The 57671-nt window shown below is 60.4% G+C and carries 52 protein-coding genes and 4 pseudogenes (1 of these 56 running past the window's edge); 34 read left to right on the top strand and 22 right to left on the bottom strand.

Annotated elements, in window-relative coordinates:
* The 9 genes in view from AB7F49_RS15755 to AB7F49_RS15715 are tightly spaced (at most 30 nt apart) and all read left to right on the top strand, a layout consistent with a single transcriptional unit that may run on beyond the window.
* Positions 1–407: the 3' portion of a DUF2460 domain-containing protein gene (locus AB7F49_RS15755; protein ID WP_276199999.1), read on the top strand. It extends 220 nt beyond the left edge of the window; only the last 407 of its 627 coding nucleotides appear in the window; its start codon lies beyond the left edge, outside the window; the stop codon is at positions 405–407.
* Complete coding sequence (locus AB7F49_RS15750) at positions 404–751, top strand: hypothetical protein (RefSeq protein ID WP_276200000.1); 348 nt, start codon at positions 404–406, stop codon at positions 749–751. The genes AB7F49_RS15755 and AB7F49_RS15750 overlap by 4 nt, the downstream gene beginning before the upstream one ends.
* The gene (locus AB7F49_RS15745) at positions 744–875 is read left to right on the top strand and encodes a hypothetical protein (protein ID WP_276200001.1); all 132 of its coding nucleotides are present in this window, start codon (positions 744–746) and stop codon (positions 873–875) included. Before AB7F49_RS15750 ends, AB7F49_RS15745 begins: the two co-directional genes overlap by 8 nt.
* A 3-nt stretch (positions 876–878) precedes the next feature.
* A complete protein-coding gene (locus AB7F49_RS15740; RefSeq protein WP_276200002.1) occupies positions 879–1628 on the top strand; it encodes a glycoside hydrolase family 108 protein in 750 nt (249 codons plus the stop codon).
* A complete protein-coding gene (locus tag AB7F49_RS15735; RefSeq protein WP_276200003.1) occupies positions 1625–2149 on the top strand; it encodes a hypothetical protein in 525 nt (174 codons plus the stop codon). The genes AB7F49_RS15740 and AB7F49_RS15735 overlap by 4 nt, the downstream gene beginning before the upstream one ends.
* A gap of 16 nt (positions 2150–2165) precedes the next feature.
* Complete coding sequence (locus tag AB7F49_RS15730) at positions 2166–3050, top strand: DUF2163 domain-containing protein (RefSeq protein ID WP_428523919.1); 885 nt, start codon at positions 2166–2168, stop codon at positions 3048–3050.
* On the top strand, positions 3047–3523 hold the full coding sequence (locus tag AB7F49_RS15725; RefSeq protein ID WP_276200005.1) for an NlpC/P60 family protein: 477 nt from the start codon (positions 3047–3049) through the stop codon (positions 3521–3523). Before AB7F49_RS15730 ends, AB7F49_RS15725 begins: the two co-directional genes overlap by 4 nt.
* 3 nt (positions 3524–3526) lie before the next feature.
* A complete protein-coding gene (locus tag AB7F49_RS15720) occupies positions 3527–7504 on the top strand; it encodes a baseplate multidomain protein megatron (RefSeq protein ID WP_428523917.1) in 3978 nt (1325 codons plus the stop codon).
* A gap of 30 nt (positions 7505–7534) precedes the next feature.
* Positions 7535–8596 (top strand): DUF2793 domain-containing protein, encoded by a 1062-nt coding sequence (locus AB7F49_RS15715; protein ID WP_428523915.1) that lies wholly within the window; start codon positions 7535–7537, stop codon positions 8594–8596.
* Positions 8597–8635: 39 nt separating this feature from the next.
* Here the strand turns inward: AB7F49_RS15715 and mcrC are convergent, their stop codons facing one another.
* From mcrC to AB7F49_RS15690, 5 genes are all read right to left on the bottom strand, one after another.
* Positions 8636–9784 carry a 5-methylcytosine-specific restriction endonuclease system specificity protein McrC gene (mcrC, locus tag AB7F49_RS15710; RefSeq protein WP_428523913.1) on the bottom strand — a complete coding sequence of 383 codons (1149 nt, stop codon included), beginning with the start codon at positions 9782–9784 and terminating at the stop codon, positions 8636–8638.
* Positions 9778–11982: an McrB family protein gene (locus AB7F49_RS15705; RefSeq protein WP_428523911.1), complete on the bottom strand. Its 2205-nt coding sequence runs from the start codon at positions 11980–11982 to the stop codon at positions 9778–9780. Before AB7F49_RS15705 ends, mcrC begins: the two co-directional genes overlap by 7 nt.
* Positions 11983–12541: 559 nt before the next feature.
* Positions 12542–13459 (bottom strand): plasmid partitioning protein RepB C-terminal domain-containing protein, encoded by a 918-nt coding sequence (locus AB7F49_RS15700; protein WP_428523909.1) that lies wholly within the window; start codon positions 13457–13459, stop codon positions 12542–12544.
* Positions 13456–14331, bottom strand: a complete 876-nt coding sequence (locus AB7F49_RS15695) for a plasmid partitioning protein RepB C-terminal domain-containing protein (protein ID WP_428523907.1) — start codon at positions 14329–14331, stop codon at positions 13456–13458. The genes AB7F49_RS15700 and AB7F49_RS15695 overlap by 4 nt, the downstream gene beginning before the upstream one ends.
* 35 nt (positions 14332–14366) lie before the next feature.
* Positions 14367–15875 carry a recombinase family protein gene (locus AB7F49_RS15690; protein WP_428523942.1) on the bottom strand — a complete coding sequence of 503 codons (1509 nt, stop codon included), beginning with the start codon at positions 15873–15875 and terminating at the stop codon, positions 14367–14369.
* Positions 15876–16036: 161 nt separating this feature from the next.
* On the opposite strand from AB7F49_RS15690, the gene AB7F49_RS15685 reads away from it, so the two are divergent.
* Positions 16037–16468 carry a hypothetical protein gene (locus AB7F49_RS15685; protein WP_428523906.1) on the top strand — a complete coding sequence of 144 codons (432 nt, stop codon included), beginning with the start codon at positions 16037–16039 and terminating at the stop codon, positions 16466–16468.
* A 12-nt stretch (positions 16469–16480) separates the two neighbouring features.
* Here the strand turns inward: AB7F49_RS15685 and AB7F49_RS15680 are convergent, their stop codons facing one another.
* Positions 16481–16951: a TspO/MBR family protein gene (locus tag AB7F49_RS15680; protein ID WP_428523904.1), complete on the bottom strand. Its 471-nt coding sequence runs from the start codon at positions 16949–16951 to the stop codon at positions 16481–16483.
* A gap of 198 nt (positions 16952–17149) precedes the next feature.
* Positions 17150–17419, bottom strand: coding sequence for a hypothetical protein (locus AB7F49_RS15675; protein ID WP_428523902.1), 270 nt, complete (start codon positions 17417–17419; stop codon positions 17150–17152).
* Positions 17420–17596: 177 nt separating this feature from the next.
* On the opposite strand from AB7F49_RS15675, the gene AB7F49_RS15670 reads away from it, so the two are divergent.
* From AB7F49_RS15670 to AB7F49_RS15660, 3 genes are all read left to right on the top strand, one after another.
* On the top strand, positions 17597–19504 hold the full coding sequence (locus AB7F49_RS15670) for a heavy metal translocating P-type ATPase (protein ID WP_428523900.1): 1908 nt from the start codon (positions 17597–17599) through the stop codon (positions 19502–19504).
* Complete coding sequence (locus AB7F49_RS15665; protein ID WP_428523898.1) at positions 19501–20202, top strand: VIT1/CCC1 transporter family protein; 702 nt, start codon at positions 19501–19503, stop codon at positions 20200–20202. The genes AB7F49_RS15670 and AB7F49_RS15665 overlap by 4 nt, the downstream gene beginning before the upstream one ends.
* 791 nt (positions 20203–20993) lie before the next feature.
* Positions 20994–21377, top strand: a complete 384-nt coding sequence (locus tag AB7F49_RS15660; RefSeq protein ID WP_428523897.1) for a DUF6362 family protein — start codon at positions 20994–20996, stop codon at positions 21375–21377.
* A 111-nt stretch (positions 21378–21488) separates the two neighbouring features.
* Here the strand turns inward: AB7F49_RS15660 and AB7F49_RS15655 are convergent, their stop codons facing one another.
* Complete coding sequence (locus AB7F49_RS15655; protein WP_428523895.1) at positions 21489–22349, bottom strand: class I SAM-dependent methyltransferase; 861 nt, start codon at positions 22347–22349, stop codon at positions 21489–21491.
* 3 nt (positions 22350–22352) lie between these two features.
* Here AB7F49_RS15655 and AB7F49_RS15650 point away from each other — a divergent pair, with 3 nt between their 5' ends.
* Together AB7F49_RS15650 and AB7F49_RS15645 are read left to right on the top strand one after the other, a co-directional pair.
* Entirely contained in the window at positions 22353–23345 is a 993-nt protein-coding gene (locus AB7F49_RS15650) for a LysR family transcriptional regulator (RefSeq protein WP_428523893.1), read from the top strand.
* A 445-nt stretch (positions 23346–23790) separates the two neighbouring features.
* Positions 23791–24957, top strand: a pseudogene (locus AB7F49_RS15645) (ParB N-terminal domain-containing protein); the annotation flags it as partial.
* A 150-nt stretch (positions 24958–25107) separates the two neighbouring features.
* Here AB7F49_RS15645 and AB7F49_RS15640 read toward each other — a convergent pair.
* The 5 genes and pseudogenes from AB7F49_RS15640 to AB7F49_RS15620 all read right to left on the bottom strand — a co-directional run.
* Positions 25108–25299: pseudogene (locus AB7F49_RS15640) on the bottom strand (DUF3489 domain-containing protein); the annotation flags it as partial.
* 434 nt (positions 25300–25733) lie between these two features.
* On the bottom strand, positions 25734–25979 hold the full coding sequence (locus AB7F49_RS15635) for a hypothetical protein (RefSeq protein ID WP_428523891.1): 246 nt from the start codon (positions 25977–25979) through the stop codon (positions 25734–25736).
* A 154-nt stretch (positions 25980–26133) separates the two neighbouring features.
* Positions 26134–26802 (bottom strand): MFS transporter, encoded by a 669-nt coding sequence (locus tag AB7F49_RS15630; RefSeq protein ID WP_428523889.1) that lies wholly within the window; start codon positions 26800–26802, stop codon positions 26134–26136.
* Positions 26799–27158, bottom strand: coding sequence for a hypothetical protein (locus tag AB7F49_RS15625; protein WP_428523887.1), 360 nt, complete (start codon positions 27156–27158; stop codon positions 26799–26801). The genes AB7F49_RS15630 and AB7F49_RS15625 overlap by 4 nt, the downstream gene beginning before the upstream one ends.
* Before the next feature lie 143 nt (positions 27159–27301).
* Positions 27302–28009 carry a GntR family transcriptional regulator gene (locus AB7F49_RS15620; protein ID WP_428523885.1) on the bottom strand — a complete coding sequence of 236 codons (708 nt, stop codon included), beginning with the start codon at positions 28007–28009 and terminating at the stop codon, positions 27302–27304.
* 137 nt (positions 28010–28146) lie between these two features.
* Between AB7F49_RS15620 and AB7F49_RS15615 the strand changes: the two genes are divergently transcribed.
* Entirely contained in the window at positions 28147–29097 is a 951-nt protein-coding gene (locus AB7F49_RS15615) for a membrane dipeptidase (protein WP_428523883.1), read from the top strand.
* Between the two features lie 20 nt (positions 29098–29117).
* On the opposite strand, the gene AB7F49_RS15610 is transcribed toward AB7F49_RS15615, so the two are convergent.
* On the bottom strand, positions 29118–30362 hold the full coding sequence (locus tag AB7F49_RS15610; RefSeq protein ID WP_428523881.1) for an FAD-dependent oxidoreductase: 1245 nt from the start codon (positions 30360–30362) through the stop codon (positions 29118–29120).
* Between the two features lie 152 nt (positions 30363–30514).
* Here AB7F49_RS15610 and AB7F49_RS15605 point away from each other — a divergent pair, with 152 nt between their 5' ends.
* The 7 genes from AB7F49_RS15605 to AB7F49_RS15575 all read left to right on the top strand — a co-directional run bounded on the left by AB7F49_RS15605 (position 30515) and on the right by AB7F49_RS15575 (position 37335).
* Complete coding sequence (locus tag AB7F49_RS15605) at positions 30515–31423, top strand: dihydrodipicolinate synthase family protein (RefSeq protein WP_428523879.1); 909 nt, start codon at positions 30515–30517, stop codon at positions 31421–31423.
* Positions 31424–31563: 140 nt separating this feature from the next.
* A complete protein-coding gene (locus AB7F49_RS15600; protein WP_428523877.1) occupies positions 31564–32610 on the top strand; it encodes an extracellular solute-binding protein in 1047 nt (348 codons plus the stop codon).
* 112 nt (positions 32611–32722) lie between these two features.
* Positions 32723–33856: an ABC transporter ATP-binding protein gene (locus AB7F49_RS15595; protein ID WP_428523940.1), complete on the top strand. Its 1134-nt coding sequence runs from the start codon at positions 32723–32725 to the stop codon at positions 33854–33856.
* 97 nt (positions 33857–33953) lie between these two features.
* Positions 33954–34721, top strand: a complete 768-nt coding sequence (locus tag AB7F49_RS15590) for an ABC transporter permease (protein WP_428523875.1) — start codon at positions 33954–33956, stop codon at positions 34719–34721.
* 8 nt (positions 34722–34729) lie between these two features.
* Positions 34730–35524, top strand: a complete 795-nt coding sequence (locus AB7F49_RS15585) for an ABC transporter permease (protein WP_428523873.1) — start codon at positions 34730–34732, stop codon at positions 35522–35524.
* Between the two features lie 32 nt (positions 35525–35556).
* Positions 35557–36453 (top strand): LysR family transcriptional regulator, encoded by an 897-nt coding sequence (locus tag AB7F49_RS15580; protein WP_428523871.1) that lies wholly within the window; start codon positions 35557–35559, stop codon positions 36451–36453.
* Positions 36454–36606: 153 nt separating this feature from the next.
* Positions 36607–37335 carry an isochorismatase family protein gene (locus AB7F49_RS15575; RefSeq protein WP_428523869.1) on the top strand — a complete coding sequence of 243 codons (729 nt, stop codon included), beginning with the start codon at positions 36607–36609 and terminating at the stop codon, positions 37333–37335.
* A gap of 285 nt (positions 37336–37620) precedes the next feature.
* Here the strand turns inward: AB7F49_RS15575 and AB7F49_RS15570 are convergent.
* Positions 37621–37716: pseudogene (locus AB7F49_RS15570) on the bottom strand (recombinase family protein); the annotation flags it as partial.
* A 433-nt stretch (positions 37717–38149) separates the two neighbouring features.
* Here AB7F49_RS15570 and AB7F49_RS15565 point away from each other — a divergent pair.
* Entirely contained in the window at positions 38150–38647 is a 498-nt protein-coding gene (locus AB7F49_RS15565; RefSeq protein WP_428523867.1) for a DUF4268 domain-containing protein, read from the top strand.
* 165 nt (positions 38648–38812) lie between these two features.
* Here AB7F49_RS15565 and AB7F49_RS15560 read toward each other — a convergent pair whose 3' ends face one another.
* Genes AB7F49_RS15560 through AB7F49_RS15550 form a run of 3 tightly spaced genes read right to left on the bottom strand, consistent with a single transcriptional unit; the run spans position 38813 to position 42096 of the window.
* Entirely contained in the window at positions 38813–39817 is a 1005-nt protein-coding gene (locus AB7F49_RS15560; protein ID WP_428523865.1) for a dipeptidase, read from the bottom strand.
* A 36-nt stretch (positions 39818–39853) separates the two neighbouring features.
* The gene (locus AB7F49_RS15555) at positions 39854–41338 is read right to left on the bottom strand and encodes an amidohydrolase (protein ID WP_428523863.1); all 1485 of its coding nucleotides are present in this window, start codon (positions 41336–41338) and stop codon (positions 39854–39856) included.
* A gap of 47 nt (positions 41339–41385) precedes the next feature.
* Positions 41386–42096 (bottom strand): helix-turn-helix domain-containing protein, encoded by a 711-nt coding sequence (locus tag AB7F49_RS15550; RefSeq protein WP_428523861.1) that lies wholly within the window; start codon positions 42094–42096, stop codon positions 41386–41388.
* A 251-nt stretch (positions 42097–42347) separates the two neighbouring features.
* Between AB7F49_RS15550 and AB7F49_RS15545 the strand changes: the two genes are divergently transcribed.
* The 8 genes from AB7F49_RS15545 to AB7F49_RS15510 all read left to right on the top strand — a co-directional run bounded on the left by AB7F49_RS15545 (position 42348) and on the right by AB7F49_RS15510 (position 50707).
* Entirely contained in the window at positions 42348–43886 is a 1539-nt protein-coding gene (locus AB7F49_RS15545) for an ABC transporter substrate-binding protein (RefSeq protein WP_428523859.1), read from the top strand.
* A 56-nt stretch (positions 43887–43942) separates the two neighbouring features.
* Complete coding sequence (locus tag AB7F49_RS15540; protein WP_428523857.1) at positions 43943–44860, top strand: ABC transporter permease; 918 nt, start codon at positions 43943–43945, stop codon at positions 44858–44860.
* 92 nt (positions 44861–44952) lie between these two features.
* A complete protein-coding gene (locus AB7F49_RS15535; protein WP_428523855.1) occupies positions 44953–45759 on the top strand; it encodes an ABC transporter permease in 807 nt (268 codons plus the stop codon).
* A 9-nt stretch (positions 45760–45768) separates the two neighbouring features.
* Entirely contained in the window at positions 45769–46761 is a 993-nt protein-coding gene (locus tag AB7F49_RS15530) for an ABC transporter ATP-binding protein (protein ID WP_428523853.1), read from the top strand.
* The gene (locus tag AB7F49_RS15525; protein ID WP_428523851.1) at positions 46758–47723 is read left to right on the top strand and encodes an oligopeptide/dipeptide ABC transporter ATP-binding protein; all 966 of its coding nucleotides are present in this window, start codon (positions 46758–46760) and stop codon (positions 47721–47723) included. The genes AB7F49_RS15530 and AB7F49_RS15525 overlap by 4 nt, the downstream gene beginning before the upstream one ends.
* A gap of 38 nt (positions 47724–47761) precedes the next feature.
* Positions 47762–48769 (top strand): membrane dipeptidase, encoded by a 1008-nt coding sequence (locus AB7F49_RS15520; RefSeq protein WP_428523849.1) that lies wholly within the window; start codon positions 47762–47764, stop codon positions 48767–48769.
* 176 nt (positions 48770–48945) lie between these two features.
* Positions 48946–49908: a dihydrodipicolinate synthase family protein gene (locus AB7F49_RS15515; protein WP_428523847.1), complete on the top strand. Its 963-nt coding sequence runs from the start codon at positions 48946–48948 to the stop codon at positions 49906–49908.
* A 517-nt stretch (positions 49909–50425) separates the two neighbouring features.
* Positions 50426–50707, top strand: coding sequence for a DUF6508 domain-containing protein (locus AB7F49_RS15510; protein WP_428523938.1), 282 nt, complete (start codon positions 50426–50428; stop codon positions 50705–50707).
* A 130-nt stretch (positions 50708–50837) separates the two neighbouring features.
* On the opposite strand, the gene AB7F49_RS15505 is transcribed toward AB7F49_RS15510, so the two are convergent.
* From AB7F49_RS15505 to AB7F49_RS15490, 4 genes and pseudogenes are all read right to left on the bottom strand, one after another.
* Positions 50838–51464: a hypothetical protein gene (locus AB7F49_RS15505; protein WP_428523845.1), complete on the bottom strand. Its 627-nt coding sequence runs from the start codon at positions 51462–51464 to the stop codon at positions 50838–50840.
* Between the two features lie 292 nt (positions 51465–51756).
* Positions 51757–52044, bottom strand: coding sequence for a hypothetical protein (locus AB7F49_RS15500; RefSeq protein WP_428523843.1), 288 nt, complete (start codon positions 52042–52044; stop codon positions 51757–51759).
* A gap of 191 nt (positions 52045–52235) precedes the next feature.
* A pseudogene (gene mgtE / locus AB7F49_RS15495) lies at positions 52236–53602 on the bottom strand (magnesium transporter).
* A gap of 198 nt (positions 53603–53800) precedes the next feature.
* On the bottom strand, positions 53801–53965 hold the full coding sequence (locus AB7F49_RS15490; protein ID WP_428523841.1) for a hypothetical protein: 165 nt from the start codon (positions 53963–53965) through the stop codon (positions 53801–53803).
* Between the two features lie 461 nt (positions 53966–54426).
* On the opposite strand from AB7F49_RS15490, the gene AB7F49_RS15485 reads away from it, so the two are divergent.
* The gene (locus AB7F49_RS15485) at positions 54427–55818 is read left to right on the top strand and encodes a cytochrome ubiquinol oxidase subunit I (protein ID WP_428523839.1); all 1392 of its coding nucleotides are present in this window, start codon (positions 54427–54429) and stop codon (positions 55816–55818) included.
* Between the two features lie 13 nt (positions 55819–55831).
* On the top strand, positions 55832–56836 hold the full coding sequence (gene cydB / locus AB7F49_RS15480; RefSeq protein ID WP_428523837.1) for a cytochrome d ubiquinol oxidase subunit II: 1005 nt from the start codon (positions 55832–55834) through the stop codon (positions 56834–56836).
* Positions 56837–57671: the final 835 nt, after the last annotated feature.

Raw genomic sequence — 57671 nt, 5'->3', positions numbered from 1 at the left:
ATGGCTTTCGCTTCAAGGATTGGGCCGATTACAAGTCCTGCCTGCCGTCGCAGATCCCCGCCGCCACTGATCAGGCGATCGGCACTGGTGACGCCAGCACCAAAACATTCCAGCTGGTGAAGCGCTACGCCTCCGGCGCGCAGGCATGGGTACGCATCATTACCAAGCCTGTTGCCGGCAGCGTAGCGATCGCGCTGAACGGCACGCCAACGTCCTCCGGCTGGTCGGTCGATGCGGCCACCGGTCTCGTCACCTTCGTATCCGCACCTGCTTCCGGCGTCGCTATCACCGCCGGCTTCGCGTTCGACGTGCCGGTTCGCTTCGACACCGACACGCTCGACGTCACGCTCGATCTCGAGCGGCTCGGCTCGATCACCTCCATTCCCCTCGTGGAGATCCGACGATGAATGATGAACCCGGCTTCATCACCGCGGTGCTGCGCGACCTTGCGGCATCGACGGCGGTGATCCTCGCCGTCTGGGGCGCACTCGGTGGCGCCACCAACGCGCTGACCACCAAGATGCATCTGCGCGACGCGCTGCGCCACATCCTGCTTGGCGGCATCATCGCCGCCGGCATGGGCAGCCTGTCGATGGCGCTGGTCACGCGGTGGCTCGGCCTGCCGTCGGAAGCGATTCCGGCCGGAGGTGCGGCAGGCTCCGCCGCCTATCTCGTCGGCGTCTTCGGACCTGCCTTCATCGAGGTGACGCTGGCGCGCCTTCGCAACAAGGGAGGCGATCACGATGCGTGAGCTTCTGCGCTTGGCCCGCCAGCTTCGTTGCGACAGCCCCGATCCGCGCGAGGCGTTCGCCCATCGCATGCGCGTCGGCGTCATCGTCGCCCTCCTCATCCTGATCGTTTACCTGCTGAGGTAACCCATGCTCGAGAATTTCCAGAACTGCCTGGCGGTGACGCTGGGCTATGAGGGCGGCTGGTCGGATCATCCCTCCGATCCCGGCGGTGCCACGATGAAGGGCATCACGCTTGCCACCTATCGCCGCTTCAAACCGGGTGCGACCAAGACCGAGCTGCGCAACATCTCGAACGACACTGTCGCGAAGATCTACCGCTCCGACTATTGGGACAAGGTCGGCGGTGATCGGCTTGCCGCCGGTGTCGATCTTGCCACCTTCGATGCCGGCGTGAACTCCGGTTCTGGGCGCGCCAGGCAATGGCTGATGGCCGCGATTGGCGGTCCCGACCACGAGACCGTCCAGAAACTCTGCGCCAAACGTCTCGGCTTCATGCGCTCGCTCGCCATCTGGAACACGTTTGGCAAGGGCTGGTCGACGCGCGTCGCCGGTATCGAGGCCAAGGGCGTCGCCTGGGCGCTGGCGCAATCGATGGGTCCGATTCAAGTCCGTGAGCAGTTGGCGAAGGAGGCGACAACCGCGACCGCCACCTCGAACAAGCAAACCGCAGGCGCCAGCGCGGCCGGCACCGCGACCACGGCCGGTGGCAGCGACGCGCTCTTCAACCCGGATCATGTCGACCAGATCGCCGGCTGGGTGCTGGGCGGACTGCTGAGCGCCGGTGTGCTGGTCGCCGCCATCCTCATCATTCGCGCCATCATCCACCGTCAACGCGCTTCAGCCTATGCCGTCGAGGCAGGAAGGATCATGTCATGAGCGCCATTCTCGCGTCGATCCTGATCGATGTTGCGGCAAGGGTCGGCGCGCCGATCGTCAAGAGCCTGCTGGAAAAGCATGTCGGTGGCGCAGCCGGCGAGATTGGCGGCATGGTCATCGACGCCATTGCCGGCAAAGCCGGCGTGACGCCGGATAGTCTTCCTGGACTTCCAGCAAAGGATCTGGAAGCGGCCGTTGCCGCTGCCGAGGTCGACGCGCCGCAGCTCGTCGCGGCATGGGTCGGACAGCAGCGCGAAGCCAACAGGCTGATGCTGGCCGAGATGAGCAAGGGGCGACCCTGGTGGACCTGGGGCTGGCGGCCAGCGTGGATGTGGTTCCTCGGCTTTCTGTTCCTGTTCCGTCTGGTGCTGGTGCCGGTGGCCGACGCCATCCTTGGCTCCAGCATCGCGGGCGGTGTCGACCTGTCCACCATGATGACGCTGACCGCCTGGTTCATGGGCCTCTACATGGGTGGCCACACCGTCAAGGACTTAGCTGCCAAGTGGGCGGAGCGGTCATGATTGCCGGTGATCGACCATGAAATCCCTCTCTCCAGCTCTGCAGACCCATCTCGACGCGGGCACGACGACGCTCAGCTGGTGCTGGAAGATCACCCGTGCCGATGGCGCCGTATTCGGCTTCACCGATCATGATCGCACGCTTGATTTTGGTGGCACTCTGTTCGAGCCGGAAAGCGGATTGACGGCGTCGGAGGTGCGTGCCGGTTCCGATCTCGCCGTCGATGCACAGGACGCACAAGGCGTGCTGACCTCCGATCGCATCACTGAGACCGACATTCTCGATGGACGCTGGGATAATGCCGAGGTCGAGCTCTGGCGGGTCAACTGGACCGACACCTCGCAGCGTGTGCTCATGCGCCGCGGCGCCATCGGCCAGATCCGGCGCGGCCGGCTCGCCTTTGTCGCCGAGATGCGGAGCATAGCGCATGTGCTCGGCCAGACCGTCGGCCGCATGTTCCAGGCGACCTGCGATGCAGAACTCGGCGACGTCCGTTGCCGCGTCAATCTCGATGCGCCCTCCTTCAAGGGGACAGGTTCTGTTATCGACATACTGCGCGACCGCGCTTTCACGGCATCGGGGCTTGGTGGCTTTGCCGCGGGCTGGTTTGCCTTCGGCACAGTAACATGGACCAGCGGCGTCAATGACGGGCGGCGCGCCGAGGTGCTGGCGCATGATCTCGTCGACGGCATCGCCATCCTGACACTGCTCGAGGCGCCAGTGCGGCCAATTGCGGAGGCCGATGCCTTCGTCATTCGCGCCGGCTGCGACAAGCGTATCGCCACTTGTGCAGCGAAGTTCGCCAACGTCGCCAATTTCCGCGGCTTCCCCCACATCCCCGGCCAGGATGCGGTGCTGCGCTATGCAACGCGCGATGGCGGCCACAATGGAGCGGTGCTGTGAAGTCGGCTGCCCCCAAAAAGGTCATTGCCGTCGCGCGCGCCTGGCTCGGCACACCGTATCACGACCAGGCAAGCCTCAAGGGTGTCGGTTGCGACTGCCTCGGCCTCGCTCGCGGCGTCTGGCGTGAGGTGGTGGGTGACGAGCCCTTCATCATCCCGCCCTATAGCCGCGACTGGGGCGAAACCGGCCCGCGCGAGGTGCTGGCCGAGGGCGCCCGCGGCGCCATGATCGAGATTGCACCGGAACATGCCGCCCCCGGCGCGCTGCTGCTGTTCCGCATGGCGCCACGCGCCATCGCCAAGCATGTCGGCATTCTGACCGGCACCGACAGCTTCCTTCATGCCTATGAGCGGCTCGGCGTGATCGAGCAGCCGCTGACCTTGCCCTGGCGACGGCGCATAGCCTTCGCTTTTCTGTTTCCGCGGCCGGCCCTTGTCCTGCGCAAGAAGGCCCGGCGCAAGACAAGGTCCTGATCCATGGCCGCTCTCGTTCTCGGTGTCGCCGGTGCCGCCATTGGCGGCAGCATCGGCGGCACCATCCTCGGCGTCAGTGCCGCCACCATCGGCGGCTTTGTCGGCGCCGCCGCCGGCTCCATGGTCGACAGCTGGATCGTGTCGTCGCTCACCCCTGCCCAGCGGATCGAGGGCGCGCGTCTCGACAGCCTGCGCCTGACCTCGTCGACCGAAGGCGCCGTCATCCCCCGGCTCTATGGCCGCATGCGCATCGGCGGCAACATCATCTGGGCGACCGACTTTCGCGAGGAGAGCAGAACCACCACGCAAGGCGGCGGCAAGGGGTTTTCGATGGGCGGCGGTGGCGCCAAGGTGCAGACCACCGAATATCTCTATTACGCGAGCTTTGCGGTCGCGCTCTGCGAAGGTCCGATCACCGGGATCGGCCGTATCTGGGCCGATGGCAAGCTGCTCGATACCGCCGGCATTGCCTGGCGCTGGTATCCCGGCGACGAGAACCAGACCGCAGACCCCTTCATTGCCGCCAGGATGGGCGCGGCCGATACGCCGTCCTATCGTGGCACGGCTTACGTTGTGTTCGAGGAATTGCCGCTCGCCAATTACGGCAACCGCCTGCCGCAGCTGTCCTTCGAGGTGTTTCGGCCGCTCGCCGATGCCGACACCGCCGAAGGGCTGGTTCGCGCCGTCACCATGATTCCGGCTTCGGGCGAATTCACTTATGCGACGCAAGGCATCCGCCATGGCAGCGCCTGGACACAGATCCCGGCCAATCTCAACGCGCTGTCCGACACCGCCGACATGGTGGTGGCGCTCGATCATCTGCAGGCGACGATGCCTGCAATTGAAAGCGTCAGTCTCGTCGTCGCCTGGTTCGGCAACGATCTGCGCGCCGGCCATTGCCAGATCAGGCCTGGCGTGGAATTGGCGTCGAAGCTGACCTTCCCGAAGACCTGGACTGTCAACGGCGTATCGCGCGCCAATGCCCATCTCGTCAGCCGCGACGCCGAGAACCGCCCGGTCTATGGCGGCACGCCTGCCGACTTTGCCGTCGTGCAGGCAATCCGCGAGATGAAAGCGCGTGGGCTGCGCGTCACCTTTTATCCCTTCATCCTGATGGATGTGCCGCCGGACAACTCGCTGCCGAATCCGTATTCCGACAACGCCAGCGAGGCTGGTCAGCCGGCGTTTCCCTGGCGTGGCCGCATCACCTGTTCGCCGGCAGCCGGTTACGCGGGAAGCGTCGATAAAACCGCTGCCGCCGCCTCACAGGTTGCCAGCTTCTTCGGCGCAGCGACCGCAGCACAGTTTGCGGCCTTTGGAGAGACCGTGCTCTGGACCGGCCCCGCCAGCGATTGGGGTCTGCGCCGCATGGTGCTGCATTACGCGCAGCTCGCCAAACTGGCCGGCGGCGTCGATGCCTTTATCATCGGCTCGGAGATGCGTGAGCTGACCACTATTCGTGATGGCGCCGGCAGCTATCCCGCCGTGCAGGCGTTTCGCGACCTGGCATCGGCTGTGCGCTCAATCCTCGGGCCTGGTGTGAGGATCAGCTATGCCGCCGACTGGAGCGAGTATTTCGGGCATCAGCCAGCGGATGGCTCGGGCGACGTCTTCTTCCATCTCGATCCGCTGTGGGCGGATAGCAACATCGACTTCATCGGCATCGACAACTACATGCCGCTCTCCGATTGGCGCGACGGCCTCACACATCTCGATGCGCAGGCCGGCTGGCCTGCAATTCATGATCGCGCCTATCTGCAATCCAACATCAGAGGCGGCGAAGGTTTCGACTGGTACTACGCCTCGGAGGTCGATCGGGCGAACCAGATTCGCACGGCGATCACCGATGGTGCCGCCGCCAAACCGTGGGTGTTCCGCAGCAAGGACCTGCGCTCATGGTGGTCGAACAGGCATTACGACCGTCCTGGCGGCGTGGAGAGTCCGACACCGACGGCGTGGGTGCCGCAATCCAAGCCGATCCGCTTCACCGAGCTCGGTTGCCCGGCCATCGACCGCGGTACCAACCAGCCCAACGTTTTCGTCGATCCGAAGTCGGCGGAAAGCGAGGTGCCACACTTCTCGCGCGGCTGGCGCGACGATGCCATCCAGCGCGCCTATCTGGAAGCAACGTATCTGTGGTGGAGCGATCCGGCCAACAATCCAATCTCGTCCATCTCAGGCAGCCGCATGGTGCATGTGCCCGAATGCGCTGCCTGGACCTGGGATGCGCGACCCTATCCGTTCTTTCCCGAGCTGACCGATGTCTGGACCGACGGAGAGAACTGGCGGCTCGGCCACTGGCTGACCGGCCGTCTCGGTGCGGTCTCGCTCGCCGCCCTTGTGCGGCATCTGTGTCGGCGCGCCGGTATGCGAGATGAGCAGATCGATGTCTCAGGGCTCTGGGGCGCCGTCGAGGGCTATGTCATCGGCGCACTGGAAAGCCCGCGGGCGTCGATCGCGAACCTTGCCCGTCACTTCGGCTTCGATGCCGTCGAAAGTGAAGGCAGGATTCGCTTTGTCATGCGCGGCCGGGCTCCCACGACCACTATCACCGTCGACACTATGGTCGCGGTCGATCAGAACGAGGTTCTGGAGCTGATTCGCAGCCAGGAGACCGAACTGCCCCAGGCGCTCAAATGGCAGGTAGCGCGCGCCGACGAGGATTACGATGCGGCGATCGTCGAAGCCCGCCGTATCACCGTTGAAGCGTCCCGCGTCTCCTCCGAGACCTTCCCGTTTGCGGTGCCGCTAGAGGAGGCCGAACGCCGTTGCCGCCGTGTGTTGATGGAAGCCTGGACAGGGCGTGAGAGCGCTGTCTTCCGGTTGCCGCCATCGCGGCTGGCAATTGATCCGGCCGACGTGATCAGGCTCGACCATGATGGCCGCGAGATCGATTTCCGTCTCGTGTCGGTCGCCGACGCTGAGGCACGCAGCGTCGAGGCGATTCGCCAGGATCGGCAGGATTACGATCTTCCGCCTGGCGCGGCACGACCATCGACACTCTCCAAAACTGTCGTCTTCGGCGCGCCGGAGGTGGTGTTCCTCGACCTGCCGCAACTGACGGAAGCGCACATCCCGCACCATCCGCTGATCGCCGCGCAGGCACAGCCATGGCCGGGGCAACTGGCGGTGTTCCGCAGCCCCGGCAATGACGGCTTCGAGCTGGTCACCAACTTCAGCACCCGTGCCCGCATCGGCACGTTGACGAATGATCTGTGGTCCGGACCGGTCTCGCGCTTCGACCACGGCAACGTCATGATTGTCGATCTCGTCACCGGCACGCTCGAAAGCGTCACCGATATTGCGCTCCTCGGCGGCGCCAATGCGCTTGCAGTGGAAAGCGCACCAGGTATCTGGGAGGTCTTGCAAGCAGGATCGGCCGAACTGATCGCGCCGGGCCGCTACCGGCTGACGCGGCTGTTGCGCGGTCAGCGCGGCACCGAAGGCGCGATGGCCGATCCGGTGCCGGCGGGTGCGCGCGTGGTGGTGCTCGACAGCATGCTCGCCGACCTGCCGGTCACCGAGGCCGATCTCGGCATGGCGATGAACTGGCGCATCGGCCCGGCCTCAAAACCTGTCAGCGACGAGACCTATGTGGCACAGACCTTCACGCCCGAGGGTGTTGGGCTCCGGCCCTTCGCGCCGGTCCATGTCGAACAACCATGGCGCAAGGCGCGCGTGCCTGGTGATCTCACCATTCGCTGGGTGCGTCGGGATCGATCGCTCGCCGCAGACAGTTGGAATGCCGTTGAAATCCGGATGAGCGAGGCCAGCGAATCCTGGCAGGTCGACATCCTCGACGGCGCAACCATCAAGCGGTCCCTGACAACGTCCACCGCCAGTGTCGTCTACAGCGCAGCCGACCAGAGCGCCGATTGGGGCGCGCCGCTCGGATCAGGAAACGCGCTCACCGTCCGCATTGCCCAGATCGGGCAGATGTTTGGCGCAGGTGCTGCGCTCACCACCACCCTCTGGTTCTGATCATCGGAGACACCCATGTCCGACACAACAGTGCATCTGGCGCTGCCCTTCATCATGGCCGCGCAGGCTCAGAAACACGTTACTCATAATGAGGCGCTGCGGGTCCTCGATGGCGTCGTGCAACTGTCGGTCAAGGATCGCGACCTGGCGGCGCCACCCGGCAGTCCCCATGACGGCGATCGCTACATCGTCGGCTCGGGCGCAACCGGTGCATGGGCCGGCTGGGATTTGAACGTTGCCCTCTGGTCGGATGGCGCCTGGCTGCGCCTGCCGCCGCGCGCCGGCTGGCTTGCATGGATCGAGGACGAAAGCCTGCTGCTGGCCTTTAATGGCTCCAGCTGGATTGATGTGACGCCCGACGCACTGCAGAGCCTTGCCCTTCTGGGCGTGGGCACCACAGCAGATGCCGCCAATCCGTTCTCCGCGAAACTCAACGCGGCGCTCTGGACTGCGAAATCGATCGCCGAGGGCGGCACCGGCGATCTGTTCTACACCATGAACAAGGAGGCCGCCGGCCGCGATCTCGGCCTCACGCTGCAGACTGGCTACGTCACCAAGGCCCTGGTCGGCCTGTTCGGTTCGGACAGGTTCCGGCTGGCGGTTTCTGAGGACGGCAGCGTCTTCTTCGACGGACTGATCGTCGATAATGCCAACGGCATCGTCGACCAGCCCCGGCTGCCGCGCTTCAAGGGGTATACCAACTACGACAACTATGTTGCCGTCGACACCTGGACGAAGATCGCGATCAACAACACCGACTACAACGACCAGAGCGCCTTCGACGCCGGCAACAACCGTTTCGTCGCTCCGGTCGCCGGCACCTACCTCCTCGGCGCCACGCTGCTCTACAAGGTCAATTCCAGCACCACGGCGCGAATGCGCGGGCGGCTGGTGTTGAACACCTCGACGGAAATCCGAGGATCGTTCGGCGAGATATCCGGCGCGCACGCCTCCGAGGCGACGGCGCTCTGGCTGCAGACCATGACCCCGCTCGCCCAAGGCGACACGGTGGAACTCCAGGGCACATTCCGGGTTGCGGATGGGTATTTCGCAGCCGACCACACGTCCTTATGGGGCTGCAAGGTCGGATGAAATACAGGCAGCACGGTTTCTGTGGGCAACCGCACGCGATCACGCGTGTGAAGGTCCATCCGCAGAAGTCTCGTTTTTGAGCTGCAAGCTGAGCTTCAGAAGTTGTCGGCGGATAGCTCCGCTGTCGGCCGCGAGATCTACTGTGGCGAACCGAATGAGATGTCCGTGCACCGAGATGGCTTCGTCGATCGTTTCACCGATGGCCGGGTGCAGCAACAAGCCCTCGGCCTTGTCGGCCATCGGATCCCCACGTCCTGCCTGTGAACGTATGTACGCGTAGATTTGGTAAAGGTATCCGCTGCGCAACGTCGCCTCGCGGCGCCAGCCCGCCGTCACGATGCTGGTGAACTTGGTGTCGATCACGATACGGCGGCCGACCAGCGCATCGTCGAGCACGATATCAGTCTGCATCCCCGGCAATATCTCTCGCGCGCCCTCGGTCCACCAATCGATCGGCCAGTCGAGCGCACCCCCTTTGTGTACGCGCCATCGCTTTGGTTGCAGGATGGTTTTGTAGAAGCCGCCGACGGCGCGTTCGAACAACCGCCGGGCCCACTGCTCCTCCCTATCCGGCATCGGCAATGGTCGCGGGCCAGCCCGCTCGGTGGGCAGAACGAGGTCTATCGCAAGCATCGCCGCTGCGAGCATCTCGCAATCCGTCGCGTCGTGACGGCCAATGCGGTCGGCGCTGAGCTCGGCTCGCGATGGCATGGCGCCGGAGACACCGAGAGCCTGCATATCCGCAGCCAGCCGGCGGCAACGATGGCGGAGCTCGGGGCGCGTGACCAGCCGCGCCACCGCCCCGAGCGCGCCGCGGACGAAGCGGTTGCGCGGCGTGTCGACACTGAGCTCGACGAAACGGCACGCCACGGCTCCGCGTGCGAGCAACTGTCGGCGCTCCGTTCGCAGGACGTCGATCCGACCTCGGACCCGCGACAGGTCGGCGCTGCGCGGACGGTAGCCGAGGCTCAGCTGTCGTCGCTGGCGTTCCTCTACCGCCTGCGCCAGCAGTTCGGCAACGAGATCGGCGATCTCGTCCGGGTTGTGCTCGACGTCGACGAGTGTGCGGCCCGCCGTCCGGAACAGGTCCGAGGCGTAAAGCATCAGAAGCCAGATGTTGCGCACCGGGATGCGACCGATGAAGCCCGCAGCGGCGGTCTCGCTCACCCCGGCATCGGCGATCACCATCCCTGCAGCAGTCGATCGAGGGCCTCGCGCGCCGATTTCGGCGCGTCGAACCAGTATTCGTCGAGCAGCGGGCCGATCTCCGTCTCGGCCACCTGGCGAAACCATTCTCGTGTGGTGCCCGGCTCCAGTTTCGCCGTTGGTGTGACGTAGCTGTGCCCAATCTCGAATTGACGACCGAACGCCCCGGCGATCTCCGCGTTCAGCGCAAGGATTCGCCGCTCGATGTCGTCTGCGAGCAGAGAATCGACCCCACCCCTCTCGGTCACCCACCGCCGCCATGCTGGCCCAAGCCGCGGCTCGAGCCCCACGAATGCGAAGCGCCTGCGGAAGGCCAGGTCGACGAGCGCCAGCGAGCGATCAGCGATGTTCATGGTGCCGATCACGAACAGGTTCTCGGGAACGTGCACTGGGCGGCGCAGGCCATCGGCATCGGGATAGCATAACTCCAGCGCCTCACGCGGCGTACGCTTGCCTGCCTCCAGCAGAGTTAGCAGTTCGCCGAAGATCTGCGCGGGGTTCCCGCGATTGATCTCTTCGATGATGATGACGTAGCGGGCGTCCGGGCGACCCAGCGCAGCACGGATCGCCTCCATGAAGACCCCGTCCGCAAGAGTTAGCTTTCCATCGCCGCTCGGCCGCCAGCCGCGGACGAAATCCTCGTAGGAAAGGTTCGGATGAAACTGGACGGCCCGGATGCGCGCCTCGTCGCGCTCGCCCATCAGCGCGAAGGCGAGGCGCTTGGCGATCCACGTCTTTCCCGTTCCCGGCGGCCCCTGCAGGATCAGGTTCTTGCGCGTACGCAGGCGCTCTAGAAGACGTTCGATCTCCTCTTGCTCCAGGAAGCAGCCGTCGCGCATGATGTCATCGACGTCGTAAGGTTCCGTCGGCGAAGGCGCCTGCACGGGATCTGCCGCAGCGGACTCATCCTGATCCTTCGTCGAGGTTAGTTCGGCTGCGCATGGTTCCGTCTGGACATCTTCGGGTGCCTTGTATCGCCAGGATGCGAGCGACAATTCGGGGAAGCTATGAACCGGATAGCTGTCCTCCCCGAAACGCGCCTTGAGGTCGTCAACGAGCTTCAAATACGTCGTTCCGCTGCAGGGCTTCTGCGGTCCAATCGTCGGGATCCGCATTTGCAGTCGTCCCGTGAGGAAAGCGCGCGAGTTGCGGTCGAGGGTCGGAAACTCCCAGGGATGCGACCAATAGAGGCCGGTAGAGAGATTCCACGAAGCGCCCCAGACCTCGACCGCTGCGTCGTAAGCGGAGATGAACGCCTCCCGCTGCTCCGGCTGATCGGCCTCCACGAGCGCCGCCGCGGCAATGAACAGATCCCACAACTTATCGATGTCGTTTTCGCCACGTTTGTCACCGTAACTGAAGAACCACGAGCGCTGATTGTTCAGGACTGGAATACCCTCGAAGGAAGCCGGCGGATCCTCCTCCACGCCGATTAGCTTTGCGAGTGCCCCTGCGATCGCGCGCCTATTGTCCTCTGTCATAGATCGGTTGAACGTGCCCATCGCCGTGAATGGGCAGATATCGCGCAGGGGGCCGGTTCCGCCTTCGGGATAGCGGTCCTGCAAATAGCCGAGTCCCGCCATATCTTGTGCAATGGCATGAATGCCTTCGATCAATGGCTGCCTGTCCGCCCGATAGTCGAAAAGCTTCGCCGCGACGGCGCTGTAGAAGGCTGTCCAGCGGAAACGCTGCTCCCCGTCCGCGTCGCCGAACCGCTCCCGCCAGAATGGCTCATTCCTGAACCGGTTGATGTCCTGGGGTTGGTCGTCGAAGGCAAAAGCCAGAAGTCCATCCTCCATCCACCCGCCCGGCGCGACGCGCCAGACCGTCGCGCGATTGGTGTAAAAATACCATTCGCGGGGCGGCGAAACCGGCGACCAGTCTACTCGCAAATGCTTGCCGTCATCGAGATTCGCGGTGATCGTGCCGACCGCCTTGATCGCCAACACCGAGACGGTCGCGCCGCGATTGTCAAACGGAAGATCGTGCTTACGTGTGTAAGATGACTTGATGGCGATCTTGTCGCCCGGCCGCATGGAGCGCACGACATCTCCATACTTGCCGTCCTCGTAGCCGTTCTCCCATATTCCCTCAGCGAGAAATCGTGGCGTTTGATCCTCGGTCCGATTGTACGCCGCGCCGACAAACCAGGACGGCCGCGCGCTCGATTCCGCCGACATTACACATTCTCCAATACTGCGACGATCAGACTGATTGTAACGCTTTCATTTCGCATAGCCTCTGCATCATCTTGCCAACGTACGCGGCCTTGTCTTCCTCCTGAAAGAGGATGTTTCGCGCCTCCATGGCCGGCTTATCGACCGACCAAAGCAGTCGCATCACGTGCGAAGCCGTTCTTCGCATCGCGTGCGGACATGTGTTGCATGATTGCCCCCAAAGTTGGAGCCACTTTAGCTATAATGGCGCTTTGCTGTGAAGGGCTCTAAGCGGATTTAAATGCGTCGTAGATCCTCGCAGCTGGGACGCTTCTGAGGGTCGAAAAATATACATCCAGATCGGGCGTGCCGGGAGTTTCCGTCGGTGCTCAACCGGCACGCCCATCCCACGTCATGACCAGCATAACGCCAGTCATGCGGCCGGCGAAAACTCGAGCCGGCCTGGTGGGCTCCGAGCGGGTTCGCCGCCATCCCCACCGCCGCACTTGATCCGCCCCACAGTGCGGCTTCTCCTGCGGTCCCCGCGCTTATCGGGTCCGGGTCCCCATCGATTGCTGTGCAGCTACTCAGCTGCCGTCGGCAAAGTAGATGTCATCTCGGCGATCGACTGGAATTCACTGAGAAACTCCGGCCGGTATTGCATCAGGTGTCGCACGACGCGCGCATTCCCGAGGAGCTTGGCGAGGTATCTCTTGATGACGGTCAGTTGCAGGTGATTCTGTCCGTAGGTCTCCTGGATTGAGGTGATGCCCTCCTGCAGCCTCGCAAGCTCGCGTTCCATCCGTGCCATGGCTTCGGGTGTTACTCCTTTCAGGCGCTTCGGTTTGGTTGTCTCGACCAGCTGCGCCTGCGGAGTACCCGCAAGGATCGCTGAGACGTAAGCCAACGAATAGTTGTTGGCGTTCACCAGAAGCTCCGATGCCTCGATTTGCCGTAGCGCCTTCATCTTCCGGAGGATCTCGAACACGGCCGAGGTGCAGGGTTTGTCCTTCAGGATCGCAACGGCCTCTTCGCAGATCCCGTCCAGCAGGCGAGCCTTACGTCGGATGCTGCTGGGATTGAGATCCAACGCGGCAGCGATCTTCTCCTCGGAAACGCCGCGCTCGATGGCCCTCAGGATCATTCGATGTTCTTGTATCGGGGCGAGACGGCTGACCCGCTTGTTATAGGTGAAGGCTTCGTCATCAGTTGAGACGAGGCACTCGACCTGTTCGATCCCCAGATCCTTCAGGATTTCGATTCGGATGTGCCCGTCGAGGAGCAGGAAGGCCCCACCTTGCACGGGGGCACGTGCAATGACGGGCGGTTCGACCAGTCCGACCTCGCGAACAGATGTCTTTATCTGCCGATACTTTCTGCTGGACTTCACGGAGGAGCCGAGGGCACGCACGGGCAGGATCGACTGGATCGGCAGGGTCACGCAGTCGCCTTCGAAGGCGAGAGCAATAGTGCCCGACGAACCGCACTTGCCTGACTTCATGCCCTGGCTCCTTCGCGCAGTGCATCGGTGAGATACGTGGGGAGCGTGTCTAGCCCTTCGGCCCGAAGGAGGGTGAGGAAATGCTCGTCATCGCGTAGGCTGCGGAATGCTTCGACGACGAACATCAATCGGCCCTGCGTCAGCTCGGCCTTCTTGATCAGCAGCTTCTGGCGATCCGCCTCCTGCTGATAGGCACGGACGAGGGCGTCGCTGGTCAGCGGGCGCTTGGCGCCGTCCTTGCGTCCATAGCGATTGTATTTGAGGTGCGGCCCCTGCGTTTGGCGTTGCTGGATGAGGCGGCGCACCGCTGTCAGCTTTTTCCCGCGTAGCTTTTTCTGGGTATAGGCATCCATCAGTGCGCGCTGGGCACCTTCGGCGTCGGTCTTCGAGATTTCGATGGCAAGGTTGAGCGGCAGTAGGCCGGTCTCCACAGCCGAGACGAGCCGTTCCTCTCCGTGTTCGAGAAGACCGGCAATCATGCCGACATACTCGGTCGTCACACCAATCTTGTTGCCGATCTGCCGGTCATCGTAGCCGCGTTTCCGAAGCGTACCGATCTCGCGCATCAGGTCAATTGGCCGGTGCTGCCGTCGAGCGCAATTCTCAACGAGGCTCATGACCAGGCATTCGCTTTCGTCGACATCGACCACAATGGCCGGGATCGCTGTCTGCTTCAACTCGATGAAGGCCTCGAGGCGTCCTTGGCCGCAGACGAGATCGTATTCGGTGGGATCGGTGCCCGCGTGCCGAGCCACCGTGATCGGACGCTTCAATCCAATCCGCGCGATGTTCTCGACCATCTCCTTAAAATTGCGCCGATTGCGTACTCGCGGGTTAAGAATGCGGATCCGCTCGGTCGGGATCAGCAGCACTTGCTTCGGATCGTGTTCCTGCAATTCGTCCGACATCAGGCTGCCTCCATAGCTTGGGTTCGGCCAGCGAGGGTGTAGAAGAAGTCGAGTGTGTCGAACCGATAGGCGTCCAGCCAAAGCCCGTTCTGCTCGGCGAGACGCAGTCGATCGAGCGTCATATCGATGCTGGGCAGGAGGTAGTAGTCGCGCGGCGATTCGTTCAGTTCATCCATCCGCACAGCGATGGTGATATCAGGCACGAGACCAGTGTCGAGGCAGATGCGCCAACGGAGCGACCCTGCCCCTGTTGTATGACAGCGGGCGAGAATGACGGACGCAGTGAATTCGTCGTTGACACGAATAAGGTCGGTGGTGTGATCCCGCACGGCGATGCCGCCGCCTCGCGTGATGCCTGCCATGATCTCGGCGATCACGTGGGGATGCGCCTGTCGTAGCGCCCGGTTGATCTCGATGTAGCGATAATCGCGCTCCGGCTCATAGCCGATCAGATGGTACGCTCGCAGGAGACTGCCGAAGCGGCTGCGATAGACGCTGGACGAGGGCAGATCATCCTGCTCGTCGATGATTAGGCCTGACAGTACGCCTTGCTGCTTCAGAATTGTCCGGAGGGCATCGAGCAACTCCTCATCGCTGAAATGGCGGCTGCGCGCATCCACGATCTCTCGCGCGCGCAGAAACAGAGCCCGATCGACGATGGCAGGGTAGGCACCTTCGGCGCGGATCCACATCTCGCGCGGGTTCACCACCCGGCGCTGCTTGAGCTTGAAGGACACCTTGTTGAAGACGTTGTTGCCGATGTACTTTTCGTTCGTCAGAACCTGATGGACAGTCGCGCGTGTCCACGGCCGACCAAGATCGGTCCGACATCCTTCAGCATTGAGGGTCTCAGCGATTTCACGCTCCAATCGGCCTTCGTCGACGAACATCGTGTACATCCGCTGGACGACACGCTGCTCATCCGCGGGGCCGGGAACCAGGATGACGCGATCGGTTTGGATGCTCTTCTGCTCCCCGCGCGACAATTCACCTTTCGGGTTTCCATCCTCGTCGATGAGCACACGGCGTAGCCCGTAACCGGCCGCTCCGCCCTGCCGATACCCAAGCTCGACGAGACGGCATTGGCCCGCGAAGACCTTCACGGAGAGCTCGCGGCTGTACTCGCCCGCCATCACCCGCTTGACGGTCTTCAGAAGGTTCGAGCCGATGCTGCCGTCATTCTCGAACTGCTCGCCGCAGTAGTGGACACGGATCCCGGCGCGCGAGCAGACATGCTCGTGATAGGCCCCTTCATCTGCGTCCTGAAACCGGCCCCAGCGACTCACATCGTAGACGAGGATCGCCTTGAAGTTGGCCCGACCGGACTGAACCTCAGCCATCAGCGCCTGCAGCGCTTCGCGGCCATCAAGTCGTAGCCCCGATCTTCCGGAATCCTCGAAGACGCGTAGGATTGTCAGGCCGCGGGCCGTGGCGTAGCTGCGGATGACGTCGAGTTGGTTCTCGGTCGAATATTTCTGATGATCGGTCGACATCCGGACATAGGCCACAGCCGGAATTTGGTCGCCGGTATCGTCATCACGGCTGTGCCGATTGTGCGAGTTGCGCCCACTCAACAGTCCATCCTCACGCTATTTCGGGCGCAAATCGTCGTTCCCGCAACGCGTCCGGTTCAACCTCTCCTTGCTCATTAAAAGCCAAGGAGGGCGGAATGTCGTTTCCGAAAAAGGGCAAGTTCTTTCCAGATCGAAACGGATATACTGATAGCCACGGAAGTCAGGATTCCGTCGGCTTCTCGGCCGAGATCGCTGCTGCGCTGCATCGCTCGCTGGGGTCCACTGGTGCCGCGGTGAAGACGGTGGCAGGTTGGACCGGCGCCAACGAGAAGACCGTGAAGAACTGGTTTTCTGGGCGTTACGGTCCCAGTGGCGAGCATCTCGCAGTGCTTGTTCGGCATTCCGACGAAGTGCTGAACGCTTTTCTGGTAATGGCGGGGCGGCAGGAGCTCATGGTAGCCATCAAGCTCGCTGCAGCTGAGCAGGCGATAATGGATTTGCTGATGGCCGTGCGTAGTCTGGCCGGAGATAGTGGGGATAGCTGGGACGTCAAGCAGAAGCTCAAGCCGGCCCGACGACATCGATGATCCTGCACTGCATCAGGTCGTTGAAGAGTTGAGGCGCCAAACCGCAAAATTGAGTGCAGTCGCGAACGTGACCCATGCGAGGTAGGGCACGAGTAGCAACGCTGCTCCAACATGGAGCGGGAGGAAGAGCACTATCGTCGCAACAATGGAAAGCCATACCAAAACAATGTCGACGAACGCCAAGTCGGGGCGGTGCAGGCCAAAGAAGAGCGGCGTCCAAGCCGCGTTGAGCACCAGCTGGAGGGCGTAAACGGCAAGCGGCAGAACGGCACCGGCAAATTCGAATTCCCGCCAAACCAGCCAGCCGGATACAGCGATCATCACATAGAGGATGGTCCATACCGGAGCAAACAGCCGGTTCGGTGGACGCCACGATGGCTTCTTCAAGCGCTCATACCATTCGCCTGGCCGGAAGAAGGCGCCTGTCATGGCCGCCAGGAAACAGGCAACGATAAATCCAGCAAACCCAAGGATCGAGGTCATCTTCGTTGCAAATCTCCAGCTCGGATTGGGGTAAGAGTCAGCGACGCATCCATAAACGGATTTCTAGCGTTTGTCCGGTGAGATGACGACAATGGCCGAGCACGATGCGCGGCCGTGGCGCCTATATGCTAGGTGCATCCTATGGTATCTCGGCAATTGCAGGAGGAGCCATGTGTTTCGGTTTCCGCTTTGGGGCAATCAGGTACGGTTGGCGCCTGCCTGTCGCGCATCTGTCCGCGCGAGATCGCGCCGGCGCGAACCGTTCGGATGACGGAAAGCCGTACTGAAGTCGATGCGCATGGCCCACCATACGCGCAACCGGAACGGTCGCTGCCTGGTTCGGGTCAGACTTTCTGCCGATTTTTCGTTGGATGCCGCCCCCTTGCCGGCCAGGGCAAGGCTATCAAACCCAACACGCGGCGCGCCGCTGATCAAGTCGGCGGTCTCCGTCACCGTGGTGGCCCGCATTTGGGCCGACCCTCATGATAGCCGGGCCGACAGAGGCGCGGCAATCGCAAGAAACCATGGGCTCGACGCTCCATTCCCGCCTGCGCGATAATAAAGGCAACGCAAGGGACGTCGGGGTCGGACGACTGTTTCCCGAAGAGCTAGCGGGAATCGCCTTAGCCGAGGGGAGTGAGGCGCATGGAAACGACACTGACCGATCGCTTCAAGACCGCTATCCTGCTCATGGCTGCGACCGGCCTGATTGCGGGACTTGCGTTCTACTTCACTGACCAACCCGACGTTGCGAACCTGGTCTGGATCGCCGGCGTCGTTCCGGCACTTGCTGCGCTCGTGGTCGAGATCCTTCGCAGCATTGGGCGCGGCGAAGTCGGACTGGATATCGTTGCCGCGCTCTCCATGTCGGCAGCACTCGTCTTCGGCGAGACCCTCGCAGCGGCGGTCGTCGCGGTGATGTATTCGGGCGGCACCTTCCTCGAAGCCTTCGCCGAGGGCCGCGCCCGGCGCGAAATGCACGACCTCCTCTCCCGTGTGCCCCGGACCGCGACCCGGCATCGAAACGGTGGGCTGGAGGAGGTGCCGCTCGATGAGATCGCGCCCGGTGACCGACTCCTGATCCGGCAAGGCGACGTCGTTCCAGTTGACGGCACGGTGGCCTCTGATACGGCCTTCGTCGACACCTCGGCGCTCACAGGCGAGTCGCTTCCGGTGCGTCTCGCGCGCGGGGCTGAGACCATGAGTGGCTCGACCAACGCGGGCGAGGCCTTCAATCTGATAGCGACGCGCGAGGCGAAGGACAGCACCTATGCCGGAATTGTCCGGCTGGTTGAGGAGGCGCAGGCGTCGAAGGCCCCGATGTCGCGGCTGGCCGACCGCTGGTCGCTGGGCTTTCTCGCGGTCACGGTGGGCATCGCCTTCACTGCCTGGTGGTTCACCGGTGATCCGATCCGGGCCGTCGCCGTCCTTGTGGTTGCCACGCCGTGTCCGCTAATCCTTGCCGTGCCGGTCGCGCTGGTCGCCGGCCTGTCGCGCGCGGCGCATTTCGGCGTCCTGATCAAGGGAGCGGGTCCGCTTGAGACGATGGCGCGCATCCGCACCCTGATCCTCGACAAGACGGGCACCTTGACGGATGGTCGTCCGCAGATCGTGTCGATCGACAGCCATGGCGGCATGGCCCCGGACGACATCCTGCGCCTGGCTGCAGCGCTCGACCAGGCTTCAAAGCACCCTGTGGCGCAGGCCATCGTCGCCGCAGCGAAGGCGCGGGGCTTCACGCTGCCCGTGCCGTCAGATGTTGCCGAGATCCCGGGCGAAGGGGTCGTAGGTCATGTCGAGGGCCGCCCCGTCATCGTCGGCGGGGACGGTTTCGTGGCGTCCCGGGTCGGGCGGATGACGGGCGATCATCCCGCAAAGGGCGCCGGATCGGTCCTCGTTGCCGTGGCGGTCGATGGCCAAATGGCCGGGCACCTGGTGATGTCGGACCCCCTGCGCGAAGGCACGGGCGCCATGCTGGCGGGGCTCCGCCGCCAGGGGATCGGGCGCATCCTGCTGGCCACCGGCGACCGCGCAGATGTGGCCGAGCGCGTGACCGAGGGGCTGGGCCTTGACGGTCTGCGGGCCGGGCTGACGCCGGATCAAAAGGTCCTGCTCGTGCTCTCCGAGCGCAAGCATGGGCCGGTCATGATGGTGGGCGACGGGGTTAACGATGCACCCGCTCTGGCCGCAGCCGATGTTGGCATGGCGATGGGCGCGCGAGGTGCCGCTGCCTCGGCCGAAGCCGCCGACGTGGTGCTGCTCGTCGACCGGATCGACCGGCTGGGCCCCGGGATTGAGATCGCCCGGGCCTCGCGGCGGATCGCCGTAGAAAGCGTCGTCGCGGGGATCGGCCTTTCGGTGATCGGCATGATCGCGGCAGCCTATGGCTATCTTACCCCGGTGCAGGGAGCGCTCCTGCAGGAGGCAATCGACGTCGCCGTGATCCTGAACGCACTGCGCGCGCTGCGCATCACCCCCCACGAGCCCACCACATCGACACCACAGGCTGTCTCGTCCGCGCCGGCCCATATCGCGCAGGGATCTACCCCATGAGCCGTCTCTCGCATTCCGAAATCCACATGGTCCATCGCATCGGTTGGCTGCGCGCGGCCGTACTCGGTGCCAACGACGGGCTCGTCTCGACCGCGAGCTTGGTTGTGGGCGTGGCCGCAGCGGGGTCCGGAAAGCCAGAGGTCTTCATTGCCGGGCTTGCCGGGCTCGTAGCCGGCGCGATGTCCATGGCGGCTGGCGAATACGTTTCCGTCAGTTCGCAGGCCGATGCGGAGCAGGCCGACATCGAGCGCGAGACCCGGGAGTTGAAGGAAACACCCGACGCGGAGCTAGACGAACTGACCCGCATCTACATGGAGCGGGGGCTCGATGAAGAGCTCGCCCGCGAAGTTGCGATCCAACTAACCGCAAAGGACGCACTCGGCGCTCATTCGCGTGACGAACTTGGCATTTCGGTAACGGTGACTGCGCATCCAATACAGGCTGCCGTGGTGTCGGCAGCGACCTTCGCCGTCGGGGCGGTCATCCCGCTAATCATCGCGGCACTCGTGCCGGCCGCTCAGATCACTGTTATCGTCGCGGTCACCGCTCTGGTTGCGCTATCGGTGCTGGGCGGACTCGGGGCCTCAGCCGGAGGTGCGGGTATCGTCAAGGGAGCCGTTCGCGTTACCTTCTGGGGCGCGCTTGCCATGGCCGCGACCGCAGCGGTGGGGATGATCTTCGGTGTGACTGTCGGCTAGGTAGATGGCGAGTTTCTAATGGGGCCGGCACGACGACGTCAAAGCGACTCCTAAAGGACACCGTTGAATCGAACAAAATACACGAAATCAATGTGCTATAGGTAGAGAAGGTTGGATATCAGACCCACTCCCTCCGCCAGTCTTATTCCCTCGAAAATTCTCCGGTCGCCCATACGCGGTTGAGAAACCCAAGAAACCGCGCGTCTCGACAACCGACCTCTGCACTGCCGCTAGCGTTATTTGGTCGGTTTCCGTTCTCTCTGCGCCATTTTTCTCCGGACCTCTGGACTGTCATGGCCGCAGTACGGATTCTCAAGCATATGATTTTGCACAATATTTCGATTGTGCCTCTCGCGTACCGTTAGAAAACCCCCTTGCTCAAGCAAGATTGATCTTTTTTGGGGGCCAGACCTTCGGATGGAACGAGAATTCGAACCAGCTCACGCCAACTCGACGAAGTCACTTTGATCGCCTTGACGCTGGACTCTAAGGCCTTCGTGCTCTCTGAGGCGTGCCGCGTTCGTCTGCAGCTTGAATGGAAACAGGGCTGGGTGGTTGGCTAGTTGCGGAAGCGGCATGCCGCATCCCTGGCTCAGCAAGACGCCATGGATCAAGAGTTCAGCAATTCCCTGTGAGGTCTGAATCGGGTCGCGAGATGCGACGAGCGATCCCTTCTCTGAGCCCGCATGCAGCACGCCCCATTGAGCCATTGACTTGAGCACATGTTGGATTGTCCTCGGGCGTCACGTCTCCTTCTAAAGACCAACGCAAGGCAAGGACCTCAGCCCACCGTGAAGCGTCTGCCGGAAGTGCGCGTGCAAGGCTACTACTCGCTATGGCCGAAGATGCTCGCTGAGTTCAGCGATTTGGTCGGTCAGGAGCCGTCGCGGTTGAAACGTCCACCGCCATTGCCCGATGCCATCAGCCGCATGGAGGAGACGCTCGGCTGGCTGCGCTGGCTTGAAGCCGAAGACGCCAAGCTAGCCTGGGCGCGCGCCGAACACACGCCCTGGAAAATGATCTGCTGGAGGTTCGGCGTCAGCCGCGCCACCGCGCATCGTCGCTGGCAGTATATGCTGAGTCTGATCGCGTGGCGGCTCAATGGTCGCAAGCTACCGACGAAGCGATCGCGGAAATTTGTGACTGCGATGGTAGGGCGGGCTTTGCTGAGCTGAGGCGGCACGCGACGGTTCGCTTGAATGTATGTCCGGTGTTGGGGCCGCAGCAACTTCGTAATGCAGCGCGACTGCGGCCAAATCGGTAGCGACCCATTTCGGACCCGGCACTCAAATCCTCAGTCCCATCGTCAGCAATATCTCATTGGGACCTTCCCATCCATCGGCCGTGTTGAACGCGCTCAGCTTGGTTTCGATCTCGGCCCAGGCTGCCTCTTTCGCCGGGACGTCGAGCCGGTCCAGGATCTGCAAGATCGGACTCGCTGAATTGCGGATGAAATCGAGATACTCCTGCACCGACGGCAGCCTAAACGGCGCGGCCAGCTTCGTGGTTGCCACGCGCGAAAAGCCCGCCTGCAGGAACAGTTCGTCGATCAAGCCCGGTTTGCCGAGGCTGAGCAGACCGCCCGGCTGATACGGGTCGCGCGGCGGCAGGCCCGCATGCTTGAACGCGGTCGAAACCAGAATGCTCACGCACGGATTCTTATCGGGCGTCGAAAATACCATCGTGCAGGCGCGGCCGCCCGGCTTGAGCGCGCGGTACATTTCCCGCAGCCCCTTGCCGGGGTCGGGGAAGAACATCAGTCCCAACCGGCAAACTGCCGCATCGAAGACGCTCTCCCCGACATTGAGATTTTCGCCGTCGGCGGGCGCCGTCTCGACATTGCCGCAGCCGGCGCGCCGCGCCCTGTCCTTGGCGAAGTCCAGAATGGTCGGCGACAAGTCAGTCGCCAGCACGGCGCCGGCTGCACCGACGCGCTGAGCGATGTCGAGCGTCTGATCGCCGGCGCCGGCGGCGACGTCGAGCACCCGCGCGCCCGGCTCTACCTCGGCCATCGCCAGCATGGCGTCGGTTGCTTCCCGCAACCAAGCCCGAACTTGTTCGCTGTGGTCGTTCCAGCCTTTGGCGTGTTTGTCCCACAACTGCCGGGTGGCGGTTTTGAATGCGTTCGGATCGAAAGGAGCGTTCATGATGTGTGGCTCCATCGCCTGCGTGTCGTTAGTGATTCATTACGCCGGAGCACCACCCGCTCGGCAGCCACATCATTGCGCCAGGGGGCCTCAGAATTGCATAATGCTCGGATGTTCGATTGGAACGACCTCAAATACTTCCTCGCCGTCGCGCGCCACGGCAGCACGATCGCGGTCGGCAAGGCGCTCCGGATCAGCCAATCGACCGTGCAGCGGCGGCTGGTCGAACTGGAAAAGAAAATCAAGCGCAAGCTGGTGTCGCGCACCGCCGCCGGTTATCGCCTCACCGACTTCGGCCAGGAGCTGCTGCCCTATGCCGAGCGCATCGAGGCCATGGTCGGGGACTTCGAGCGTCATGTCAGCGACATGGGGCGCGACCGCAGCGGGGTCATCCGCGTGACCTGCCCCGAACCGATCGTGCAGCGCATGACGCCGCTGATCGACCGCTTTCACACGCGCCATCCGAACCTGCGCGTCGAATTCGTGATGAGCGACCGTTACCTCGATCTATCCAAAGGGGACGCCGATGTCGCCTTCCGCTCGGGTGATACCGATGACGAACTTATCGGGCGCAAGATCGCGGACTCGGTCTGGGCAGTCTATGCCAGCCAAGACTACATCGCGCGGCACGGCAAACCGGCGCACGTCGAGGATTTGTCCCAGCATCAGCTGGTCTGCCTAGATGAAACGATGAGCGGCCACCGAGTGGCGAAATGGCTGAAAGAGGTCGCTCCGAATGCCAAGGTCACCGCCCGCAACAACAGCGTGCTCGGCATGATGTACGCCGTGAAATCCGGCGTCGGGATTGGGCCCTTGCCGACAGCGATTGCCGACGGCGAGTCCGGCCTGGTGCGCGTGCTAGGACCGATCCCCGAACTCGCGCGAAGCTGGCGGCTACTTACGCATCCCGACCTGCGCCGTACGCCGCGTATCGCGACGTTTTTTGATTTCGTCGTTGAAGAGCGTGACGCGCTAAAATCAATACTGACTGGATAGCGAGCGAATGCCTGTGGCCCAACGCGACATTGCATCCCCGCACGACTTCCGTCGCAAACGGGGCATGGCGTACGTTCAATGCGCAAGCGTCTTGTCGAATTAATTTTGCGATGTGAGACATTTTTTGGTGAGACATTTTTCGGCGAGACGCAATCGACCGATTCAGCGTAGTTTCGCGTCAAGCTCGGGCGAGGTGCGCGTAATGATCAACAAGGCCGAAGCGCGGGTCCTCCCTGGCCGAAAATGGTATGCGGGGGGCAATGGCCCGCAATTTCGCTACAGCCAGCCGCAAAATCTGAGTTACCAGTTACCACCCGACGTTGGCCCCTGTGTGCCCTAAAGGCGCGCAACGGCGCGGATTTTTCGCTCGGCGCGCCTGGTAACCCCGACTGGTAACTCGGAAGCCGGTTACCACCCGCCGCGGTAGCAAGCCGAACCGAACCACATGACGCCGCGACTGCCCGATGCGGTTGAGCACTGGCAGCTCGATCGTCTAATCCCCTATGCGCGCAACGCCCGGACGCACGATGACGACCAGGTGGCGCAGATCGCGGCCTCGATCGTCGAATTCGGCTGGACCAATCCGATCCTGGTCGACGCGGAGGGCGGCATTGTTGCCGGCCACGGCCGGCTGCTGGCGGCACGCAGGCTTGGCCTCGACACCGTGCCGGTGGTCGTCCTTGACCATCTGACGCCAGCGCAGCGGCGCGCTTACGTCATCGCCGACAACAAGCTCGCACTCAACGCCGGCTGGAACGAGGAACTGCTCGCATCTGAACTGCATGCCCTCAACGGTGAGGGCTTCGACCTCGGACTCACCGGCTTCTCCGAGTCCGAGCTCGACGCACTCATGGCGCCGCTTGGCGAGGAGACGGATGCCGCCGATGGTGACGGCGAGGACGCCGCTGATGAAATGCCGGAACCGCCGCGCGAGCCGGTCTCTCGCGCGGGCGATCTCTGGCTGATCGGGAACCATCGACTGCTGTGTGGCGACAGCACCGATTCCTCAGCGGTGGCGCGCGTCATGAATGGCGAGCGCGCGACGCTCGTCTTCACGTCGCCACCCTACGGCAACCAGCGCGATTACACGACCGGCGGTGTAGGCGATTGGGACGCGCTCATGTGCGGCGTGTTCGCGGTACTGCCGGTCACCGACGAGGCGCAGGTTCTGATCAACCTCGGTCTCGTTCACCGCAACAACGAGTGGCAACCATATTGGCAGTCCTGGCTCGACCGGATGCGCGAGCAGGGCTGGCGCCGCTTCGGGCTCTATGTCTGGGACCAGGGACCAGGCTTGCCGGGCGACTGGAACGGTCGCTTGGCGCCGGCCTTCGAGTTTGTTTTCCACTTCAATCGCAAGGCGCGCAAGCCGAACAAGATCGTGCCCTGCAAATGGGCCGGCCACGTCAACGACACGCACGGCGGCATCCGCCACAAGGACGGTCATGTTGGCGAATGGACGCATGCCGGCCAAGGCGTCCAGGAGACGCGGATCCCCGATAACGTCATCCGCATCACGCGCCACAAGGCGCGCGGCATCGAGACCGAACACCCCGCGGTGTTTCCGGTCGCGCTGCCGGACTTCGTGATGCGCGCCTACAGCAGTGAACGCGACAACGTTTTCCACCTTCTCGGACTCAACCTTGAGTCCGAGCTTCCGGGCGCGACGGGGGTGACCGGCCTTCGCCGCCTTAGGGTCGACGATGCGATAGACGCGCTCATCGCCGACTTTATTGCTTTCGAGATCCAGCCCCAGCTTTTTGCGGATCACCCCGGCGAAGAATCCGCGCACGGAGTGTTGCTGCCAGCCGGTCGCCTGCATGATCGCAGGGACGGTGGCGCCTGCCGATCGACGCAGCAGCGCAATGACGGCCTCCTGTTTCGAGCCCGTTGCCGATCGGCTGCGCCCTACCCTGTCGGTCCGCGCTTTCGTTCGATGCTGACGTGGACTCATGGGCGCTTTCCGGGACGCCGACTTAGGCTTCGCTGTTGCAGCCGGCGCTTGCTGTTTCCCGGTCGCGTCCGGCGCTGCCGCGCGATCGTCGCCGATCGCCTTCAAGCCCGCATTGGTGAGGCGCAGACAGCGTGGCTCCTTGTCCTCACCGTGGCGCCAGACGGGAAGATCGCCGGACCTGATCTCTTCGATCAGGCCGTCCGCCAACAATTTGGCCGCGACCTTCGCCGCAGCGCCGCCTTTGAGGTTGGCGGGCAATTCGAGGGCGCGATCGTCGCGCTGCGCCGCGCGGGATAAAAGTTGATGTTGAGTGGATGTGAGCGTCATGAGAGTTCTCCATGGGGTCGTCGGAGCCATTGCCGGCACCACCACGACCCCGCAAAGCGCGAAGCGCCGCGGGATTAAAGAGAACTCTCGGCTTCGAAACGTCGACGTCAGGATCGCGACGTTCGGTTCATCAGGCTCGCGGCGTTCAGGAAAGTGGTCACCTCGCAGAGCGGCTGCTCGACATCGAACACGATGTGCAAAGCCTGCTCGACATTGCCGGCAATCGCACACGCTTCGGCCGCCTTCGCCGTCGCAGCGGTCTTATCCAGCCGCTCGCGGATGTTGCTCAAGAAAGTCCGGATTGTCTCGTCATTCATAGCGCAGGCCATCGGCGTCGTCCTCTTTGACGCCACCACACATGCTCCTTTGCGCACGAAGTCGAGCGGAATATGGGCTACTTCAGCATTCGCCGAAAACGTTAGTCTCTAGGTTAAGAATCGTTGTGCCGCTTCTCGCTACGCAGGCAGCTCAAAGCCGCTGACATCTATGTAGAGGGATGGCCTCGGCTCAGATGTGTCGCCAAATTGGACGAGTCAGCCCAAGCATGACCAGTCCGATCAGACCAAATGCTGCCGTGGCCGCGTTGGCTCCAAGCACGTTGGCAAGGGCACCAATCCCAATGAAGCCGATGGGACCAATGCCGATGCACACCGAAAGAACGCCGAGAATGCGTGATCGCATCTCAGGCGGCGAAAACAAATACACCAAGGTCGCCTGCATCGTGCTGAAGCCGGCGCTTCCGATGCCGGTTAGCACCAGTACTGCACCTGCAGGAAGCGGATGCGATACGACGGCAAACATTGTCAACAGAATGAGATAAGAGGCGACACCCCAGACATATACCCGCGCGTACCAGCCTTGGCGCAAATAAACGACCAGCAGCAGCGCACCCAGGAAGGCGCCAACGCCGTCGAGGCTGGCTAGGATACCGATCCCTTTGGCACCCAGCTGCAGATGCTCCTGCGCGATGACGGGTATCATGCTGGTAAACGGCCAGCCAAAGACGTTGTAGATGACGGTAATCACCAACACGCCTACTAGTCGACGATCGCGACGAACGAAAACAAATCCTTCGACGATGCGCTCCAGCACTCCAGCGTGGCCAGCGCCGTACGCATCGCGCTGCCGGACTGCGAGCGCCGCCGCCAAAGCAATGGCATAAAGGCCGACGCTCACGGCAAAGACCCCGGCAATACCGACATGACATGCCAAACAGCTAACTGACCGGCCCACGCTAGAATCGCCAACGACAGAGATGACGACGACACGACCATCACTGTGACAATCACGGCAATTCGACGATCCAGCCGTTCGCCCAAGACACCTAGGAAGGCGCCGAACAAGCCCATGGGAAGCAGCCGCAGCATCGTCACCACGGCGACATTGAAAGGCGATCCGGTTTCGCTATAGACGAAGACGGCTACGACGATCGTCTCCAGCCAACGGACGGTGGCGAGGACCGCCCCGACCAGCCATAACCGCCAGAAATCGAGGGCGCCGCGGGTGAAGAGAGTAGGCTGGACACTTGCCATCGGTTCTAGGCGCAACGGTTCAGACAGATCGCGAGCTCGAGCCACCCATCACAGCGCGTCGACTACGTTAAGAAGATTTGCGAGTGGCGGCAACGAAACGGCCCAGCACTGCGAGAAACGCTCCCCATGTGGAGCCGTGGAGCCTAACCGGTGGCGTTCTTCTGGCTATTCTTGACGCCCGCCATCAGATCCCTTCCTGCATTCAAGATATGCTCCCTTAAAAAGGAAATTCCCTCCTCCATCTTGCGCTCCGCACAAAGCTCGACGAGCCGGCGATGATCTTGACGCGCGCGGCTTATCCCACCCGTTACAATCATGTGCAAACGAACATAGCGCAACGCTTTCCAATGAAGTTGTCGCAAAACTTCAAGCGTGATTGGCCTATCCGCCGCGACGTACAAAGCGCTATGAAACTGCCAATTGAGATCGCCCCAGTCAGGGACCTTTGCCATCTCTTTCGGGACGTAAGATTGGCGATTCACATTGTCTGCACGCGCGAGGTGCTCGTCGGTTAGCTTTGGCATAGCAACCCGGAGCAGGTCGCACTCAATCAGCGCACGTAATTCGAAAACTTCAGCAATAGCCGCAACGGAAATTTCGCTGACGACGGCCCCGCGGTGAGGGATGGACACGACAAGCCCCTCCGCTTCCAGCTGACGCAGCGCCTCGCGCACTGGAATGCGGCTAACTGAAAAGTCCGACGCCAAACCTTCTTGTCGGAGCTGAGCGCCCTCACGCAATTCGCCACTCAATATTCTGGCGCGCAATTGGTCGGCAATGCGCGCCGGAAGGGTCGTGCGAATTCTCGAACTGCTTCCAGACGTCGTCATTTCTTGGCTGTTCTTGCTCATGTCTCGATGGCGTGCCGATTGATTACATTCCGGCATCATAGACGCTTTTTTTGGAATGGATACAATTATCAAATCTCTGGCGACTCATCTCTCCGTTGGATACAATTGCTACTATTGGCGTGTTGGGAGAGACGTGGATGTCGCTGATTGTGGACGGCCTTGTTATTTCCAATTGGGACCGGAAGGTATTTGAAGACATGCGCGCGGGCGGCCTTTCTGCGGCTAATTGCACATGTTCGATCTGGGAAGACATGCCCTCCACGATGCGGAACATCGCAACGTGGAAAAGGATGTTCCGCGACAACGCCGATCTTATTGTTCAGGTGTACGACGTCGAGGATATCGAGAAGGCGCGCCAGCAAGGAAAAGTTGGGATATTTCTCGGCTGGCAGAACTCTACTGGCTTCGACGACTATCTTCCATTCGTCGAAGTGTTCCATGAGCTTGGGATCCGCGCAGTCCAGCTAACTTACAATACCGCCAACATGGCGGGCTCCGGATGCTACGAGAGCAATGATGGGGGCCTGACCGATTTCGGTCGTGAGCTCGTTCACGAGATGAATCGCGTCGGCATTCTTGTGGATTTGAGCCACGTCGGCGCGCGAACGGCTCGCGACGTGATCTCGGCGGCAAAGCGTCCCGTCTCTTACACGCATTGCTGTCCGTCGGCTTTGTTCCCGCATTCACGAAATAAGAGCGACGACGATCTGAGATTTATCGCCGACCATGGAGGCTTCGTCGGAGTCGCAGGTGTTCCCTCTTTCTTACGCCGAAAGTTGGAATCGACGGTCGATGATTACGTTGACGCCATGCTGCACGTCATCAACGTGATCGGTGAAGACCGCGTCGGACTTGGAACGGATATTACCCAGGGACAAGGACAGGATTTCTTCGATTGGATCGCGAGCGACAAAGGATATGGCCGAACGCTTGTCGACATGGGAGGCCTTCCCATTCTTGGCGGATTCGTGACCTTGCGCGATTACGGCAACATCGTCGCAGCAATGGAAAAGCGGATGAAGCCGGCGACGATGGACAAGATCCTTGGCAAAAACTGGATCTCGTTCTTGCGAGAGGTCTGGGCATAACACACGGCGCGCGCTGTCCGTCATGATTTTCGGATGAACCGTCCGATGCTGTACGGCGCCAAGTCCAAGCTGGGCCGCCCGCAAGCAAGCTCAGCGATCAACCGCCCGGTCGTTGGCCCCTGCGTCAAGCCTAGATGTCCGTGCCCGAAAGCATAAAATAAGTTTTCGTGGCGGGCTGAAGGCCCGATGATCGGAAGCGTATCCGGCGTCGCAGGCCGATGCCCCATCCACTTCGTTCCGGTCTCGGCCCGAAGCTCCGGGAAGTATCGCCGCGCCAAGGAGACGAGCGCATTTGATCTCGCATAGTTCGGCGGCGCGTCGAGCCCTGCAAATTCAGCAGCGCCACCGATGCGCAAGCCGCCGGCGAGCGGCGTCGCTACAAAATGCTGTTCGGCGAAAATGATTTCACGTTGCACGACAATGCCTGGCTCCGTGATCGTCGTGTTGTAGCCACGTTCGCTTTCCAGTACCGCAATCTCATTGAATTGCCGGCAAAAACGGCCTGACCAAGCCCCTGCCGCGATAACGAGAGCCTCGCCTTTCACGGCGCGGCCGTCGCTCATGCGAATCTGAGTCTTGCCGCTACTGCAATGAACCTCTGTTGCCATCCCGGTCACGATCGAAGATCGAGAACGGACCCAAGCTAACAAAGCGGAGACGATAAGTTTCGGGTCCGAGAGATGGGACCACTGCGGAGTCCACACGGCGTGCTCCACATTTGGTCCCAGCGCCGGCTCCATCTTACGTGCTTCGGCGCCCGACATCGGTTCGCAGACGATTCCCATACGCCGCCGCAGATCCCAAGCAAACCGATCTCGCACGAAAGCAGATGTGGATTCGTAGACGGTCAATGCTCCGGCACGATGAAGCTGTTCGACTAGGTGAAGTTCTTCGAGAATTTCGCTCCAATCGGCCAGAGCACAATCATTGAGGGCGAACAATGCGGCGGCTATCGCATCGACACGTTCAGGACGGCCTGCGCGAAGGAAGCGAAAAAGCCAGGGCATGAGATGAAGCACATGGCGCGGGCGGATCGAGAGAGGTCCAAGTGGATCGAGCAGCCACCCGGGCACCCGCCAGAGCAGACCTGGTGTGGATGATGGCACCACTTCGGTTACGGCCATTCCACCCGCGTTCCCGGTCGACGCCTTATCGCCCCCAGGATCGCGATCGACGATGGTCACAGCGTGACCCCGTCGAAGCAAATGGTAGGCACAGCAAAGTCCAACAATGCCAGCACCGAGTATCAAGAAATGACGCTGCATGGTTCCGTTTCACCCTCTAACTCATTTGGATACATTGGAAACGATGGTTAGCCAACTGAAATCACAGGACAAACTATCACGTTTGGTCGGAATTGACTCAAGATCGGCATTCTGTATAGACTTTGGATACAGTCTGGAGCGATCGAAAAATTATGGCGCAATGGAGCGGCGTTTTTCCTGCGGTCACCACTAAAATGCAGCGAGATGGATCGCTCGATCTATCTGCCACGCAGAAATCCATCGAGCGCCTGATCACGCATGGCGTTTCGGGGATTGTCGTCCTCCCGATGCTCGGTGAGAACGCCTCGCTGTCGGTGAAAGAGAAAACGCGCGTGATCGAAGCGGCTAGGGAGGCGGTCGCTCGGCGGGTACCGGTGCTAAGCGGCTTGGCCGAAATTTCGACCGATGCCGCGACGACCAATGCTAAGCTTTTTCAGAGTCACGGTGCGGAAGGGCTAATGGTTTTCCCAAGCCTCGCATACAAGACGGACCCAGTCGAAACAGCGGCCTGGTACAAAGCCGTCGCGGCAGCCACCGACCTCCCGATCATGATCTACAATAATCCAATCGCTTACGGCGTCGACGTCACACCGCATGTGTTGCGCGACCTGGCGGACACTCCCACCATTGTTTGCATTAAAGAAGAGTGCGGCGATATCCGCCGCGTGACCGACATCTATAACGCGATGGGAGACCGATTTTCAGTATTTTGCGGTGTCGACGATCTGATTGTTGAAAGCATGGCCCTGGGCGCCACCGGCTGGGTGTCGGGAATGACAAATGCTTGGCCGCAAGAATGCGTGTCGATTTTTCGCCTTTGCGCCGCGGGTAAGAGCTCGGAGGCGCTCCAACTCTATCGCGTCATGACTCCGGCCTTCCATCTCGATACACACGTCAAACTCGTTCAATACATCAAACTCGCAGAGCATCTTGTTTGTGGCGCTCCGGAATGGACGCGCCCCCCTCGTCTGCCGTTGACGGGCGCAGAACGAACCCATGTGGCGAACATCATCACCGAGACCATCGCAGTACTTAAGCGCGAATTTAGCCAATCATCTTGACGGAGAAACATTCCGGCTTAATGGCTGCTCTATTCGCTAAAATGACCGCTCTATTCGAAGAACGCGCCGAGCGGAACGCGCATTTTCACTGTGAGTAATCGTCATCGAAAATTAAGACAACGGACGGGAGCGCCAGAGCGATGAGGAACTTCGCGAAGACTGCCATTTTGGCCGCGCTTGCGTGGTGCGCCACGTTAGGCGTGGGGCACACACAGACGGAAGATAAGTCGCCGTTGGTGCTCCTCAGCACGGGAGGCCCGACCGATACAATCACGCGTGACGCGATCGCCAACGCGTTCACGAAGGAGACGGGCATCGAGGTCGTCATTCGTCCGCAATCGGACGCAATGATCAGCACAGTCCTGGCGCAGAAGGATAACCCGCAATACGATCTCATCCTGACGGGTTTCGACTCTTACACCTATCTCCAGCAGAACGGCGCGTTGGACAAAGTCGATTACGGCCAGATTCCCAACACGGCGAACCTCTATCCGTTGGCCCGATCGAGTCACGGGATTGGCACGTCCTTCACCGGCGTGACCCTGGTCTACAACACCGACAAGATCCGCACACCACCGACATCTTGGGCGGATATGTGGAACCCGGCTTACAAGGGCCACGTCATCATCCCCGTCGTGCCAATCACGTATGGTCTGGACTTTCTGGTCATGGCGGCGCGGACATTCGGCGGAGATGAGCACAACATCGATGTCGGATTTCAGAAATTGAAGGAGTTAGCGCCGAACGTCAGCGGAATTTACGAGACGTCGTCAAACGCGGCGCAGATGTTCCAGCTTGGCGGTGCCTGGATCGCGCCCTGGTTTGCCGGTCGCGTCCCTCCGACGCGCGCCGCAGGCGTGCCGGTTGCTGCGGCGAAATTGAAGGAGGGCCAAGTCGTCTACATTACGATGCTGGCACCGCTGAAGGGAAAATTCAGCAAGAAGGTCGCGCGTTTCATGGACATGTACCTAACCAAAGAAGCGCAGGTTGCCTTTGCAAAGGGCATCGGACAAGGGCCCGCACGGACCGACGTCGAGCTACCCCCTGAGCTCGCCGCAACGGTTCCTTACGGCGCCGATCAAGTGAAGGCGCTTATTCAACCCGACTGGAACGTGATTGTAAGCAAGCGCAACGAATGGGCGGAGCGGTTCCAGCGCGAAATCGTCCCGCTGGTTGGCAAAAAGTAGATATTGCGCCACGATCGCACGGAAGACGCTGACCTCACGGACGCCCGAGCGGCCAGCGTCTCTCGGTCTCAGGGGTGCATTGCAGAGGCTCATGACAAACGCGGCATCCGCCATCGTTCAGACGCCGCCGGGCAGGAACCGGAACGCCCGCGCACAAGGCGGGAGCGATATCGCACTTCGCATCGCGGGGCTGTCAAAGCGCTATCCGGGAACGAAGGAGTGGGCCGTCAGCGCGTTCGATCTCGCCGTCCCGCACGGTGATTTCGTAGCATTGCTTGGGCCCAGCGGCTGCGGCAAGACGACGACCCTGCGGATGCTCGCGGGGCTGGTGGATCCGACCGGCGGTGAAATCTTTCTCGAGAATAAAACACTGAGCAAGACGCCCGCCCATAAGCGGAACATCGGCCTGGTTTTTCAACACTACGCGCTTTTTCCGCTGATGAGCGTGTTTGAAAACGTCGCCTATGGGTTGCGTGAGCGCCGGGTGCCGAATCCAGAGATCAAGCAGCGGGTCGCTGACGCCCTGAGCATGGTGCATCTTTCCAACTTGAGTCAGAGAAAGCCCAAGGAGCTGAGCGGCGGTCAGCAACAGCGCGTCGCGCTCGCTCGCGCGCTGGTTATCAATCCGAGCCTTCTCCTTCTTGACGAGCCGCTGAGCAATCTCGACGCCAAGCTTCGCCATCAGGTGCGGGCGGAGATCAAGCGCCTGCAGGAGAAGCTCGGAATCACGACGCTGTTCGTGACCCACGATCAGGAAGAAGCGTTGAGCATGGCGCACACGGTCGTCGTCATGCGCGACGGCGTAATCGAGCAGGTCGGCACCCCGGAAGAAATCTATCAACGGCCCGCCACGGCGTTCGTCGCGAGCTTCGTCGGCTCCTGCAATTTCATCAAGACGAAGGCCGAGAGCCGCGCAGGCGGCGGCGTCATTTGTGGCGTCGAAAACAGCCCTCTCAAGCTCAAGGTCTTGGCGACGGACTCCGCGGTGCCGCTCGGCACCCCCCTGACGTTCGCCATCCGGCCGGAACGTGTAGACGTCACCGCGCATGGCGCGTCTTCTAGCCACGCCTGGCCGGGCACCGTTATCGACGCGACCTATCTCGGCGCCGTGACGAGCTACGAGATCGAAGTGGGCCCGCAATTGCGGATGACGGCGACCGTCGTCAACAAGGAGGCCCCGCCGTTTGAAAAGGGAAGCGCCGTGAGCGTTTCCTGGGCGGACGAAGCATGGCGCGTGCTCCCGTGATGCCGGCCTCTCGAAGCGGCACCGCGTCATGAGAAAAGCATCGGGTTGGGTTCTGCTTCCGGCGCTGGCTGTGCTTCTCGGATTTTTCGTTCTGCCGATGTTTTTCGTCGTCGTCGCGTCCGTTCAATCCGGCACGGGAACAGACGCCGGCTTGCAGCGCTACGCGGCCTTTCTCAGCGATCCGTTCCGTCGCGAGATCTTGCTGCGGACGCTCGGCGTTTCTCTCGCCGTCGTGGTCTTCACGCTTCTGCTCGGATATCCCGTCGCCTACTGGCTGGTGCGGACCGAAAGCCGGTTTCGGATGCTCTTTCGCGCGCTCGTTTTCTTTCCACTTATCACCAGTTCGATCGTGCGCACGTTCGGGTGGATCATTTTGCTCAGTAATAACGGCTTCTTGAACAACGTTCTGAGCATGTTGGGCTTCGAGGAGGCCCAGTTCCTCTACCGATCACACGGGATCATCATCGGGCTGACGCATGTACTGCTTCCCTTCATGATCCTGACCCTGATGGGTGCGCTCGGCAACATCAACCCCGCCCTCGAGCAAGCATCGCGCAGCCTCGGCGCTTCGCCGTGGCGCTCGTTCCGCCGCATCGTCCTGCCCATGAGCATTCCCGGCATCGTTGCCGGAAGTCTTCTTGTCTTCGCGCTATCCGCCAGCGCGTTCGTCACACCGGCGCTCCTCGGTGGCGTTCAGACCCCCGTGATGGCGACGCTGGTCTATCGCCAAGCCGTCGTTTCGTACGACGTGCCCGGCGCCGCGGCGACGTCGATGCTCCTTCTGATCATCACGCTCGTGCTTGTGACTTTATATTACCGTGTGGCCCGCCCCCTTCCAACGGGCGGCGGCGGAACCAAGGGGTAGGAGGCGTCGTGGGTGAATCGATCGGGCGCTTCGCCCTGCGTCTTGTGGTCTTCCTGACCTTCGTGTTTCTGCTCGGACCGACCGCCGTCATCGTCCTCTTTTCATTCTATCCGTCAGCTTACATCACCTTTCCGCCGCCGGGCCTGACCGTTCACTGGTACGCCGAAGCGTTTCGTGAGCAGTCATTGTTTATACAGCCGCTTCTCACGAGCCTGCAGATTTCGCTCATCGCCACCGCGATATCGGCAGCCGTCGGAACGCTCGCCGCCTTCGGCGTCGTGCGCCATCGCGTGAGATTCCAGTCCTTCTTGAACGCTTTTCTGGTGGCTCCGCTGCTCGTTCCGACATTGATCGTCGGCTTTGCGGGCATGCTATTTCTCACCGCAATCGGCATGCTGGGAACCTATGCCGGGCTGATCACCGGCCACGTCGTCGTCACGCTCGCCTTTATCATCCAATCGGTCTCGGTCAGCCTGGCGACCCTCGACACTTCGGTCGAAGAAGCGGCGACCTCCTTGGGCTCAAGCCCCTGGCGCGTGCTTCGCCGGGTCACGCTGCCGATGATCATGCCTGGGCTATTTTCCGGTGCCGTGTTCGCGTGGGTCACATCGTTCGATGAGCTTCCATTGACCCTCTTGCTCTCCACACCAAAAACGTTGACTCTTCCCGTCCAGCTTTACGGATACTTGCAGCAGCGCTCTGACCCGACTTTCGCCGCCGTATCGGTACTGCTGATCACGATAAGCTTCGTTCTGCTGCTAGTGCTGCAGAAGGTGGGCGGCCTCGACAAGCGCATCTACTGAATCGCGGGCGATGTAGGGACGTGAATGCCCTCATGATCGAGCTCAAACATCTTCGTGCCTTCATCGCGGTTGCCGAGGAGCGCCACTTTCGCCGCGCCGCGGAGCGGCTCAATACGTCGCAATCTGCGGTCAGCAAGCTCATTACAAACCTGGAAGCTGCGGTTGGCGTGCCGCTCCTGCTGCGCAGCAGCAGACGCGTGGAAATCGCTCCGGGAGGCAAAGAGCTTCTGCGCAGTGCCACCGACATCCTGCGCAAGGTCGACGATGCCATCAAAGATACGCGGCGCGCCGCCGCGGGCGTGCGCGGACACCTGACCGTCGGCTATATGGACGTCGCCATTATTGGACAACTCCCCGCGCTGATCTCCAAATTTTGCGCGTCCTATCCCGATGTCGCAATCGACCTCGTTTATCTATGGACGGACCTGCAGCGGACGATGCTGCTCGCCGGCGATCTGGACATCGGGTTCCTTCACGGCCCATTTGACGCGGAGGATATTGAAAGCGAGCTGTTCCTGCGTGACGGATTTGTTGTGGTGCTGCCGGAAGGGCATCGACTTGCCGGGCGAAAGCGGATTGGCATGAAGGACCTCGCCGATGAGCCATTCGTGGTTGGGCTCCGTGACAAATGGCGGCCATTGATCGAACAAATTATGAGGATGTGCGCTCAAGAAGACTTCCAACCGAAGATCGTGCAAGAGGTCCATCTGCGGGAAGCTATCTTCGGATTCGTCGCGGCGGGGCTCGGCGTCACCATCTATCCTCAGTCCGCCCGGAACGTGCCGCGAAAAGGCGTGAAGTTCGTAGATCTCCACGGCACGCCGGAGCGGGCTGAAATCTTCGTTGCCTGGAAGAAGGCCAACAGTAATCCGTCGCTTCCTCTGCTTGTGGACTTCATCCACGGCTTCAATGCTGAGACTGCGGCGTGAACACCGCTCCTCACACCGATCACGCCTCCGTCCTGGATTGATGACAATGCACGATCAATTCGTGACGGATCGGTATTGGACTTGACCGCACCGGTTGCCTAACTTGCCAGCATCCAATAGCGAGCGCGCGGTCGCGCAAGACAGGAGTGATGGATGTCCGTTGATCCCATGACCCAGGACTGGAGCGAGGTCGAGGCCGCTCTGGAAAAAGCGTTCAGCGCCGCGATGCAGCTTTACACTGAACGCGGATTCGCTGGCCAGTTCGGATTTGGCCGCCGACCGGCGGTGGTCACCATCGATTTGGCGAATGCGTGGACGCGGCCCGGCAATGTTTTCACTTGCGACCAGCGCAAGATGAATGAAGAGATCATTCCCGGCGTACAACGCCTGCAGAAGGCGGCCCGCGCCAACGGCCATCCGGTCATCCATGTGACGACCGCGTACCAAAACACAAACCCGAAGGATCCCAACTCCGATCTCGGAATATGGCCCGCGAAAAGCCCGCTGCTGGAGATGAAGCAGAGCGACGACAACGAACTATGGAAGATCGATTCGCGGATCGCGCCGATCGACGGCGAGCGCGTGATCATCAAGAAGAACGCCAGCGGCTTCGCGGGAACCGACCTCCACAATTACCTGACATCCATCGGCGTCGATACGGTACTGATCACCGGCGTAACCGCCTCATGCTGCGTCCGCGCCACCGTGCAGGATGCGCTCGCCAACGGATTCCGTCCCGTTGCCGTGAAAGAATGTGTCGGAGACCGCATTCCTGCTGCCGTGCAGTACAACCTGTTCGACATCAACGCCAAGCTTGGCGATGTGCGAACCGTCGACGAGTGCGTTGATTATCTGTCGACGATCAACATGCGAAATATTTAAGCCGCGTTGTCTGTTCAACAGCAGAGCTCTTTCCGGCCTTGATTACTTCGGTAGCACCAAGCCGGCAAGCCCGCTGACTGACATTTCATGGACGAGATTTTGAAGGTACGCTCGGCATCCAGGCGCGATGGACGAAGAGCCAATCAGATGCGTGTTGGGGCGCACCTCAAGACAAGGTAATGGGAGAGATAACGGGCGCGAAAACGGTGAGTTTCGGAAGTGGGGATATCAACCGTCAGTGGAGAGGAACGAGTTCCTTCACCCCGAGCAGTCGCCGCGTCCATCGACTTTGGCGAAGTCGGCGAGCGACCGGGTCAAACGATCGACCTTGTAAACGACCATGAGGTCGATGGAGCCGGACTTGATGTCGTTCAAAAGCTGCGCCCGACCGAGGCCATGATCCCATCGCGAAGATGGGACGCAAACTCGAGTTCCTTTGAATCAAGCCCGCCGGAAAAATCAAGGCTGGGAGCGCGCGGCGCCATCGGCCAGGAGGATCGATCCTATAATCGGTTATCCTAAATAAGGATATTTGTTCACCATTATCTGCTCTTCTTGCCGCTGTGCGGCACCATTGCCTGGACTTGGCTCGGCACTGAAGCGATGTGCCGTGACGGTTGAGGAAAATAGCCTCACTTGGACGATGGGAAGTGGACGATGTCAGCGGTTTGGGCAGCTTCACGCACGTTCGTGCGCGAGGCTGGCCCACCGAGAACAGCAATTTCACCACCCTGGTTCCCCGCCGGCACCGCGGTTCAATATCGTCGCCGGCCCCAATGTTTGGACGAAGCGGGTCCGCGCGGCAGCACGCGCAGTGAGTGAAGAGAATACGACCAGGCCGCCATCACGTACGGGAGGCTTACTGGAGCGCGTTCGCCGCATACTTCGCAGCCATGCCACGCTCGACCCGCGAGCCGCTGCTCCGATTTTCGATCGGACCGTTGAGCTTTATATCGGCGACGATCCCGAGAAAGCGCTGTTCGACGTGCTCCACCAGCAACGGGCGAAGATCGAACGGGAGCTCGGCCACGCCCTGGTCTGGAGGCGGCTCCCGGAGCGCAAACGCGCCCGCATTCTTGGTACAAGGAGGACACCGATTCGACCGACGAGAGCCAGTGGCCGCAGCAGCACAATATTGGCTACCATGGACAAGTTCAAGACGGTGTTTGTGCCGCGCGTGACGGTGAGATCTCCCTCGATAGCGACGTCCGATGATCGTTTCGATCAGGACGCCGACGATAACCACATCGGCCGTGCCAGCGGAGATGATGGACAAGTAGCCGACGAGTGCAGGGCCAGTTTTGGGGCGTGATGGTCGACGGACGCGCTTGGAGCTACCCCCGCACCCATGAAAGCGGCGACGAGCCGACTTCCGCTCCGCCGGTTTCGCGAGTGACCCCACCTCATCAAGGAACGGCCCTCACCTTCCGGCATCTTTCGAGCGCTGGCATCCGATCTTTCGGTACGAAATAGCAACCTACCTTCCCCAGACTGCCCTAAAAACGCGAAGCCAATTACGTCCGAGAATTTTTTCAGTATCCTCGACGCTGAAACCTCGCCGCAAAAGCGCCGCGGTCAGGCCGCCCATCTCCGCCGGCGTGTAAAGCCCCTTGGGGTAATGATGCGGCGGCTTCGGATAGTTCTTCGGATCCCAAATCCCGGCATCGACAGATCGCTGCCAGTTGGCATCCGCCTCTTCGTCGGACGAGAACGGCTGCTGCCCCCACCAGAAATCCAGACCGATGCCGACGTGATCAATCCCCGCGACATTCGCGAAATGCTCAATGTGATTGACGAAATCATCCAAAGTTGGGCGGCGGCCGCGAACAATGAAGTAGGGGACCAGCGTGAGGCCGACCAGCCCGCCTGTTTTTGCCGCAGCCTTTGCCTGCTCGTCGAGGATGTTGCGGTTGGTATCCAAGAGGTGACGCGGATTCGAGTGGGAAAAAACGACGGGGTATTTCGACACTTCCATAGTGTCCATCGTCGTCCGATAACCTGTGTGAGTCACATCGACAACAATGCGATTCTCATTCAACCGCTCGACCAGCCGGCGGCCGAAACGGCTTAATCCCGCGTTGCTTTCTTCCTCGCATCCGTCGCCGACAAAGTCCCGTATATTATAGCAAAGCATGGCCATGCGCAGACCGAGCGCCTGATAAGCATCGACGAGATCAAGATCTAGTTCGAAGGGCTGGGTGCCTTGGAAGTGGAAAAGAATGCCAAGCTTTCCTTCCGCTTTTGCCCGCTCAATATCGGCGGCGCTTCGCACATGGATCAGGTCTGGCCGGCCCTTGATAAAGCGAATCCATTGGCCGAGATTTTTGGTGGCCGCTCCGGAAAACTCTTTGCCGCCGACGGTAGGCGCGACACAAGTCACGCCCCCTTTTGCGTAGAGGTCCACATATTTTCGCTGCTGCAGCAACGGTGCCGTCGCATCGATCACGATCGCATTCTTATGGACTTCTTCAGCCGTCGGCATATCCCGTCTCCTGATGTTGGAGGATGAGCTTTAGTTTCACCGAACGCGTGGCGTGCCGAAATCGTTTTCGAATTCGGACGTCATCATTCGGAAATGCGGGCGCATGAGAGGTCGGAAATGCTCCATCAGGCTTTGGTGCGGGCGAGCCGACGGTTTCTGACCGAGCGTTATCATCGGAGCATATTGTTCGCTCCCAATTTCCTCGGCGAACGTCCGGCGAATTTCGGCGCGCAAATCAGCATCGCCGATACAGTCCAGAATGCTACAGGTCAGCACCTTCGCTGCAGCTAGAATTCCCTTGTGCGCGATGGAGCCAGCAAGCATTGCGCCGCCGCTCCAGTGATGGAAATGAATGTTGGGAACGCTGCCGGGGAACCACAATCGGCCCATCGGGACCTTCCAGGAGATGTCGCCGCAATCGTTGGACGACATTTCCGGTTCGTCCGGCCCACGCATGGGAGAAAGCTCTGTTCGCAGACCGTCCACCCTTACGCCCGCCGCTTGCTGCAGTTCGCGCGCGAACGCGATCTCGTCCTCGGTCCAGACCGGCATGCCGACGCCTCGCATGTTGCGATCCAGAACATGGGCCAAGGCGCGGTTGCAGCGTGTCGGCCAGACGGCGCTCTTTATGTCGACGGCGAGTGTCGTGCGCGTCATCAGCGCCGCGCCGTCGGCAATTTCCTTCGCGCGCTCGAATAAGGCTCGTGTTTCGCGCGCCGAAACTCCGCGGAAGTACCACCACACGGCCGCCTTCTCCGTGATGACGTTTGGCTGACTGCCGCCGTTGGTGATGACGCGATGAGCGCGCATCTCCGGCTGCATATGCTCTCGATGCTGAGCCATCCCAACGTCCATCAGAACGACGGCATCCAGTGCATCGCGGCCGAGCCAAGGCGTCAGACCGGCATGCGACGTCTCGCCAGAAAAGGTGAATTCTGCCGAGATGAGTGAGATCTGCGTCTGTCCAACTTCGGTGTAGAAGGCGTCGCGGATGTGATTGTGGAAGGCGAGATCGACGTCGTCGAAATAACCATCACGGACAAAATACGGGCGGCTGACGACCAGTTCCTCTCCAGGCGCACCGAAAAGCTTCAGTCTACCGGGAATACCGAGCCTGCGCATCGCGTGCTTCGCAGTAAGGGCCGCCGCAACCATAACGGTCGCGTTGGCACAATGCCCTTCGGCATGTCCTGGAGCACCCGCTACGATCGGAACATGCTTCGCGACGCCAGATCGTTGGGACCCACTTGGCGTCGCGTCGTATTCCGCATGCAGGGCTGCGACCGGCCCCTCTCCTTCTCCCCAAGACGCCATGAAGGCCGTCTCGAAGCCGGACAAACAAGGGATTACGGCAAACCCAGCCCGCTCCAGGATCTTTGTCAGAAGGGAAGCGGATTCGTATTCTTCGAGGGAAGGCTCGCCGTATGAAAAAAGGCAGTCATTGAGCTCGGTGATCGTATTCCGATTGCGATCGATCCACGCGCTCGCAAGTCTCTTCGCGCTCGTAACTCTTGCCGACATTGTTTTCTCCGACATCGATCGCACACTCGGCGGAATTGCTGCACTCGCTAGGTCGCGGATGTCTCGTGGAGTTTTCGGCGCCCGCGCACTCGGCGCTGCGCACTTGCGATGCGGGGTGGAGCTGCGGCTTCCTGCGAGGCATCGAACTCGCCGTGCCGCGGAGGGCCGCGTCCGTCGCGACCAGGCCTTGTTGAGATCCACAGGACGCGGCCATTGCCACCGCGGCATGTCATTGCATGCCCCATGCTGCTGTCGAAATAAGCTCCATCACCAGGATTCAACGTGACCGGTTCGTAGAACTCGGTGTGCAGTTCGATGTGTCCCTCGAGCACATAGACGAACTCCTCTCCGTCATGGCGTACGAGCGGCCCAAACTCCTCCAGGTCGCGCAACCCGATCTTTGTCACCAGTGGTATGATCCGCTTCTTCGCGAGATCGGTGCAAAGCATTTCATAGTCGTATTGGCCGGTTCGATAGACTTCCCCCTTCCCTTTTCGTGTAACGGAGCGACGGCCGTTCGGCGCCGCATCGGCGCGTGACAGCAAATGGGAAAGTTCGACGTCGAGCGCATCAGCGATCATCACCATCTTGTCAAACGTGACCGCCAGATGCCCATTTTCCATTTTCGATAGGCTCGACACCGAAAAGCCCGTCCGGTCGGCCATTTCCCGGAGCGCGAGTTTCTTGCTGACCCGCAGCGATCGAATGTGGCTGCCAAACCAATTGCGCGATCCATTCGGCGCGTGAGCCCCCGCCAAATTGCGCGGCGATCGCCGAACTCTGCTCTCCGAGGCCTTTTTGCTCTGCGGTCTCTTTCGTCTCGACCCATGAGAATTTCGTTGCAAGTGACGCTCCTTCGATCGTAAGCGCGATTTTCCATCTTTGAAAATTTCTTCGTATTAAGACATATTGTACGCGCGATGGAAATATGGCACGTTTGCTTTCGGGGTCGGAAGAAGGTCGTGCTGGCTGTTGCTGCAGCAAGCACCGGAGCGTTTGGGAGAGGGCTATGAGGCTTGCGATTAAGGCGACGATGCGTACCGCCGCGTTGACGGCGGTTTTGGCTACGTCGGCTGCACTACTTGCTGGGCCTTCATGGGCGCAAAAGTCGAAAGACACGCTTCGCGTGCTCACTTCTGAGCCGACATCATCGCTCGACTATTATAAGGGTGCGGAGCGCATGAACATCATCATGTCGCACCACCTGTTCGACACGCTCATCTACAAGGACGCGAAGACAGGCGAATTCGTCCCGGCGCTGGCCGAGAGCTACAAGATTGTCGATGGAAAGACGATCGACTTCGTCATCCGACAGGGTGTGAAGTTCCACAACGGCGATACGATGACCGCCGATGACGTCGTCTACACACTCAATAAGGTCTCCGATCCAAATTTTGGCGCGCTTTATCAGATCGCGGTGCAGTGGATCGATCACGCCGAGAAGCTCGATGACACGCACGTGCGTCTGCACATGAAAAAGGCGAGTCCAGTTGCCCTCGAGTGGCTTGCTGGATTTCTCCCGATCTACCCGAAGGCGTACTACGAGAAGGTAGGATCAGCGGGAATGGCTGTGCGTCCTATCGGCACCGGCCCGTATCGTCTTGAATCCGCTGATCCAGGGACACATTGGACGCTAAAGCGCTTCGCCGATCACTACAAGGGCAGCCCGAAAGGCAACGCCATTGGAACGATCGACATCCGTCTCATGACGGAGATGAATACGCAGTTGACGGAAATGCTCACGGGTGGGGCGGACTTCATCTGGGGCTTTCCACCCGACGTGGCGAGCCGCATGAAGGGACGCCAAGGAGTCGTGGTCAACAATGTGCCCATTCTGCGCATTGTTTACATGCTCGTGAACCTCCAGAAGGAGTCTCCTCTCAAAGACGTCCGGGTGCGTCGCGCAATCATGCATGCGATCAACCGCGAAAAGATCATGCAAACCTTCGTGGGCAGCGGATCGCAGGTTATCGATTCGCCGTGCAATCCGGTTCAGTTCGGCTGCAAAACCGACGTAACCAAATATAATTACGACCCAGCCAAAGCGCGCGCCCTGCTTGCCGAAGCCGGATACAAAGACGGCTTCACGCTTCCGACGATGGTGGGCATCAACGTCACGACCGGTCGTTCCATTCAGGAGGCGATCATGTCCGACCTTGCCGCTGTCGGCATCAAAATGGAAGTGACCGCGCAACACTGGGCGCCCGCACGCGAGAGCTGGATCGGCAAGAACTATCCGATCATGCTCATGGCTTGGGGATCCTGGGGCATCTCCGACGTAGCGATGATGACCAGCGAGTTCTTTAACGGCAGCGAAGTCGACCTCGTGAAGGACGAGAAGGTGGTCTCTCTTATTCGGCAAGGTGACCAAGAGATCGATCGCGACAAGCGCAAAGCCAACTATGCAGAGGCCATCAGCCGCATCGCGGATCAGGCTTATTTCATCCCGCTTTGGACGTACAACGTGAATTACGCGATGAACAAAGATCTCAATATGACCATCCAGCCGGACGAAATCGCCCGCTTTTTCAACGCCACTTGGAATTAGGTTCAAGGCGGGCCGAGGTATCGAAGACGTCGGCCCGCCCGGGAGATACGTGACGGATGCTCGTTTACTCGGTGAAACGGATCGCGTTGGCGCTGGCTGTCGGCGTCTTCGTCTCCGCGCTGAGTTTCTTCCTTCTCTACGCGGCAGGAGATCCTGCGACCGCGATTCTCGGCCCGTCGGCGACACAGGTCGACATTGACAATGTGCGGCGCCTTTATGGGTTTGATCGTCCCATTGTCATTCAATACATCGACTGGCTCTGGCGGGCGCTGCAGGGGAATTTTGGCTGGAGCTATTTCCTGAGAATCCCGGTTGAGGCCGTTCTTGAACAACGACTACCCGTGACGTTCTTTCTGGGCGCATGCTCTATCACCTTTGCGCTTGTTCTCGCCATTCCTCTCGGCATCGCCGCCGCACTAAGGCCGAACAGCCTCGTCGATCGATGCGCGTTATTTCTTGCGGTCGCCGGGCAAGCTATGCCGAGTTTCTGGTTTGCGTTGATGCTGGTTTCTACCTTCAGCGTCTCCTACGCGATATTTCCCGTATCGGGCTCGGAGACATGGCGGCACTTCGTGCTTCCAACCATCGTGCTCGGTTACTACGCCATGCCGGCAATCATGCGCTTGACGCGCTCAAACATGATTGACGTGCTTGGCTCGGACTATATTCGAACGGCACGCTCGAAAGGTCTGAGTTCAGCGCAAATTGTCTTCAAACATGCTTTGCGCAACGCAATCGTGCCGGTCATCAGCCTCACCGCGGCACAATTCGGGTTCATGCTCGCGGGATCGGTGGTCGTGGAATCGGTTTTCGCCATTCAAGGCGCGGGGCGTCTGGCGTGGGAGTCGATCATGCGCGGCGACATTCCCACCATGCAGGCGGTCATCCTCGTCTTCTCCATGACCTACGTCCTGCTCACACTGCTCGCCGATCTGCTGAACGCCTGGCTCAATCCGCGCATGAGGCTTGGATGAGCACACAGCTTGACTATCGGACGATAGACGAGGTCTCCGGTCCACCTCCGCGAACAGTCCTGTTTCGTCAGTCCATCCGACATGTCGGCCTCATGATCGGCCTCGCCATTCTCGGTGTCGTCGTGATCATGGCGCTGTTTGCAAACTTGATCGTGCCGCACGATCCCTTCGCCCAAAACCTGGATGCCCGATTCGTTCCTCCTTTTTGGATGGAAGGCGGCTCTTGGAAGCATATTTTCGGTACCGACCATCTTGGGCGCGATTATTTCAGCCGCATCATCTATGGCGCACGCATCTCGCTCGTCATCGGCATATCGGTCGCGTGCATAGCCGCGGTCATTGGAGTCGCACTTGGCGTCTCGGCTGGCTATTTCGGCGGCTACGTCGATTTGGTGATTACCTTCCTGATTACCGCGCGGCTGGCCGTGCCCGTCATTCTCGTCGCGCTCGCAATCGCAGCTTTATATGGAAGCTCGGTCAAGACGCTTATCATCATCTTGGGCTTGCTGCTCTGGGATCGGTACGCGATCGTTATGCGCGCGAGTGTGCAGCAGATCCGTGAGTTGGATTACGTGCAGGCCGCCAAGATCCAGGGATGCTCGACGCTCCGCATCCTTGCCGCAGAAGTCCTCCCCAACGTGCTCAACAATCTTATTGTCATTGCCACGCTGGAAATGGCGCACGCCATCATCCTTGAGGCAGCGCTCTCATTCCTCGGGCTCGGGGTGCAGCCCCCTCTACCCTCATGGGGTCTGATGGTTTCCGAAGGGCGCGAACAGATTCTTTTCGATCCTTGGCTCATCACGATTCCAGGAGCGTTTCTCTTCATGCTGGTCCTCGCCATCAATCTCGTCGGCGACGGACTTCGCGATGTTCTCGCTCCCGATTCTCGGGCTTGAGAGGCGCCGATGGCCCTGCTCAAGGTCGAGAATCTTTGTGTCGATATCCCGACGGCCGCAGGCATCCTACACGCCGTGCGCAATGTCAGCTTCGACATCGCGGCGGGAGAAACGGTGTGTATCGTCGGAGAATCGGGCTGCGGCAAGTCGCTGACTTCACTCGCGCTGATGGGGTTACTACCGCACAAGGCGAAAATCACAGCGGCGCGAATGAGCTTTGAGGAACACGATCTCATCGCAATGCCGATCAGAGAACGATCCCGGCTGAGCGGCCGCCGCATGTCGATGATTTTTCAAGAGCCGATGACATCGCTCAATCCCGCGCTGACGATCGGCGAACAGCTCTGTGAGGTCCATGAGCGCCACATCACAAAAGGGCGGGACGAAGCCAGAAAGCGCGCCATCTTTTTGCTGGATCGAGTCGGTATTTCAGGCGCCGCATCGAGGTTGCTTCAATATCCGCACGAGCTCTCGGGTGGCCTTCGCCAGCGCGTCATGATCGCCATGGCATTGATGTGCAATCCATCGTTTCTTGTCGCTGACGAACCGACGACCGCGCTGGACGTCACGATCCAAGCGCAAGTGTTGCGCCTATTGGCGGATTTGCGCAAAGAGTTTGGGCTGACACTGTTGTTGATTACCCACGATCTCGGGCTGGTCAGCCGGATCGCGGATCGCGTCCTCGTCATGTATGGCGGGCAGGTCGTCGAAGCCGGCACGGCCCGTCGCATTCTGACGCAGTCATCGCATCCTTATACTCGCGGTCTCCTCGATTGCCTGCCAACGCCGATTGCCGTCCGCGGCGGCCAGCGTTTGGGCACCATCCCGGGGCGTGTTCCGACGCTGATCGGCACACTCGATGGATGCAGCTTTCGCAATCGATGCAGCTACACGATGCCTGTTTGCGCTCAAGGGGAGATCGATGAGCGCTCGGATTCTTCCGGGCACGCATATCGCTGCCTGCTGGAGCCCGGCCATCTAACGCGAAGCCGTTGCGCATGACCGTCTCCGATGCGCCCGTGCTCGAGCTTCACTCCGTAACGAAACGCTTCGAAAGCCGAAGAGGCCTCTTTCGCAAGGCCCAATCTATTACGGCCGTCAATGACGTCTCATTGGCACTCCGAAGCGGCGAGGTTCTCGGCCTTGTCGGCGAGTCGGGTTGCGGCAAGAGCACCATTGCAAAGCTCCTGCTCGGCCTTCTAAAGCCGACATCGGGCGAGGTCTTCGTCGACGGAATGCCGCTCGAAACCATCTCGGCAAAAGAAATCTCGCGAAAAATCCAACCCGTCTTCCAAGACCCGTATTCGTCGTTAAATCCACGCCAACGCATCGCGGACATCGTGACCTTGCCGTTGCGCGTCCATGGCGTCGTAAATCACGCGACGCAACATGACTTGGCTGTTGCAATGCTGGAACGCGTGGGATTGCCGAAACGCGTTCTAGGTGCATATCCAAATCAGCTTTCAGGCGGCCAGCGCCAACGCGTCGCGATCGCGCGCGCGCTGATCATCAAGCCTTCGGTTCTTATCTTGGATGAGCCAACAAGCGCGTTGGATGTCTCCGTTCAATCGCAGATCCTGAATTTGCTGGTGGATCTACGCGACGAGTACGGCCTCACTTATCTAATAATCAGTCACAATCTCGCGGTGGTCGAAGCACTGGCGACGCGAGCCGCCGTCATGTATTTCGGCCGGATTGTCGAAGAAGGCCCGGCCGACTTTCTATTCCAATCGCCCCGCCATCCATATACCCAAGCTCTCCTAGCGGCGGTGCTGACGGCGGATGTCGACCTCGGGCTGCCGGAAACGCCGCTCGCCGATGAATTTCCCGACCCAAGACATCCGCCGGATGGATGCAGCCTGCATCCGAGATGCAAATCGCGCCTCGACATCTGCTCATCGGTGCGCCCGCCGGCGGTGCGCGACAAATCGGGAGCGGTGGAATGCCACCTGTACACTTCTTAGAGCAATATCCTGAAACCAATGCACGAAAGATTGCAGAGATGACCAAAGACGTAGAACGGATTCATCGAGAGGCGATTATAATCGACGCAGTCTGTCCGCTCCTGCAAAAGAAGCCGTTCATCGGCTGGTATCAGGAAGGCGGCGCGACTGCGGTCGCTCCGACCGTCGGAATCGCGCAGCCTGCCGGCGAGACACTCAAAGGGCTCGGCGGCTGGATGCGTTTCATCGATGAGCGCGACGATCTCGTCCTTGTGAAACGGGCATCGGACATCGAACAGGCCAAGGCCGAGAAGAAGACGGGCATCATTCTGCACTTTCAAGGCACCGGTCCGATCGAGGATGACCTTGACCTCGTTTTCGCCTGGAAAGGCATGGGCGTCGGCATCATCCAGCTCTGCTACAATCTCAAAAATCGCATCGGCGACGGCGCCCAGGAGCGGACAGATGCCGGACTGAGCTATTTCGGCCTGGATTTCGTGCGCCAGTGCAATGCGGCACGGGTCATCGTCGACTGCTCCCACACCGGATATCGCACCACGATGGATGCCATCGAAGCGTCAACGCGGCCCGTTGTGATCTCACACGCCAATTGTCGAGCCGTCCACAATAACGCACGCAACATCAAGGACGATCAGATCAAGGCGATCGCGGCGAGCGGAGGCCTGGTCGGGACGGTCGGCTTTCCGGCATTTGTCGCCGACGGCACGCGCCCAACGATCGATCAGTTCATCGACCATATCGCGTATATTGCCGATCTCGTCGGCATCGATCATACTGGTCTTGGGATCGACTACTATCCAAGCATGGACCAAGCGTGCACGCTTGAAGAGGCCCAAACCTACTATAATTATTCGATCACGAACGGCCGCTGGCGTGACGATGCCTATCCGCCGCCGCCGCATTACTATCCAGCGGGGATCGAGACGCCGCGCACGCTTCACAACCTCACTGTCCGCATGCTCGAGCGCGATTTCTCCGAATCGGACGTCAAGAAGGTGCTAGGCGGAAACTGGATGCGAATATACAAAGATGTTTGGGGATCTTGAGGATCTCGTTGAACACGGTTCCAATGCTTCTGTCGCACAGAAAGCATTCCGGTCAGTTGGCGGATATATGAAGCGCCGACGCTTCACGGCCCGCGACTGTCGGGAGCGTCAAGTTCTTAGCCCGGCAATCTACTGGCCGACATTCCGACGGTCAGTCTGTCTTCAAGGAGAATACGATGCGCGCACAGGTTTTCTCAGGCTGCATGCCAGCTTTGATGACTCCTTGCACTGAAGACCGCAAACCTGATTTTGACGCGCTCGTGCGCAAGGGAAAGGAACTGATCGCCGCGGGCATGTCCGCCGCTGTCTATTGCGGCTCTATGGGCGACTGGCCCCTGCTTACTGATACGCAACGCATGGAGGGTGTCGAGCGCCTGGTCAAAGCCGGCGTTCCGCTCGTCGTCGGGACGGGCGCGGTCAACACGGCTTCAGCCGTCGCACATGCCGCGCATGCTCAGAAGGTCGGCGCGCGGGGCCTGATGGTCATCCCTCGTGTGCTGTCGCGTGGTAGCGTCATTGCCGCACAGAAGAACCACTTCAAGGCCATCCTTTCCGCTGCGCCCGATTTGCCGGCTGTGATATACAACAGTCCATACTATGGCTTCGCAACACGCGCGGATCTGTTCTTCGCCTTACGCGCCGAGCATCCCAATCTTGTCGGTTTTAAAGAATTCGGTGGCGCTGCGGATATGCGTTATGCGGCCGAGAACATTACCAGCCGCGATGACGATGTTTCGCTTATGATCGGAGTGGATACCTGCGTCGTCCACGGCGTCGTCAACTGTGGAGCAACGGGCGCCATCACGGGTATCGGTTGCGTCTTACCAAAAGAAGTACTGCACCTTTTTACCCTGAGCCAGGCGGCCGCAAAAGGCGATGTCGAAGCTCGTCAACACGCGCTAGAATTGGAAGCAGCACTCGCCATTTTGTCCTCCTTCGACGAAGGGCCGGACTTAGTTCTCTTCTTCAAATACATGATGGTGCTGAAGGGGAATCCCGAATACCAACTGCATTTTAATGAGACCGACGCCCTTACCGAAAGCCAGCGCGGTTACGCTGAAGCGCAATTGAAATTGTTCGAGGCTTGGTATGCGCGATGGTCAAAGCAGCCCAGTGTAATCCAGAAATATGCTGCCTGATCTGCTAGTTCATGTGAAGAAGCCGGTTCGATCCTATTTCCAGTCGCAGCTTTGGGTGCGGTGGCTCCGCTTTTGAAGATGGTCTGGAAACGGCTGTCGGGTCGCAAGCGTCCCGGCCTCCTCTTATGCAAGAGGGTACCGGTCCGATCGACGAAAGCCAGTGGGTCGAAGCAGCACGCTTGGATGCTGGCGGCTATGGACAAGTTCAGACAACGTTCGTGCCGCGCGTGAAGGTGATCGCCCCCAATCACCGCATCCGATGATCTCATTTATCAAGACGCTGACGACGCGGTGGCTGGCATCACGGCGGAAGCCAAGGGATAAGCACCATGGGCAGCACGAGGCGCGCCCAAGACCTAGTCCGATTGCAGCGGCTTGTTATCGGCGCGGCATATGTCAAAGCAAAGACTTGAGAGCTTCGTCCGCTTTCTTCCGATCTTCGAAAAGCCGGACTTCAAGGCTGGAGAGATCATACGACCCCGTGATGCAGGCCCCCGGGTCCTGACGATGCCCTAGTATCGCTTATAGCGGGGCCGTGAACGAGTTCCTCGTGGCTGCCGAGAAGAACGGATGGGTGCTGTCTGATTTCAATTGGCCGAAGTGGGCGCAATCGGCGGAAGCAAAACGCCTGCGCGATGACGAAAGCGCTCTGGCGCTTGCAAGCGAGCGTCAGCTCGCGCGCCTCCTCACCGCCGAGATTCGTCAGGATCGCTTTATGGAAGGCGCTCTGCTCCGGGCCTTCGAGTCCGGACTGATCGCGCGCATCCTGCGCCGCTTTGCGGCGCTCCTGAAACCGTAGACACGACCTAAGGCCGGTGACGTGGACTACCGCAGCGACAGCATGGCTGCGGTAGTGGCGCGTCAAGGCAAGGCATGTGTGGCATGGGTTTCACGCGAGCAAGATCAGGGCGCGAGCCCAGCCTCTTCTTTCACTCGAACGATGAGGTGACACATGCTCTCGACCAAAAGCCTGGAGAGTCGACTTCGACGAAGGGCGGCACGCAAGGATACAGAATCCGGAAGTCGCGCCGCTCGACAGCATCGATAGTTTCGGTGACTACATGCTGGTCGAAGCTTCGTTGCACTGCCCTGTTTTGGGGTATCGCTACGATGCGACACTCCTCGACATCGAAGCTGTTGACGCCACGGTATTCCCAAAGATTCGTCCGATACCTGCCGTGCTGCCCCGACTCGAAATTGTTGATGTGCGGCGCGGTGCCGTTCTTGAAGGCGAAGATCAACTCGTGACGCGAGCGATAGAATGTGCCCATGCCGCCGACGTCCTTAGCCCAAACGATCAGATTCTTGAGCTCGGTGTAGGCGGCACGGCCGGCGGTCAGGATCTCCTGCATGTGCCGGAAATCCATGCAGACAAAGTGAACCGATTCATCGGCGCTGTGCTCAGCTAGAAGCCGAGTCGCCGTACTCAGGAAACCGGTGAACTGTTCCGTAGACATCTCACCGGATACCATGAGGAACTCCGGGTGCTGAATCGCGCCCGAGCCTCCGACATGTCCGGCGATCGGGACGTTATAAGGAGGATCGGTGAACACCATTTGTGCGAGCTCACCGGCAAGCAAGCTGTCGTAAGTCGCCGGTTCGAGCGCGCTCGCGCAAATGAGGCGATGAGTGCCGAGGAGCCACAGATCGCCACCCTTCGGATCGTGGCGACCCTGTTAGGAGAGTAGTGAGCCGAATGAGACGAGGATCCCATCACGAGTTGGCACCCCGCTGAAGATCATCCGGTTTTCAGGTGCAGACGGCCATGCGGCCCAGACCATCATGGGCCTGCGGGACCACTTGGTAGGTTAAAAATTCGGCCGTCCGCTCTCCCCTGACACGCCAGTTTCACTTAAATTCCAGTACGGTAAATATGAGTTCGCGGTCCGTCGCATTCACAATCTCGCTCTCGGTGCCACGCTCAACTTCGATTGGGCTGCCTGCAATAATCTCAGTATGTCGGCTTCGGACCTGGGTCTTTATCAGGAGCCGACCCGTCGTGTGCGGGAGGAAGGTTGTCTTAAATCCGAATCGCCGCAGTCCCGTCGACGCCGAAGCAGGTAAAATTAGTTCGGAGATCCGGTAATAAGGATTGTTGGCTTGCGGGTTCCAAATTGCTTCGGTCGTGACGCTCATAAAATCCTCGACCCTCTATAATGGAAACGCCAGTCGAGATGCCTAAAGAATTTTCAATCGTGGGCAGTCCTCAACCAAGCTCTCTCTTCGAAAACTCGGGTGCAGATCGCGCATCGGATGCAACTCCTCTCAACACATTCCCAAAGCAACGGGATACGGCTATTTTGACACCGGTAGGTCACACGCCTCGCTTACAGCAGCGTTCCGGACAGGAATAGAAGCGCGATGCTGAAATAGATTACGATCCCTGACACATCTACTAGGGTAGCCACAAACGGTGCCGACGCGCTGGCTGGATCGAAATTCATGGCTTTCAGGGCGAAAGGCAGCATCGATCCAGCGAGCGAGCCAAATGTCACGATCCCGACGAGAGCCGTGCCCACGGTCAATGCAACGAGCCGCCAGTGCTCGCCGTAGTCATAGAACCCGGCGACTTGCCAGAGCGCGATACGGCTCATGCCGATCAGAGCAAGAATGGCGCCGAGCGTGATACCGGTCGGCAGCTCCCGCAAGGCGACGCGCCACCACTGCGCCGGCCGCACCTCCTGCAAAGCGAGCGCGCGGATGACGAGCGAGGTTGCTTGGGACCCCGAGTTCCCGCCGGAGCTCATGATCAGCGGAATGAACAGGGTCAGGACAACCGCATTGGCGATGTCGGCCTCGAAGTGCTGCATCGCGCTCGCTGTCAGCATCTCGCCCATGAACAGGGCGGCAAGCCAGCCGCCTCTCTTTTTGATCATCTCAAAGAAGCCAATATCCATGTAGCGCCGTTCGAGCGCCTCCATTCCTCCAAATTTCTGCACGTCCTCCGTGCTCTCCTCGATCATAGCGTCGATGATATCGTCGACAGTCACGATGCCAAGCACCTGGCCTGACTCATCGACCACCGGGACGGCGAGGAGGTCGTACTTCGTGATAAGCCGAGCGACGTGTTCCCGATCCGCGAGGGGGGAAACAACGACAGGGGCTCGGTCCGGAGAAACGGAAACGATCGAGGCATTCGGCTCGCCGCTTATCAGGTCTCGTAAGCTTGCTGTCCGCACAAGCTTTCGGCTTGTCGGATCGAGGATACAGATGGCGTAGACGCTCTCGCGAGTGCGCTCGACCTCGCGGATGTGCTGGAGCGTGGCGCCCACCGTCCATGGGGCCGGGACGGAGACGAACTCGGTTGTCATCAAGCTCCCCGCCGTGTCCGGTGGATAAGAGAGCAGCTGCCGTAGGGATGTTTCGGTTCCCCGATCGAGACGGCTGAGCAGTCGCGAGCGCGCTGGCTCCTCGACCGTTCTCAAAATATGAGCCGCGCGATCGCTGGACATGTCGCGGAGCACGGCCGAGCCCTGCTCAATAGGCAGCCGCTGAACTAATTCGGCCGCGGCTTCCAAATGCGGAGCATCGAAGACTTCAACGACTATTTCATAGGGAAGATGCGCAAGGACGCCAGAGGCTCGGGCGGTAGCGCATTCAGAACATCGACGATGTCGGGGACATACCGAGCTGCGATCTCGACAGCAATAACCGCAGGATCACTGCCAGAGTGTGTCGTACAGATTTCTGGCATGCAAGCTCCTGTGTGACTCGCTTTGGTCGCTAAGCTGATGGCGACCAGGCGATCGATTTATCGGCAAAGTTGATTCGGGCAGGGTTCCGATTTGACATTTCGTTCGGGAAGAGCCGACCCGTGGGGCCCGCGTTCAGCGTTGCTGCAAAGCCGTGAAGCTTGCCGAGACAGGCCCATGACCGTCCAGCCCCTCCGCTGTTATTCGTCGCCTGTTTGCGACTTCGGCGTGGTTTGGCTGGCTGGCACGCTGCGCGTGATCTTGGGTGGATCGCTCGCCGGAAAGGTCTGCTCCAGCTGCCGGTCCAACTCTTGGTCAAGCTCCCGCTTGTCGCGCTTCTCGGGTGTCTTTTTCTGCTTTTGCATTGCGGTCCCCTACCGTCTCGAGCTGCGACGATCATCGGTCGGGACTTCCGAGAGAGCAATGGCGACGGGTGGTAGGCCCAGGAGGTTATTCTTGGCGCGCCTGCGGCTCTGCAGTTGCGCCGCGCCGTGGCCTTGCCGAGCTAAACTCGCTCGGGAGGAGAGCCTCCTCGGTGGCATCTGGACGCTCCATCAGCTCGATCCAAGTGACATCCGTGGACGCTCTAGCGATGGCCGATAGCAGGACAGCGGTGCGAACCGCTAGTGGACGTTTCTCGTGTGCAGCGTTCAGTTCGGCCGCGGCCAAAAGGACGCATCGCGGAGATGGTCAAATCTCGCACGGAAGAGTGGCGGCTCGCTTTTGGCAGATGTTGCATTTACCGAGTTCATTGTCACAGCATTGCGCATTGTTGCGCACTGTGCCCTAGCATATCGTTACAATGAGGTGACTCATCGGAGGCCTTATGACGCTCGACGCGGTTCTCCTCTCGCGACTTCAATGGGCTTGGGTCATCGCATGGCACATTCTGCTGCCAGCCTTCACGGTCGGGCTTGCTTCCTATATCGCCGTTCTTGAGGGACTTTATTTCTTTACCGGCCGTGAAATGTGGTTTCGCATCTCCGGTTTCTGGACCAAGATTTTTGCCGTTTCCTTCGGAATGGGTGTCGTTTCCGGAATCATTATGCCGTTCCAGTTCGGCACGAACTGGAGCCGATTTACGGATGCTACGGCGGACGTGCTTTCCCCGATGATGGCTTACGAAGGACTGATGGCGTTCTTCCTGGAAGCCACCTTCCTGGGCGTGTTGTTATTCGGACGGCGGCTGGTGCCAACATGGGCGCATTTTTTCGCCGCCGTCATGGTCGCATTCGGTACGCTGTTATCATCATTTTGGATTCTGTCCACGAACTCGTGGATGCAGACGCCTCAAGGCTACAAGGTCGTCGATGGGCGTTTCGTGCCCGTGGATTGGTTCGCCATTGTCTTCAATCCATCATTCCCCCTTCGTCTGTTGCACAACGTCACGGCATTCTACATCACCACAGCGTTCGTGGTGATGGGCGTCGGGGCATGGTTGTTGCGACGCAATCGTACGGTCGAGGATTCCCGTATGATGATCCGAATGGCTCTCAATCTTCTGATCATCCTTGTCCCGCTACAGATTTTGATTGGCGATCTGCATGGGCTCAATACGCTCGAACATCAGCCGGCCAAGCTCGCGGCCATGGAGGGCCTATACGACACGGCGAAACCAATGCCACTGACGTTGTTTGGCATTCCCGATGACGAAGCAGCGATCATGCGTTACCCGGTTGAAATCCCAAATCTCGGAAGTCTGATACTGACCCACTCATGGACCGGTGCGGTCAAAGGACTCAAGGAATGGCCGGCGGACGAGCGTCCGCCCGTTGCGCTGCCGTTCTTCGCGTTTCGGCTCATGGTGGGCATCGGGTTCATCATGTTGTTCATTGCGGTTGCTGGTCAGATTCTGCAACTTCGTGGGCGACTTTGGGAGTCGGATTGGTTCTTGCGGTTATGTCCATGGGCAGCCCCGCTCGGCTTTATCGCGGTCATCGCGGGTTGGACCGTAACCGAAGTCGGCCGTCAGCCTTGGACCGTGTATGGCTTGATGCGCACGGTCGATTCCGTTTCGCCTTCACTTACCGGAACGGACGTGGCGCTGTCTCTCGCTTTCTACGTCGTCGTCTATCTGATCATGTTTCCAACCGGCGTGGCTTTCATGGCTGGATTGGTGCGCCGTGGGCCGCAACCGGACGCTGCGAGCGATCGGGTAGAGAGTGGTCTGGCCAGCCGTCCTTTCGAGAACGCGGCACGCACTGCTTCGGATTCCTGATCGGGGGGATGTGATGGCGCTCGATCTCGTACCGGTCTGGACCGTCCTCCTCGCCCTGGCTGTGTTTCATTATGTCGTCTTCGATGGCTTCGATCTCGGCGTCGGTATTCTATACGGATTTGCGCCCGACGAAGAATCCCGTGCGATCATCATGAATTCAATTGCGCCGATCTGGAATGGCAACGCCACATGGCTGGTGTTCGGAGGGCTTGGCTTGCTTGCGGCTTTTCCGCTCGCCTTCGCGATCATCATTCCGGCGGTCTACTTTCCGATCCTGATTATGCTGCTGGCGCTCGTTTTCCGGGGAGTCGCCTTCGAGTTTCGGTTCAGACACACCGGAGTTCGGCGGTTCTGGGACCGCGCTTTCTGCGGCGGAGCGGCGACCGCAACCTTCGCCCAGGGCATCGTGCTTGGCACTTTCATTCAGGGGTTCGAGGTAGATGGCCGCCACTTCTCTGGCACATCCTTCGATTGGGTGACGCCGTTCGCGATGCTGACCGGCGTTGCGCTGATGTTTGGCTACAGTCTACTCGGCGCCGGCTGGCTGATTCTCAAGACCGAAGGCGAATTGCAGCAATGGGCGCGGCGCGCTGGACGACTATGTTTAATCGCGGTTCTCGTCGCGGTCGTCGCCGTGAGCATCTGGACTCCGATCAGCAATGCCGATATCGCATCGCGCTGGTTCGCGTGGCCTAATATCGCTTTTCTCGCGCCTGTTCCGGTCATAACCGCACTGATCGCTGCCGGCGAGTGGTTTGCGTTGACGCGACAGCACGAATTGACGCCATTTCTGGGCGCGGTCGGTTTGTTCTCGATATCATTTATCGGCATCGCAATCAGCCTCTGGCCGATGGTCGTGCCTTTCCATTACACGCTGTGGCAGGCTTCCTCGTCAGGAAGCACGCAGGCCTTCTTATTGATTGGCACGCTATTCCTGCTGCCGGTGATCCTGATGTACACCGCGTGGTCCTACTGGGTGTTCCGCGGCAGGGTGCGCGGCGACGTCGGCTATCATTGACGTCAACGCAGACGCAGACTTCATCGAATAGCGCAAGCAATGCGGCCGCAATCTCGTTTGGGCATATGGCGCTTCACCAACCACATTGATTTTTTCGAGGGCGCCACTACATTGATCGTATGAATACTAAGGCCCAACGTTTACGGCTTCATGCGGGTCTGCTGCACGCCAGCAAGTAGCCCGGACGGCCTCGTGCCGGCCGGGCCTTATTCAACTCATCTCGATACAAACTATTGCACTTACTCGGCTTGTTGCGAGCCGAGGTTCCCGGGCATGCGGCATAGGAGCAGTTCGATGATGGAAACTTTCGTGGCTTTGGCGCTCTGGCTAACGTTCGTGTGGTTCTACGACCCAAACGGCTTTCGGCCTTCGATCAAGACGGTCCAGAGCGACGTGAGTACAGCAGCACGCAGAAGCACTGGAGGAGAAAGAAATGTACAGAGCGTATTTCGGCACGCAAGGATGCGGCATTCCTGGTCCTTTGGAAAAGGAGCGCTGGCCTTTGCGAGAATTCTCGCAATTGACGGAAGCTCTGGTTTGGGCAGAGCGCGTCGCACAGCGAGGAACCGTCGTAGTGGCAATCGACGGAGATGATGGCACGCAATTGACTCGGACCGATATCGCTTCGCGTCTAGCCAGTTCCCGCGCCTAAACGAACGCTGCCAGAATCGCGCCGGTACTCAGGTCATCAAGATGGGAGATCTCAAGGAAAACCGGAAATGTCGCACATCCAATTGGCCGATCTGTTCATTCCAGAAAGGATCGTCCCTGCACTGCTGGCTGCCGATCGACTCCTGGTCATCGAGAAGCTGTCGCGTCTTGTCGCCCTGCAATC

The sequence above is a fragment of the Pseudorhodoplanes sp. genome (assembly GCF_050250235.1).
GTDB lineage: Bacteria > Pseudomonadota > Alphaproteobacteria > Rhizobiales > Xanthobacteraceae > Pseudorhodoplanes.
Note: the sequence above shows the minus strand (reverse complement) of the source record. Positions and strands in the feature narration are given on the sequence as shown.

Excerpts from the sequence above, each read along its gene's own strand:
- AB7F49_RS15750 (WP_276200000.1), top strand. The coding sequence starts at position 404 with ATGAATGATGAACCCGGCTTCATCACCGCGGTGCTGCGCGACCTTGCG.
- AB7F49_RS15745 (WP_276200001.1), top strand. The coding sequence starts at position 744 with ATGCGTGAGCTTCTGCGCTTGGCCCGCCAGCTTCGTTGCGACAGCCCC.
- AB7F49_RS15740 (WP_276200002.1), top strand. The coding sequence starts at position 879 with ATGCTCGAGAATTTCCAGAACTGCCTGGCGGTGACGCTGGGCTATGAG.
- AB7F49_RS15735 (WP_276200003.1), top strand. The coding sequence starts at position 1,625 with ATGAGCGCCATTCTCGCGTCGATCCTGATCGATGTTGCGGCAAGGGTC.
- AB7F49_RS15730 (WP_428523919.1), top strand. The coding sequence starts at position 2,166 with ATGAAATCCCTCTCTCCAGCTCTGCAGACCCATCTCGACGCGGGCACG.
- AB7F49_RS15720 (WP_428523917.1), top strand. The coding sequence starts at position 3,527 with ATGGCCGCTCTCGTTCTCGGTGTCGCCGGTGCCGCCATTGGCGGCAGC.
- mcrC (WP_428523913.1), bottom strand. The coding sequence starts at position 9,784 with ATGGTGATCGCCGATGCCGGGGTGAGCGAGACCGCCGCTGCGGGCTTC.
- AB7F49_RS15705 (WP_428523911.1), bottom strand. The coding sequence starts at position 11,982 with ATGTCGGCGGAATCGAGCGCGCGGCCGTCCTGGTTTGTCGGCGCGGCG.
- AB7F49_RS15700 (WP_428523909.1), bottom strand. The coding sequence starts at position 13,459 with ATGAAGTCAGGCAAGTGCGGTTCGTCGGGCACTATTGCTCTCGCCTTC.
- AB7F49_RS15685 (WP_428523906.1), top strand. The coding sequence starts at position 16,037 with ATGTCGTTTCCGAAAAAGGGCAAGTTCTTTCCAGATCGAAACGGATAT.
- AB7F49_RS15680 (WP_428523904.1), bottom strand. The coding sequence starts at position 16,951 with ATGACCTCGATCCTTGGGTTTGCTGGATTTATCGTTGCCTGTTTCCTG.
- AB7F49_RS15675 (WP_428523902.1), bottom strand. The coding sequence starts at position 17,419 with ATGCGGGCCACCACGGTGACGGAGACCGCCGACTTGATCAGCGGCGCG.
- AB7F49_RS15670 (WP_428523900.1), top strand. The coding sequence starts at position 17,597 with ATGGAAACGACACTGACCGATCGCTTCAAGACCGCTATCCTGCTCATG.
- AB7F49_RS15665 (WP_428523898.1), top strand. The coding sequence starts at position 19,501 with ATGAGCCGTCTCTCGCATTCCGAAATCCACATGGTCCATCGCATCGGT.
- AB7F49_RS15655 (WP_428523895.1), bottom strand. The coding sequence starts at position 22,349 with ATGAACGCTCCTTTCGATCCGAACGCATTCAAAACCGCCACCCGGCAG.
- AB7F49_RS15625 (WP_428523887.1), bottom strand. The coding sequence starts at position 27,158 with ATGGCAAGTGTCCAGCCTACTCTCTTCACCCGCGGCGCCCTCGATTTC.
- AB7F49_RS15620 (WP_428523885.1), bottom strand. The coding sequence starts at position 28,009 with ATGAGCAAGAACAGCCAAGAAATGACGACGTCTGGAAGCAGTTCGAGA.
- AB7F49_RS15615 (WP_428523883.1), top strand. The coding sequence starts at position 28,147 with ATGTCGCTGATTGTGGACGGCCTTGTTATTTCCAATTGGGACCGGAAG.
- AB7F49_RS15610 (WP_428523881.1), bottom strand. The coding sequence starts at position 30,362 with ATGCAGCGTCATTTCTTGATACTCGGTGCTGGCATTGTTGGACTTTGC.
- AB7F49_RS15605 (WP_428523879.1), top strand. The coding sequence starts at position 30,515 with ATGGCGCAATGGAGCGGCGTTTTTCCTGCGGTCACCACTAAAATGCAG.
- AB7F49_RS15600 (WP_428523877.1), top strand. The coding sequence starts at position 31,564 with ATGAGGAACTTCGCGAAGACTGCCATTTTGGCCGCGCTTGCGTGGTGC.
- AB7F49_RS15590 (WP_428523875.1), top strand. The coding sequence starts at position 33,954 with ATGTTTTTCGTCGTCGTCGCGTCCGTTCAATCCGGCACGGGAACAGAC.
- AB7F49_RS15580 (WP_428523871.1), top strand. The coding sequence starts at position 35,557 with ATGATCGAGCTCAAACATCTTCGTGCCTTCATCGCGGTTGCCGAGGAG.
- AB7F49_RS15575 (WP_428523869.1), top strand. The coding sequence starts at position 36,607 with ATGTCCGTTGATCCCATGACCCAGGACTGGAGCGAGGTCGAGGCCGCT.
- AB7F49_RS15560 (WP_428523865.1), bottom strand. The coding sequence starts at position 39,817 with ATGCCGACGGCTGAAGAAGTCCATAAGAATGCGATCGTGATCGATGCG.
- AB7F49_RS15555 (WP_428523863.1), bottom strand. The coding sequence starts at position 41,338 with ATGTCGGCAAGAGTTACGAGCGCGAAGAGACTTGCGAGCGCGTGGATC.
- AB7F49_RS15545 (WP_428523859.1), top strand. The coding sequence starts at position 42,348 with ATGAGGCTTGCGATTAAGGCGACGATGCGTACCGCCGCGTTGACGGCG.
- AB7F49_RS15540 (WP_428523857.1), top strand. The coding sequence starts at position 43,943 with ATGCTCGTTTACTCGGTGAAACGGATCGCGTTGGCGCTGGCTGTCGGC.
- AB7F49_RS15535 (WP_428523855.1), top strand. The coding sequence starts at position 44,953 with ATGATCGGCCTCGCCATTCTCGGTGTCGTCGTGATCATGGCGCTGTTT.
- AB7F49_RS15530 (WP_428523853.1), top strand. The coding sequence starts at position 45,769 with ATGGCCCTGCTCAAGGTCGAGAATCTTTGTGTCGATATCCCGACGGCC.
- AB7F49_RS15525 (WP_428523851.1), top strand. The coding sequence starts at position 46,758 with ATGACCGTCTCCGATGCGCCCGTGCTCGAGCTTCACTCCGTAACGAAA.
- AB7F49_RS15520 (WP_428523849.1), top strand. The coding sequence starts at position 47,762 with ATGACCAAAGACGTAGAACGGATTCATCGAGAGGCGATTATAATCGAC.
- AB7F49_RS15515 (WP_428523847.1), top strand. The coding sequence starts at position 48,946 with ATGCGCGCACAGGTTTTCTCAGGCTGCATGCCAGCTTTGATGACTCCT.
- AB7F49_RS15505 (WP_428523845.1), bottom strand. The coding sequence starts at position 51,464 with ATGGTGTTCACCGATCCTCCTTATAACGTCCCGATCGCCGGACATGTC.
- AB7F49_RS15500 (WP_428523843.1), bottom strand. The coding sequence starts at position 52,044 with ATGAGCGTCACGACCGAAGCAATTTGGAACCCGCAAGCCAACAATCCT.
- AB7F49_RS15490 (WP_428523841.1), bottom strand. The coding sequence starts at position 53,965 with ATGCAAAAGCAGAAAAAGACACCCGAGAAGCGCGACAAGCGGGAGCTT.
- AB7F49_RS15485 (WP_428523839.1), top strand. The coding sequence starts at position 54,427 with ATGACGCTCGACGCGGTTCTCCTCTCGCGACTTCAATGGGCTTGGGTC.
- cydB (WP_428523837.1), top strand. The coding sequence starts at position 55,832 with ATGGCGCTCGATCTCGTACCGGTCTGGACCGTCCTCCTCGCCCTGGCT.